45 protein-coding genes and 1 pseudogene (2 of these 46 cut by a window edge) are annotated in these 57671 nt (G+C 72.0%); 15 read left to right on the plus strand and 31 right to left on the minus strand.

Annotated features, from left to right (window positions below; genetic code table 11):
- The 4 genes in view from OG385_RS08540 to OG385_RS08555 are tightly spaced (at most 14 nt apart) and all read right to left on the minus strand, a layout consistent with a single transcriptional unit that may run on beyond the window.
- Positions 1-602: the 5' portion of a hypothetical protein gene (locus tag OG385_RS08540; protein WP_266853320.1), read on the minus strand. It extends 583 nt beyond the left edge of the window; only the first 602 of its 1185 coding nucleotides appear in the window; it begins with the start codon at positions 600-602; its stop codon lies off the left edge, out of view.
- Between the two features lie 14 nt (positions 603-616).
- Positions 617-2155 carry a vWA domain-containing protein gene (locus tag OG385_RS08545; protein ID WP_266853322.1) on the minus strand — a complete coding sequence of 513 codons (1539 nt, stop codon included), beginning with the start codon at positions 2153-2155 and terminating at the stop codon, positions 617-619.
- Positions 2089-4434, minus strand: a complete 2346-nt coding sequence (locus tag OG385_RS08550) for a serine/threonine protein kinase (protein ID WP_266853324.1) — start codon at positions 4432-4434, stop codon at positions 2089-2091. The genes OG385_RS08545 and OG385_RS08550 overlap by 67 nt, the downstream gene beginning before the upstream one ends.
- Positions 4431-6239, minus strand: a complete 1809-nt coding sequence (locus OG385_RS08555) for a trypsin-like peptidase domain-containing protein (RefSeq protein ID WP_266853325.1) — start codon at positions 6237-6239, stop codon at positions 4431-4433. Before OG385_RS08555 ends, OG385_RS08550 begins: the two co-directional genes overlap by 4 nt.
- Before the next feature lie 93 nt (positions 6240-6332).
- On the opposite strand from OG385_RS08555, the gene OG385_RS08560 reads away from it, so the two are divergent.
- A complete protein-coding gene (locus OG385_RS08560; protein ID WP_266853327.1) occupies positions 6333-6641 on the plus strand; it encodes a trypco2 family protein in 309 nt (102 codons plus the stop codon).
- A 65-nt stretch (positions 6642-6706) separates the two neighbouring features.
- Positions 6707-7972 carry an IS701 family transposase gene (locus OG385_RS08565; RefSeq protein WP_266850846.1) on the plus strand — a complete coding sequence of 422 codons (1266 nt, stop codon included), beginning with the start codon at positions 6707-6709 and terminating at the stop codon, positions 7970-7972.
- Positions 7973-8384: 412 nt separating this feature from the next.
- Here the strand turns inward: OG385_RS08565 and OG385_RS08570 are convergent, their stop codons facing one another.
- The 6 genes from OG385_RS08570 to OG385_RS08595 form a co-directional block, all read right to left on the minus strand.
- A complete protein-coding gene (locus OG385_RS08570; RefSeq protein WP_266853328.1) occupies positions 8385-10508 on the minus strand; it encodes a glycoside hydrolase in 2124 nt (707 codons plus the stop codon).
- Positions 10509-10587: 79 nt separating this feature from the next.
- A complete protein-coding gene (gene nudC, locus OG385_RS08575) occupies positions 10588-11493 on the minus strand; it encodes an NAD(+) diphosphatase (protein ID WP_266860724.1) in 906 nt (301 codons plus the stop codon).
- A gap of 181 nt (positions 11494-11674) precedes the next feature.
- The gene (locus OG385_RS08580; protein WP_266853330.1) at positions 11675-13069 is read right to left on the minus strand and encodes a dipeptidase; all 1395 of its coding nucleotides are present in this window, start codon (positions 13067-13069) and stop codon (positions 11675-11677) included.
- Positions 13070-13079: 10 nt separating this feature from the next.
- A complete protein-coding gene (locus tag OG385_RS08585; protein ID WP_266853332.1) occupies positions 13080-16598 on the minus strand; it encodes a UvrD-helicase domain-containing protein in 3519 nt (1172 codons plus the stop codon).
- An 87-nt stretch (positions 16599-16685) separates the two neighbouring features.
- The gene (locus OG385_RS08590; protein WP_266853333.1) at positions 16686-20057 is read right to left on the minus strand and encodes an ATP-dependent DNA helicase; all 3372 of its coding nucleotides are present in this window, start codon (positions 20055-20057) and stop codon (positions 16686-16688) included.
- 267 nt (positions 20058-20324) lie between these two features.
- Positions 20325-20684, minus strand: a complete 360-nt coding sequence (locus tag OG385_RS08595) for an MGMT family protein (protein ID WP_266853335.1) — start codon at positions 20682-20684, stop codon at positions 20325-20327.
- Between the two features lie 221 nt (positions 20685-20905).
- Here OG385_RS08595 and OG385_RS08600 point away from each other — a divergent pair, with 221 nt between their 5' ends.
- On the plus strand, positions 20906-23818 hold the full coding sequence (locus tag OG385_RS08600; protein WP_266853337.1) for a flippase-like domain-containing protein: 2913 nt from the start codon (positions 20906-20908) through the stop codon (positions 23816-23818).
- A gap of 54 nt (positions 23819-23872) precedes the next feature.
- Here OG385_RS08600 and OG385_RS08605 read toward each other — a convergent pair whose 3' ends face one another.
- From OG385_RS08605 to OG385_RS08670, 14 genes and pseudogenes are all read right to left on the minus strand, one after another.
- Positions 23873-24370, minus strand: a complete 498-nt coding sequence (locus OG385_RS08605; protein ID WP_266853339.1) for a hypothetical protein — start codon at positions 24368-24370, stop codon at positions 23873-23875.
- A 186-nt stretch (positions 24371-24556) separates the two neighbouring features.
- Positions 24557-25681, minus strand: a complete 1125-nt coding sequence (locus tag OG385_RS08610) for a PP2C family protein-serine/threonine phosphatase (protein WP_266853341.1) — start codon at positions 25679-25681, stop codon at positions 24557-24559.
- Between the two features lie 220 nt (positions 25682-25901).
- On the minus strand, positions 25902-27080 hold the full coding sequence (gene moeZ / locus OG385_RS08615; RefSeq protein WP_266853343.1) for an adenylyltransferase/sulfurtransferase MoeZ: 1179 nt from the start codon (positions 27078-27080) through the stop codon (positions 25902-25904).
- A gap of 62 nt (positions 27081-27142) precedes the next feature.
- Positions 27143-27943, minus strand: a complete 801-nt coding sequence (locus OG385_RS08620) for a spherulation-specific family 4 protein (RefSeq protein WP_266853345.1) — start codon at positions 27941-27943, stop codon at positions 27143-27145.
- Positions 27931-28893, minus strand: coding sequence for an NAD(P)-dependent oxidoreductase (locus OG385_RS08625; RefSeq protein WP_266853347.1), 963 nt, complete (start codon positions 28891-28893; stop codon positions 27931-27933). The genes OG385_RS08620 and OG385_RS08625 overlap by 13 nt, the downstream gene beginning before the upstream one ends.
- A gap of 181 nt (positions 28894-29074) precedes the next feature.
- Entirely contained in the window at positions 29075-30220 is a 1146-nt protein-coding gene (locus tag OG385_RS08630; RefSeq protein WP_266853348.1) for a hypothetical protein, read from the minus strand.
- A 367-nt stretch (positions 30221-30587) separates the two neighbouring features.
- On the minus strand, positions 30588-32369 hold the full coding sequence (locus OG385_RS08635) for a DUF3492 domain-containing protein (RefSeq protein WP_266853349.1): 1782 nt from the start codon (positions 32367-32369) through the stop codon (positions 30588-30590).
- A 209-nt stretch (positions 32370-32578) separates the two neighbouring features.
- Entirely contained in the window at positions 32579-34267 is a 1689-nt protein-coding gene (locus OG385_RS08645; RefSeq protein ID WP_323183663.1) for an ABC transporter ATP-binding protein, read from the minus strand.
- 56 nt (positions 34268-34323) lie between these two features.
- Entirely contained in the window at positions 34324-35313 is a 990-nt protein-coding gene (locus tag OG385_RS08650; protein ID WP_266860726.1) for an ABC transporter permease, read from the minus strand.
- Between the two features lie 2 nt (positions 35314-35315).
- Complete coding sequence (locus OG385_RS08655) at positions 35316-36326, minus strand: ABC transporter permease (protein ID WP_266853351.1); 1011 nt, start codon at positions 36324-36326, stop codon at positions 35316-35318.
- A gap of 2 nt (positions 36327-36328) precedes the next feature.
- Positions 36329-38062 (minus strand): ABC transporter substrate-binding protein, encoded by a 1734-nt coding sequence (locus tag OG385_RS08660; protein ID WP_266853353.1) that lies wholly within the window; start codon positions 38060-38062, stop codon positions 36329-36331.
- A 164-nt stretch (positions 38063-38226) separates the two neighbouring features.
- A pseudogene (locus OG385_RS37360) lies at positions 38227-38289 on the minus strand (Ms4533A family Cys-rich leader peptide); the annotation flags it as partial.
- 100 nt (positions 38290-38389) lie between these two features.
- Entirely contained in the window at positions 38390-39781 is a 1392-nt protein-coding gene (locus tag OG385_RS08665; protein ID WP_266853355.1) for a DUF3152 domain-containing protein, read from the minus strand.
- A gap of 8 nt (positions 39782-39789) precedes the next feature.
- The gene (locus OG385_RS08670) at positions 39790-40755 is read right to left on the minus strand and encodes an alpha/beta fold hydrolase (protein WP_266853357.1); all 966 of its coding nucleotides are present in this window, start codon (positions 40753-40755) and stop codon (positions 39790-39792) included.
- A 111-nt stretch (positions 40756-40866) separates the two neighbouring features.
- On the opposite strand from OG385_RS08670, the gene OG385_RS08675 reads away from it, so the two are divergent.
- The 4 genes from OG385_RS08675 to OG385_RS08690 all read left to right on the plus strand — a co-directional run bounded on the left by OG385_RS08675 (position 40867) and on the right by OG385_RS08690 (position 42779).
- The gene (locus OG385_RS08675; protein ID WP_266853358.1) at positions 40867-41154 is read left to right on the plus strand and encodes a hypothetical protein; all 288 of its coding nucleotides are present in this window, start codon (positions 40867-40869) and stop codon (positions 41152-41154) included.
- A gap of 140 nt (positions 41155-41294) precedes the next feature.
- Positions 41295-41936 carry a TetR/AcrR family transcriptional regulator gene (locus OG385_RS08680; RefSeq protein ID WP_266853360.1) on the plus strand — a complete coding sequence of 214 codons (642 nt, stop codon included), beginning with the start codon at positions 41295-41297 and terminating at the stop codon, positions 41934-41936.
- Between the two features lie 141 nt (positions 41937-42077).
- On the plus strand, positions 42078-42305 hold the full coding sequence (locus OG385_RS08685; RefSeq protein ID WP_266853361.1) for a DUF3107 domain-containing protein: 228 nt from the start codon (positions 42078-42080) through the stop codon (positions 42303-42305).
- A 207-nt stretch (positions 42306-42512) separates the two neighbouring features.
- Complete coding sequence (locus OG385_RS08690) at positions 42513-42779, plus strand: hypothetical protein (RefSeq protein WP_266853363.1); 267 nt, start codon at positions 42513-42515, stop codon at positions 42777-42779.
- Between the two features lie 44 nt (positions 42780-42823).
- Here OG385_RS08690 and OG385_RS08695 read toward each other — a convergent pair whose 3' ends face one another.
- On the minus strand, positions 42824-43549 hold the full coding sequence (locus OG385_RS08695) for a ferritin-like fold-containing protein (protein ID WP_266853365.1): 726 nt from the start codon (positions 43547-43549) through the stop codon (positions 42824-42826).
- Between the two features lie 555 nt (positions 43550-44104).
- Here OG385_RS08695 and OG385_RS08700 point away from each other — a divergent pair.
- Together OG385_RS08700 and OG385_RS08705 are read left to right on the plus strand one after the other, a co-directional pair.
- A complete protein-coding gene (locus tag OG385_RS08700; RefSeq protein WP_266853367.1) occupies positions 44105-45769 on the plus strand; it encodes a DEAD/DEAH box helicase in 1665 nt (554 codons plus the stop codon).
- 146 nt (positions 45770-45915) lie between these two features.
- Positions 45916-46773 (plus strand): alpha/beta fold hydrolase, encoded by an 858-nt coding sequence (locus tag OG385_RS08705; RefSeq protein WP_266853368.1) that lies wholly within the window; start codon positions 45916-45918, stop codon positions 46771-46773.
- Between the two features lie 58 nt (positions 46774-46831).
- Here the strand turns inward: OG385_RS08705 and OG385_RS08710 are convergent, their stop codons facing one another.
- Positions 46832-47719: an NYN domain-containing protein gene (locus tag OG385_RS08710; protein WP_266853370.1), complete on the minus strand. Its 888-nt coding sequence runs from the start codon at positions 47717-47719 to the stop codon at positions 46832-46834.
- A gap of 262 nt (positions 47720-47981) precedes the next feature.
- On the opposite strand from OG385_RS08710, the gene OG385_RS08715 reads away from it, so the two are divergent.
- Positions 47982-48134 (plus strand): hypothetical protein, encoded by a 153-nt coding sequence (locus OG385_RS08715; RefSeq protein WP_266853372.1) that lies wholly within the window; start codon positions 47982-47984, stop codon positions 48132-48134.
- An 82-nt stretch (positions 48135-48216) separates the two neighbouring features.
- On the opposite strand, the gene OG385_RS08720 is transcribed toward OG385_RS08715, so the two are convergent.
- The 3 genes from OG385_RS08720 to OG385_RS08730 all read right to left on the minus strand — a co-directional run bounded on the left by OG385_RS08720 (position 48217) and on the right by OG385_RS08730 (position 50800).
- Positions 48217-48822: a MarC family protein gene (locus tag OG385_RS08720; RefSeq protein ID WP_266853373.1), complete on the minus strand. Its 606-nt coding sequence runs from the start codon at positions 48820-48822 to the stop codon at positions 48217-48219.
- Positions 48823-49018: 196 nt separating this feature from the next.
- Complete coding sequence (locus OG385_RS08725) at positions 49019-49900, minus strand: PHP domain-containing protein (RefSeq protein ID WP_266853375.1); 882 nt, start codon at positions 49898-49900, stop codon at positions 49019-49021.
- 264 nt (positions 49901-50164) lie between these two features.
- Positions 50165-50800 (minus strand): DUF6758 family protein, encoded by a 636-nt coding sequence (locus OG385_RS08730; protein WP_266853377.1) that lies wholly within the window; start codon positions 50798-50800, stop codon positions 50165-50167.
- A gap of 179 nt (positions 50801-50979) precedes the next feature.
- Between OG385_RS08730 and OG385_RS08735 the strand changes: the two genes are divergently transcribed.
- Positions 50980-52212: an MFS transporter gene (locus OG385_RS08735; protein WP_266853379.1), complete on the plus strand. Its 1233-nt coding sequence runs from the start codon at positions 50980-50982 to the stop codon at positions 52210-52212.
- Positions 52213-52275: 63 nt separating this feature from the next.
- Here the strand turns inward: OG385_RS08735 and OG385_RS08740 are convergent, their stop codons facing one another.
- Positions 52276-52869, minus strand: a complete 594-nt coding sequence (locus OG385_RS08740) for a suppressor of fused domain protein (RefSeq protein WP_266853381.1) — start codon at positions 52867-52869, stop codon at positions 52276-52278.
- A gap of 434 nt (positions 52870-53303) precedes the next feature.
- Here OG385_RS08740 and OG385_RS08745 point away from each other — a divergent pair, with 434 nt between their 5' ends.
- Together OG385_RS08745 and OG385_RS08750 are read left to right on the plus strand one after the other, a co-directional pair.
- Entirely contained in the window at positions 53304-54419 is a 1116-nt protein-coding gene (locus OG385_RS08745; RefSeq protein WP_266853383.1) for a magnesium and cobalt transport protein CorA, read from the plus strand.
- A gap of 45 nt (positions 54420-54464) precedes the next feature.
- The gene (locus OG385_RS08750; RefSeq protein ID WP_266853385.1) at positions 54465-54974 is read left to right on the plus strand and encodes a hypothetical protein; all 510 of its coding nucleotides are present in this window, start codon (positions 54465-54467) and stop codon (positions 54972-54974) included.
- Between the two features lie 116 nt (positions 54975-55090).
- Here the strand turns inward: OG385_RS08750 and OG385_RS08755 are convergent, their stop codons facing one another.
- Entirely contained in the window at positions 55091-55831 is a 741-nt protein-coding gene (locus OG385_RS08755) for a hypothetical protein (RefSeq protein WP_266853387.1), read from the minus strand.
- Positions 55832-56026: 195 nt separating this feature from the next.
- Here OG385_RS08755 and OG385_RS08760 point away from each other — a divergent pair, with 195 nt between their 5' ends.
- Positions 56027-57397 (plus strand): CBS domain-containing protein, encoded by a 1371-nt coding sequence (locus OG385_RS08760; protein WP_266853388.1) that lies wholly within the window; start codon positions 56027-56029, stop codon positions 57395-57397.
- A protein-coding gene (locus OG385_RS08765) for a DUF1003 domain-containing protein (protein WP_266853390.1) crosses the window boundary here: on the plus strand, positions 57387-57671 show its 5' portion. The gene runs 234 nt beyond the window's last position; only the first 285 of its 519 coding nucleotides appear in the window; the start codon lies at positions 57387-57389; its stop codon lies off the right edge, out of view. Before OG385_RS08760 ends, OG385_RS08765 begins: the two co-directional genes overlap by 11 nt.

Here is a 57671-nt window from a genome sequence, read left to right on the forward strand (position 1 = left end):
CCCGCCGGGGTGCCCGCGCCGCCGGTACTGCCCGTGCTGCCCGTGCCGTCCGTGCCGCCCGTGCCGCCCGTGCCGTCCGTGCCGCCCGTGCCGTCCGTCGTCTCGCAGAGCATGCTGAGCGCGTACGAGAGATACGCCTTCTTGAGCGTGGGGTCGTCCCTGTTGCGGTCGGCGGTGCCGATGTAGCCGTTGTAGTCGACCACCAGCCCCGACACCACCTGGAGGCCCTGCCGCTGGGCGGCGCTGAGCGCCGGTGACTGGGCGGCCTCGTTGAGGTTCTGGGTGGCCCTGGTGATCAGGGTCGGATAGGTCTGGCCGAGCCCGATCAGTTCCGGCCCCTGGAGGACCGAATCGGCTTCCTTCTGCGCCTGGTCCAGGGCGACTTCGGCCCGGGTCAGCTCCACCAGGGCCGGCCCTGTGCGGTCGGCGATCCGGGAGGAGTCGCCGTGCACATCCCCGTACGCCAGGGACAGCGACCCGAACGCGATCACCGTAAGCAGGGGCAGCACGATCAGCCGGTCGCGGAGGAAGGCGGGGCTCTGCCCTGCCGGTACGGGAGCCAGGCAGAGCAGGCGGCGCAGCGCCCCGAGTGCCGGGGTCACCCGGCCCGCGCCTCTCACCGGTGGCTCGTCGTGTAACTGGTGCGGATCCGGGCGGTCTCGATGTCGAACCGCCTGATGCGGGCGTGTAGTTCCACCTCACCGTCCGCACGGGGCTCGACCATTTTCTCCAGGTGCTCCCGCATGGCGTCGTCGCCGACCTCCACCGCGAGCTGCCAGGCCCGGCCGAGGGCCCGGCGGGCGGTCCCGGGGTCATGGGCGCGCAGCGCGGCGCAGCCCTCCTCGAAGTACCGGACCAGGTCCTCCTGGTGCAGGAAGTGGCCGACGTCGGGGTGCACCCTGCTGTACAGCCCGTGGTCGCCCGACCAGCGGACCACCACGGGCCGGGACGGCGGCAGTCGGACGGGCGGCCGGGCGGCGCCGTCGCGCACCAGCTCCACCTCGGTGAGCATCAGCTCCGCGCCCTCGGCCCGGGCGGTGTGCCGGGCGCTGAGCGAGAGCAGGTAGGAGCGGGTCTCGTCGCCCCAGGGTTCGGTGGCGAACTCCCGCAGGAACTCGGTCTCCTCCACCGGCCGCAGCGTCCGCCGCGTCGGGTGGACCTGTGCGAAGGAGCGCAGTTCGGCGTTGTCACTGCGGTAGAGCCGCAGCCGCAGTCCGGTGAGGTCGCGCTCCGCCGCCTGTCTGGTGAGGTCGTGCAGCCTGGCGGGGAGCGGCCCTGTCGGGTCCGTCTCCTCGAAGGCGTGCGCCGTGCCGTTCAGCCCGGTGGTGATCAGGAGCAGTTCACCGGTGTCCCAGCCGTCGCCGATGCCGATCGCGTCGCAGGTGAACTGCCCTGTGCAGGACGCGACTACGGCGGCCAGCTCGTCGCGGGACTCGTAGCCCGGTTCGTTCCTGCCGTCGGTGAGCAGCAGGGCGTGGCGTACGAAGTCGGCGCCGCCGCCGGGGAGTCCGGCGAAGAGCTCCCGGGCCCGCCCCAGCCAGCTGCCGATCGCTGTGCCGCCGCCCGGGTGGCAGGCGCGCAGGGCGTCCTCCGCCGCCCGCCGGGTCACGTCGTCGGCGACAGCGAGGGTGCGGTGCCCGCCGGGCTGCTCCGGGTAGACGGTGGCGGGCCGGTCGCGGCCCGCGACGACCGCGAAGTACGCGCCGTCGGGCACGGCGTGTACGGCGGCGGCCGCCGCGTTCCTGGCGGCCGCCATCCGCGTGGGCGGGTTCACCATCGACGACGAGTGGTCGATGAGGAACACCACGGCGTGGCGCGGTCCCTGGCCCTGCACTGCGGCCGACCGGGCGGACGGCGCGGTCGGTGCGGTCGGTGCGGTCGGGGCAGCCGGGGCGGTCGGTGCGGTCGGGGCGGACGGGACAGCCGGGTCAGTCGGTGCGGTCGGTGCGGACGGTGCGGACGGGACAGCCCGGACAGCCGGGTCAGTCGGGGCAGCCCGGACAGCCGGGCGCCGGACGGTCACGGTGACGACGGCGTACATCCGCGCCTCGTGTCCCGGTTCCGGCACCGGCAGTTCGGGGACCTGGCTCACTTCGAGGAGGACCGCGGGCTCAGCCGGTCCCGGATGCGCTGCCGGTGTGCCTTCCCCAGCCATGGGTGCCTCCTGTCGTGGCGGAAGCCCAGCGGGCGGACGCTGTTGGCCCGGTCGATGAGGGCTTCCGCGATCTCGTTGCTGTCCGGCAGGTCGGAGCGTCTGGCCTGGTCGGCGAGGCCGCGGTAGAGCAGGGAGAGCATCTCGGCCAGCTCCTGCGAGCTCTCCGGGGCGGCGAGGCGGCTGTCGAGCGCCGCGGTGAATTCGGCCAGCGGCCGGTGCGGGACGCGGGCGATGACCGTCTCCCAGAGCTCCGTCTCCAGGCGTTGGCGGCCCCGGTGGTCCGTCAGACCGTGCTCGTGGAAGAGCGGTCCTAGCCGGTGCAGGGCGTCCTTGAGCGCATCGTCGTCGGGAGGCGAGTTCCGGGCCCGGGCCGCCTTGATCCGGACGATGGCGGTCCGGGCCGCGGTCAGATGGCGCGAGTGCGCCGGGACGAGTTCCAGCGCGGCCAGGGCCCCGGCCAGCCCTTCACCCCGGTCCGCCGTGCCCGCCGTGCCGGTGCCGCCCTCGGTCCCCGTACCGCCCCCCGGCACGTCGTTCGCCGCGGCCAGCAGCACCCGGGCGCATCCGAAGGCCGCGCCGCCGAGTGAGTGGTTGCGGCGGCGGACCGCGTCGTAGAGCCGCAGCGCCTGCGGCCACTCCCGCCGCCGCTCCGCGCAGTAGCCGAGCGCGATCTTGGGCGCGTACTCGCCGGGGATCGCGTCGTAGATGGCGTCGAACCGCAGCCCCGCGCCGTCGGTGTTCCCGGCCGCGAGCGCCAGCAGGCCCAGGTGCCAGTCGATCCGCCAGTCGTACGGGGCCCAGCCCGGGGCGATGAAGCGCCGGGCCCGGCTGATCTCCGCGTACGCCCGCCGCAGCGGCCGGGTGTCGCCGGCTGCGACCGCCAGCGCCAGGTACAGCCGGCAGCGCAGCAGATGGAGTTCGGCCGACGGCTCCCAGCCGCTGGTGCGCTGGAGCAGCGCGGTCGCGTCGTCCTCGGCGAGCCGGCCGAGCCGGGGCGCGTTCCGGTCCTGCGGGTCGGGCTTCGGTACGGGCAGCCCGCAGGCCATCTCGCCCGGTTCGGGCGGTACCGGACCGAGCGGGGCCGGGGGCGCGCCGCTCGCCCAGTGGCCGAGCGGTGGCGGTGAGCCGATCGCGCCGTCGAGTGCGTGGGCGGACTGGACGAAGACGGGGGACGGCTCGAAGGACTCCTGGGACGTACGGAGGGAGCGCAGCTCACGCAGCACCCCGCGGAGCTGGAGCGCCATCTCGTCGGCGGTGGCGAATCTGGCCCTGCGGTCGGCGTGGGTGGCGCGGTCCAGTGCCCTGCGCAGCGACTCGGGCCCAAGACCCTGCGCGGGCGGCGCGGCGGCGCTGAGTTCGCGCAGGGTCACACCGAGGCTGAACAGGTCGTCCTGGAAGCGGGACTCCCCGTCCGGGCCGACGCCGGGCGCGAAGTAGCCGGGGGTCACCGGTCCTTCGGCCCGCTCCTGACGGACGCTCCCCACGTCGACGATCTTTATCTCGGTGCCGCAGTGCATGACGTTGTGCGGCTTGAGATCGCCGTACACCTTGCCCTTCTGCTGGTGGAGATAGCTGAGGGCGTTCAGGATCCGGATGCCGTAGCTGAGCACGAACTCGTGGAAGCGCACTCCGCCGAAGGCGCCCGGGTCGTTGACGACGCGGACCCTGACGTCCTCCAGGGTCAGCCCGTTCGCGTATTCGAGCACCAGGAACTCCCCTGCGGGGTCGTGGCTGCCGTAGTTGAACACCCGGATGAGATCGGGGTGGTTGAGGGCCACAAGCTCCTGGCGTTCGCTGCGCATCGCCTTCTCGTTGAGCCTGACCTCGCGGCGCCCGCCGGGCGGGTCCCCGTCGTCCTCGTCGTGCTGCTGGTGCAGGAACTTGACCGCCACGGGGCGGTTCTCCAGGCGGGTGTCCTCGGCGAGATGCACTTCGCCCATGCCCCCGTACCCGATGCTCCGGATCAGCCGGTACTGCCCGGCGAGCATCCGGTCGGGGCCGAGTCCCAGGCTCCGCAGCCGGCCGGTGTCGTACGTGCCGTCCGGCCGCGCCGCCACGGGCCGCACCTCGGGGAGCACCAGCGGGTCGTGGTCCTTCTCCGGGGGCGGGAGCAGCACAGCCGCGGCGGCCGGAGCCGTGGCCTGCTCCCGGCGCGGGCCGGGCGGCCGGGCGACTCCGGCGTGCTGGCCGGTCGCCGGGTCGACGCGTCTGCCGCTGCGCTGGCAGTACCCGGCGGGGGTGACGCGGCTGCCGCAGCCGGGGTGGGGGCACGGGGTCAACGGGTCCGCTCCTCTCCGGCGACTGCGGCTGCCGTGCCGTCGTCGCCGTTGTCACCGTCACCGTCGTAGCCGTCGTCGCCGTCACCCGGCCGAGGGGCTTCTCCGGGGCCGGGGCCGCCGTCCAGCCGCCCGTGCACCGTCGTGACGAACGCCGCGACCGCCTGCTCCACCTCGTCGAGACTGCTCGGCCCCTCCGTCAGCAGCTGCTGCGCCCTCCGGTACTGGCCCGCCGCCACGGTGTCCTCGGCCCGCTGGTGGTCGGCGAGCCGGGCCTGCTCGGCGGCGAGCAGGCCGCGCAGGTCCAGCATCCGGTCGAGGGCGGCGCGCAACCGCTGCTCGACGTCCTCGGCCCGCAACAGCGCGCCCAGGACGGACTGTTCGGCGTACGACAGCATCTGCAGCAGCGCGGCCACGCCCGCCCCGCCCTCGGAGCGCAGCGCCTCCTGCGCCTGGCCCAGCGCCCGATCCTGCGCCTGCCGCTGCGTCCGCTCCAGTTCGGCCGCGAGCTGCGTGGTCCACAACTGGGCCCGGGCTCCGTGCGGTTCGGGCGGGGCCGGCAGCCCGGTGATGCGCGGCTCCAGCCTCCGGAACAGGTCCCTGATGGTGCGTTCGGTGCCGGAGAGCCGGTTTGCGCGGTCCGTCAGCCGCTCAAGCCACTGCGCGGGGCGCCCGGCGGGCAGCAGCTCACCGGTGAGTACCGGCGCCGGGCCGTGCAGTACGAGCAGCAGCCTGGCCCCGCGGTCCGCCAGCCGCTGCAGCAGCCCGGCCGTCTCGCCGGGGTCCGCGGCCGCCCGGTCGGGCAGCGAGACGACGACGGAGGTCAACTGCCGTGGTGGCTGCGGTTCCAGGTCCTGGGCGAGCTGCTCCCGGGAACGCCCGGCCGCGGCCACCGCCAGGCTGATGCTGCCGCGGCGCGGGACCGCTGGACCGCCCGGCCTGCTGCTCCCCGTGGTCGAGAGTCCGGGTGAACGCTCCCGGTCGGCCAGACCCAGGGTCGTCCGGAGCGCGACATCGGCCTCCTCGTCGTCCTCGCGCAGGAAGACGGTCTCGATGTCCCAGCTGCCGGCGTCGCCGTTCAGCCAGCAGGTCAGGGTCTGCTGAAGGCCCAGCGGGCGGCCGGTCCGCTGGGCTCCCGGTGCCACCGACAGCTGGGGCGGGATGACGTGGGGACCCGTCGTGTGGTGTTCCGCGACGATCGGGAGATAGCCGGCGATGGTCGCGGCCGGGATCATATAGAAGTGGAAGAACGGACTCCGGTCGGCCGGGGTGTCGTACACCGCGACCATGATCCCGAGCAGCCTGCCGGTCCCGGCCTCGGAGACTCCGGCGCCGCTGAAACCGCGGGGGTCCGGGTCGTGGAAGTCGACCGGGTTGATCTGCACCCACTCGTCGCCATGACCCCCGGGCCCCTTGAGTACGGCGTCCACCCAGAGGCCGCCAGACCGGTGCCTGGGGAACCCGTCGACCGTGACCCGGGTGTCGTACGGGGCGGGGGCGCGGTGGAGTACGGCCGTGGAGGTCACCGGGGCGGGCTCGGTGAGCCGCAGCAGCGCCAGATCCCCTTCGTCGCGCCCGTACCGTTCCACCCAGTGGCCTTCGACCACCCGCGCCGAGCGCGACACCCCGTTCGGCTCCCCGGCCAGGACCGGGAACTCGACCCGTACCGGCTCGGTGGGGCCGGGCACCACATGGGCACAGGTCAGCACCAGGTCCCGGCCGAGCAGGACCCCGGCGCCGAGCACGTCCCCCGGCTCGCCCCCTGGCAGCTCCGCACGCAGTCGCAGCCGCCAACTCTGTTGATCCATAAGCATGTTGAGCCGTATCGACTCCCCCTCCATGCTTCCCCAGAGTAGGGGCAGGGCGCGACAATGGGACCCGGGCTGCACAAGGGGGAGCAAATGAGTGACGGGACGGGAGCCGCACCAGTGGCCGGTCTTGCGGACCTGATCAGCCAGGTGAGGACCGAGCTGGCCGAGGCGCAGCGCCGGATCGGCGACAGCACGCTGCGCCTCAGCGTGGAGCGGGTGACGCTGGAGATCGCGGTGCAGGTGAGCCGGGAGGTCGACGGCGAGGGGAAGCTGCGGATCGGCGTGGTCACCGTGGGCGGCAGTGGGTCGGTGACCCGCGACAACACGCACCACATCAAGGTCGAACTGCAGCCCCGCAACCAGGACGACACCCCGGGCTGGATCCCGGTGAGCCGCTAGTAGGGCTTGGTCATGTTGATGGTGGTGGAGCGTGTCCGTTGGGTGTGGTCCGGCGTTGAGAGGGTGTGACTCCGGACGAGATTGCCTGTGTGCGTGGTGAGTTGGAGACGTTTGCGGCGGAGGTGTTCGAGCCGTTCGCGAGAAAGGATCAACGTCGCTGGGGGCAGGTCTACCTGCGCGGGCTGTTGACCGACGGCAAGCGGAAGTCCGTCGAGCCGATGGCGGCCCGCCTCGGGGAGGAGGGGAACCGGCAGGCGCTGGCTCACTTCGTCACCACCAGTCCGTGGGACCCCTCACACATCAGGGCCCGGCTGGCGTGGAAAATGGAGGCGGCGATCCAGCCGAGCGCGCTGATCTTCGACGACACCGGCTTCCTCAAGGACGGAAATGCTTCGGCGTGTGTGTCGCGGCAGTACACCGGCACCGCCGGCAAGGTCACCAACTGCCAGGTGGGCGTTTCGCTGCACCTGGCCTCCGATCACGCCTCCTCGGCGGTGGACTGGCGGCTGTTCCTGCCCGAGACGTGGGATGCGGCCTCGCCGAAGGCGAACCCGGACAGGGTCGCCCGCCGCGCCTCCTGTGGCATTCCCGACGATGTCGGGCACGTGGAGAAGTGGCAGCTGGCCCTGGACATGCTGGACGAGACGCGCTCGTGGGGCATTGAGATCCCGTTGGCCATCGCGGACGCTGGATACGGCGACGCCACCGCTTTCCGGCTCGGTGTTCAGGCCCGCGGCCTGAATTACGTCGTCGGGATCTCCACGACGCTCACGGCCCACCCCGGCCAGGCCGTTCCCGTGGCCGTTCCGTACTCCGGAACCGGACGCCCACCGGTTGTGAAGTATCTGGACAAACCACAGTCGGTGAAACAACTGGCCATGGAAGCAGGCCGGAAGGCGGCCAAACCCGTGCAATGGCGGGAGGGCTCGCGGCCTGGCACCAGCCGCAGCGGCTTCAAGCGCATGTACTCGCGGTTTGTCGCCCTGCGGATTCGCCCCGCCGGACGCGAGATCCGTCAGGCGGTCCAGGGCCCGCAGTTGCCGGAGTGCTGGCTGCTGGCCGAGTGGCCGGCAAACGAACCCGAACCGGTCCAGTTCTGGCTCTCCGACCTGCCCACCGACACTCCACTGACCACGTTGGTCCGCCTCGCCAAGCTCCGTTGGCGCATCGAGCACGACTACCGGGAGATGAAACAGGCCCTGGGCCTGACCCATTTCGAGGGCCGCACCTTCAACGGCTGGCACCACCACGTCACACTCGTCTCCGTCGCCCACGCCTTCTGCACCCTGCAACGACTGGCCAGAGCCCCAAAAGACACGGCGCCGGTCTGAGCCTCTACCAAGTCGTCCGCGAGCTGCAGATACTCCTCGCGGTCTGGGCCGGCGCCTGCCCCACCTGCCACCGCGACATACCCACGCTCGTACTGACCTGACCAAGCCCTACTAGGGCCCGTCGTCAAAGTGCCGTCGTTGCCCGAAGGGCGGCCGCGCGGCGTCTGGTGCGTGCGATCGCAAGGCGCCGGAATGTTCTCGTAGCGGAGCTACTAGGGCGTGTCCGGCCGGTCTTCGTGGATCAGGCCGCGGCGTCCGGTGCGGTGCCTCGCAAGGCGGAGGATCGCCCCCGTACTGGACGTACTGGGGTGACTCCGACAACGCGGCGAGGTGCCGTGCCAGGCGTCGCGGGCCCACGAAGACCGGCCGGACAGGCCCTGGGGTCTTCCGTCTGGATCAGGCCGGGGGCCGGTCAGCCGTTGGCCGGGCAGAGCCGCCGGGCCTTCGGCTCGTCCTTCAGCTTCGCGTCCACACAGCCGCCCGGCAGACCGTCGTGCGCCGTGGTGCCGAAGTTGGCCGTCACCGTCAGGGTGCCGTCCCCGAAGACAGAGTGCTGGACGAGGTGATCCTCGGTCAGCCAGTGGAACGCCGTCATCCGCTCGGTACCGGCCGCCTTGTGCAGGGGCGCGAAGTACTGCTGCAGTGCGGCCATCTCCTTGCCCGTGGAGGCCAGGTTCTGGTCCCCCAGGACGAAGTTGAGCGGCGTGTTGTAGAGGACCGACATCAGCGCACGGTCCTTCTTCTGCGCCGGGAGCTTGTCGTAGGGCATCTCCCAGCGGTCGGTGTTGACCAGCGAGTCGTGCAGTGCGGTCTCGTACAGCGGGACGCGGTAGGCGGGGTCGAACATCGACTTGGCCAGGGACGATGGGAGCGTGGTCGGGTGGAAGAACTGGCCGGGAGCGTCCGCGGGGTAGTAGGCCCCCCACTTGGTCTTGTCCTTCTGGAAGGCCCACAGGCCGTCGTTGACGGGTGTCTGCGCGCCGTGGTCGAACGCGAGCGCCGAGGCCGACCAGGAGACGGCGGATTCCGACCCGACGACGAAGTGGTCCTTGTCGGCCAGCGTCCGCAGGCGGTCCATCCGGTTGTCGCGGTCCTGCCTCTTCGTCATCGGGTGGCTCCCGGTGAAGTCGCTGAACAGCTCACCCGCGGCATCGACGTCCACGAAGACGCTGTTGGCACCGTTCTTCGTCATCTCCTTCGTGTGCTGAGCCAGGTAGTGCTCGGTGGGCTCGGACTTCGCGAACGCTTCGGAGCTGAGGTAGCAGCCGCGTGCGCCGAAGCCCGTCGCGGGGGTGCCCTTCGCGTCGCGCACGCAGAAGTCCGGGTAGATCCTGCCGGGCCACTTGGCGATGGGGGTGTCGGCGGTCTCCGGGTCCTGGCCGTTGTCGTACGAGTCGTACGGGCCGACCAGATAGCCCAGCTTCCTGGCCTCCGCCACCGCGTCCCGGCTCATGGGGTGACCGTCGGCGTCGTAGCCGAGCCACAGCCGCGTGTTGCCCTGCTTGCGCAGGGTCCGCACCGCCTCGGCGTCACGGGCTCCGCCCCACAGATAGGCGTGCTCGGCTCCGAGCAGCTTTCCGACCTCCGGGTTCTCGGCGATCTTCTGCTTCAGCGTGTGCAGTTGCCCGTGTTCACCGAGCCAGCGGTGGTAGTCGGCGGCCGGCGCCACGGGAGAGGCGGAGGTGAGGGAGAAGGCGACCGTGTAGTCGAGGGTCCGCTCCCGGCGGGAGAACTCGTGCTTCGCCGTGGCGTTCAACCGCCCGTCGGCGGAGGCGAATCCGAGTGAGGTCCCGATGCTCTCCGGCACGAGGTAGCTGACGCCGTGCCCGTGCGAGGCGTAGCCCCACAGAGGCAAGGTGAGGGAGCCGGTGGCCAGATCGTCATCGGTGCCGACAAGACCCGCCTGCCGGGAGTTCCAGAACCGGTCAGCGACCGGAACGGAGAGCCCCTCCCCCCTCGGGATCTGCAGCGAGGCGCCCCGCGCCCCCGTGCCGGCCCCCTTGCCGGTCACCGGCCACGCGAGGGTCCCGTCCTTCTCCGAGCGCACCGTCATCAGCAGCCGCCCGCTCTCGCCCGCCGCGGTCACGCGCAGCCCCCTGGCGGGGTACGACCAGGAGGCGTGCGAGCCGTGCACCTCGACCTTGCCCGGCCGACCGAATCCGTCGGCGTCGGCGGCGGCGTCGGAGACGGGAACGGCCGTCCCGTGGCCCGTGTGTCCCGTGACGCGCAGGGAGGCCGTGTCGACGGTGGTGGTGCCACCCGCCACGGGAAAGTCGACAGCGCCTGCGCGTACCCGGGGCTTCGTGTACTGCGGAGCGTCCTCCCCCGTTCGGGCGATGGCGGCGTACCCCGCCGAGGCTGTGGTCACGGTGACAGCGAGGGCAGCCGCGACCCCCAGGGCCCGGTTGCGACGCCTGCGCGCGGCTCCCCCGGCGTCCCGGTGCCCACGCGGCCGGTCCGGCCCCCGGCTCGGGACGGCGTGCGCAGGCGTGGGCGACTGGCTCTCGGCGCGCGGGGAGTTCTCGGGTTCGTCCATGATCGTGAGGGTGGTGACCACGGATAAGAGGTTTCTAAGAACCCCCGGCGAAGCCGACCGGGATGGCGCCGATGTCCCGTCAGGCCAGCGGCTTCGGCAGCGGCTTGCCGTACCAGAGCTCCACCAGCCGGGCCGCGATCGAGATGCCGGCCGGGGGCAGCACGTCCCCGGACTCGATCGCCGACCGCAGATCGTCCCGCGAGAACCAGCGGGCCTCGCTGATCTCCTCGCCGTCCACGGTGATCTCGGAGCTCGTGGCCTGCGCCATGAAGCCGAGCATCAGACTGGACGGGAAGGGCCAGGGCTGGCTGGCGACGTACTGCACCGAGCCGGTGGTGACACCTGCCTCCTCGAACACCTCGCGCCCCACCGCGGCCTCGATGGACTCGCCCGGCTCGACGAAACCGGCGAGCGTGGAGAACCGGCCCTCGGGCCAGTGCACCTGCCGGCCGAGCAGCGCCCTGTCGTGCTCGTCGGTGACGAGCATGATCACGGCCGGGTCGGTACGCGGGTAGTGCTCCGCCCCGCAGGCCTGGCAGCGCCGGATGTGACCGGCCGCGGCGATGACGGTGCGCTCGCCGCAGCGGGAGCAGAACCGGTGCAGCCGCTGCCAGTTCTCCAGCGCCACCGCGTGCACCAGGAGCCCGGCGTCGAGCGGCGAGAGCAGCAGCCCCGCCTCGCGCAGCCCGGCCGGGCGGGCTGACTGGTCCATCCGGCCCGGGAGGGTGTCCTTCTGGAGCGCGAAGTACCGCACTCCGTCCGTGTCCGTGCCGAGGAAGTAGCGGTGCTCCTCGGTGAGGGGGGCCTCGAACGACGGGGTCTTGAGCAGCTCGGTACGGCCGTCGGGCGTCTCGTCGATCAGCGCCTGGCCGCCGGAGACCACGAACACCCGGGTCGTCGGGTGACTCCAGGCCGCCGCGAGCCACGCCTCGTCGAGGCGGTGGTGGGCGGCCCGGTCGACGCCGCTCGGGTCCGTCAGAGCGATCGGCCGGTGCGGATCCGTGGCGGTGCCGGCCCCGGCTGTGCCGTTATCGGCGGTACGGGCGTCGGCGGCCCGGCCATCAGTGGTCCCGCCTTCACTCGCGTGACCTTCGGTGGCATTGCTGAAGTTGCTCACAGGTGCTTCCAACTCCCCCTCATGGACTGGGTGGTTCGGTTCAGCGTTCTCATCGCAGGGCTGCGGCCATGTCGCCCCACAGATGGGCGGTGGTCTCCACACCCTTGAACAGCAGGGCGAGTTCGACCTTCTCGTTCGGTGCGTGCCAGCCGTCGGACGGCACGGAGATGCCCAGGAAGAGCACCGGGGCACCGAGGACGTCCTGGAGATCGGCGGCGGGGCCCGAGCCGCCCTCCCGGGTGAAGCGGATCTTCTCGCCGAACGCCCGGCCCATGGCCCGTACGACCGACTGGAGCGCCGGATGGTCCAGCGGGGTCAGACACGGGCGGGTGCCGGCGCTGAACGTGATCTCCTGGCGGATCCCGGGCTCCGCCCGGCCCGCCGCCCACTCCGTGACCAGCTTCTCGGTCCGGACCGGGTCCTGGCCCGCGACCAGCCGGAACGAGAGCTTCACCATGGCCGACGACGGGACGACCGTCTTGCCGCCCACGCCCTGGTAGCCGCCGCCGATGCCGTTGACCTCGGCGGTCGGGCGGGCCCAGATCCGCTCCAGCGTGGTGTGGCCCCGCTCACCGGCCGCCGCACGGGACTTGGCGGTACGCAGCCACTCGGCCTCGTCGAAGGGCAGCTCCGCGAAGAGCTCGCGCTCGGCGTCCGTGAGCTCCGCGACACCGTCGTAGAAACCCGGGATGGTGACGCGCCCGTCGGCGTCGTGCAGCGCGGCGACCAGCCGGGCCGCCGCGGTGGCCGGGTTCGGTACGGCGCCGCCGAACGAGCCCGAGTGGATCTCCTGGTCGGGACCCTCGAAGGTGATCTCGCACTCGGCGAGGCCGCGCATACCGGTGCAGACGGTCGGGGTCGTCTCGGACCACATACCGGTGTCCGAGACGATCACCACGTCGGCCGCGAAGCGCTCGGCCTGCTGCTCGACCAGCTCCCTGAAGTGCGGGGAGCCGGACTCCTCCTCGCCCTCGATGAGGAGCTTGAGGTTGACGGCGGGAGCGGTGCGGCCGGTGGCGGCGAGGTGGGCCCGGACCCCGAGTGTGTGGAAGAACACCTGGCCCTTGTCGTCGGCCGCGCCCCTGCCGTACATCCGGCCGTCCCTGACGACCGGCTCGAAGGGGTCGGTGCGCCAGCCGTCATCGACCGCCGCGGGCTGGACGTCGTGGTGACCGTAGACGAGGACGGTCGGCGCTCCCGGGTCGCCCGAAGGCCACTCGGCGAACACCGCGGGGGCACCGGGCGTATCGAGGATCTCGGTGACCGGGAAGCCGGTCTCCCTGAGTTTGGCAGCCAGCCAGTCGGCGCTGCGGCGTACATCGGCTGCGTGATCCGGCTGCGCGGAGACAGACGGAATGCGCAGCCAGTCGGCCAGGTCTTCGAGGAAGGGCTCGCGGTGCTGGTCTATGTACGTGCGGACGGCGCTGTCCGGGGTGTCGCTCATGCCGTCGAGCCTAACCGGCCGGTCGGGGTGGCTCGCCCGGCGGATCACCCAGCAGGATCCGCTCAAGACCGGCCCGGCCCGGCAGCGGTGTGGGCCGGATCACTTCCCCGGTCCGTACGTAGAGGAACGCGGCCGTGACCGAGGTGAGCGGGATGTGGTGCTGCTCGGCCCAGGCCAGGCGGTAGACGGCCAGCTGGAGCGGGTCGGCGGTGTGGGCGCGGTGGGTCTTCCAGTCGACGATCTCGTAGGTGTCGCGGGAGGTGCGGTAGACGGCGTCCATCCGGCCGCGGATCACCCGGCCGGCGAGAGTGAGAGTGAAGGGGGCCTCGACCCGGTGGGGCGTGCGCCCGGCGTACGGGGTGCGCTCGAAGGCCGCCTTCAGTTCGGCCAGATCGCGCTCGTCGGCGATCTCCGGTTCGTCGTCGTCACCGCCGGGCAGCTCGTCGGGGCCGAGCATGGGCAGCGGCAGTTCCTCGAAACGTGACTCGACCCAGGCGTGGAAGCGGGTGCCGCGGCGGGCGGCGGGCTGTGGGGGGCGCGGCATGGGCCGGGCCAGCTCGTGCGCGAACGCGTCGGGGTCGCCGGCGAGGCGCAGCAGCTGGGTGGCGGTGAGGGTGAGCGGTACGGGGACGTCGCGCACGGTGCGTCTGGCGCGGAGCAGTTCGCCCGTGAGGGCGTCGAGGTCGCGGTCCCAGGAGGTGATGGTGCGGGCGTCCTCGGGGGTGAGCGGGGTCCGGGCGTGCGGCACGGACGGGGAGGCGGGGGCCTGAGTGCCGTGCGGGGCGGGGGCGTCGTGCGGGGTGGGTGTCACGGAGTGGTCCGGCTGATCCGGCTGGTCCGGCTCCTCCGGCTGATCCGGCTCCTCCGACTGCTCCGGCCGGTCCGGCCGGCGCAGGTGATCCTGGTCGGCCATCTCGTTGAGCTGGTCCAGGACCAGTTCGGCCGCTGCCCTGCGGCGGTGCAGGGATGTCTCGTCCAGCGGCAGGGGCCAGGCGTGGTCCGCCGCCGCGTCCCGCAGCGCCGGGTTCTCCTCGCCCTCCTCCGGGGCGTCCGCCCAGACCTCCGTCTCTCCGTACCCCGCCGCGCAGTGCTCCTGGAGCGCGAGCAGGAAGTCCGACGGGCCGCGCGGGCGCTTCTGGCTCGGGCCCCACCAGTGGGCCGAGCCGAGCAGCAGCGAGCGCGGGCGGGTGAACGTGACGTAGCCGAGGCGGAGTTCCTCCGTGTGCTGGTGGGACTTCATCGCCGCCTTGAATGCGGCAAGCCCCTTGGCGTCCCACGCCCCCACCCCGGGGAGCGTCGCCGCGTCGCCGCGCAGCGCGTGCGGCAGCACCTTCGGCTGCGCCGTCCAGGACTCACGGGACTGCTCGCTCGGGAACTGCCTGGCCACCAGGGAGGGGACCGCGACCACATCCCATTCGAGGCCCTTGGACTTGTGGGCGGTGAGGACCTTCACGGTGTTCTCGCCGCCGGGCAGCGCGTTGTCCAGGCCCTTCTCGTACTGGGCCGCCGTCCGCAGAAAGGCCAGGAAGGCCAGCAGGCTCGCCTCGCCGTCCAGCGAGGCGAAGCCCGCCGCTATGTCCAGGAAGTGGGAGAGGGTCTCCCGACGGCGGGCGGCCAGGGCGTGCGGGGAGGCCGAGAGCTCGACCTCCAGGCCGGTCGTGGCGAGCACCCGGTGCAGTACGTCCATCAGCGGGTCGGCCAGCGAGCGGCGCAGATCGCGCAGTTCCGCGGCGAGGCGGGCGAACCTCACCCGGGCGTCGGCGGAGAACGGAAGCCCGTCGTCCGCCCGGCCGCCGCCCGGCCCGTCCACACCGCCCTGGTCCGCGCCGCCCGCCAGAAACGTGTCCAGCGCGTCCGCCAGCGAGACCACCTCGGCCGGGTCGACCCCTTCGACGGCTTCGGCGAGCCGCTGGTCCGGGTCGGCGCCGTCGTCGCCGGCCGTGCTGTCGTACCGCACGAGGAGCCGCGCCCGGCGGCCCAGCAGCGCCAGATCGCGCGGGCCGATCCGCCAGCGCGGCCCGGTCAGCAGCCGGACCAGCGAGGCATTGGCCCCCGGGTCCTGGAGCACCTCGCAGACCGCGACCAGATCGGCGACCTCGGGCAGATGCAGCAGCCCCGAGAGGCCGACCACCTCGACCGGCACGTCCCGTGCCACCAGGGCGCCCTGGATCTCCGCGAAGTCACCGGCGGTACGGCAGAGCACCGCGATCTCGCCCGGGTCCTTGCCCGTACGCACCAGATGCGCGATCGAGTCGGCCAGCCAGCCGATCTCCTCCTCGTGCGTACGGAGCAGGGCGCACCGCACCATGCCGTCCCGCTCGGCGCCCGGCGCCGGCCGCAGCGCCTCGACGCCCGCGTGCATCGCGCGCAGCGGCGCGGCCAGGCCGTTGGCCAGGTCGAGGAGGCGGCCGCCGCTGCGCCGGTTCTCGCTCAGCGAGAAGCGGGTGGCGGGGCTCCCGTCGGCGTACGGGAAGTGCTCGGGGAAGTCGTCCAGATTGGCGACGGACGCGCCGCGCCAGCCGTAGATCGCCTGACAGGGGTCGCCCACGGCGGTCACCGCATGGCCGCTGCCGCCCCCGAAGAGGCCGGAGAGCAGCAGCCGCTGGGCGACGGAGGTGTCCTGGTACTCGTCGAGCAGGACCACCCGGAACTCGTCGCGCAGGATGGTGCCCACCTCTGGCCTGGTCAGCGCCAGTTCGGCGGAGAGCGCGATCTGGTCGCCGAAGTCCAGCAGGTCGCGGCTGCGCTTGGCCGCGCGGTAGCGGCTCACCAGGTCGAGCAGTTCACGGCGGGCCCCGGCGGCCTCCGGGACCTTGCGCAGCTCCGCGTTGGAGAGCCGGGCACCCTCCAGGTCGGCCAGCAGCCCGGTGTCGTACGCGCGCAGCGCCTCCGGGGTCACCAGATGCTCGGCCAGCTCGCCGTCCAGCGCCAGCAGGTCGCTCACCAGCGAGGAGAAGGACTTCGTCAGCGCCGGATAGGGGCCCGGTGCCTCCTTGAGCACCCGCGCCGCCAGCTGGTAGCGGGTGGCGTCGGCGAGCAGCCGGGAGGACGGCTCCAGACCGATCCGCAGCCCGTGGTCGGTGAGCAGCTGTCCGGCGAAGGCGTGGTACGTCGAGATGCGCGGCTCGCCCGGCGAGTAGTACGGGTCGGCGCTCGCCGTCGGCACGGAGGGGTGACGGACGGCTGACGAGTGGTGCGGGCCGGGAGCGTCCGGGTCGGTGACGCCGGCGCGGACCAGTGCCTTGCGGACCCGCTCGGCCAGCTCGCCCGCCGCCTTGTTGGTGAAGGTCAGCCCGAGCACCTGCTCCGGCGCGACCTGCCCGGTCCCCACCAGCCACACCACCCGCGCGGCCATCACCGTGGTCTTCCCCGAACCGGCTCCGGCCACGATGACCTGCGGGGCGGGCGGCGCCGTGATGCAGGCCGTCTGCTCCGGGGTGAAGGGGATACCGAGCAGCTCCTTGAGCTGCTCGGGACCGGTGATGCGTGGGGTGGTCACCTCAGAAAGGCTAACGGCGCCCTGTGACATCCCCGCATGACATCCCCGCGTGACATCCCCGCCCGGCCCGCTCGCGTACCGCCGTCGTACCGCCGTCGTACCGCCGTCGTACCGCCGTCACTCGACGATGTGGCGCCCCTCGGGCAGGGCGCTGCAGGAGGCGCGGAACGCGCAGTGCGTGCAGTGGCTGCCCGTCGTCGGGGTGAAGCGCTCGTCCAGCACCTTTCCGGCGGCGGTGGCCAGCAGGTCGCCGACCCACTCCCCCGCGAGCGGCTCCTGGGACTGGACCTTGGGCAGGGCGTCGCCGCCCTCCTTCTTCACGGCGGCCTGCCGCAGCTGTACGAGTTCGGCGCCGCCCGCCTCGGGGCGCCGGCCGCCGAAGACCTCGTCCACCGCGCCCTCGCGCACCGCGAGCTGGTAGACCGCCAGCTGCGGATGGCGGGCCACCTCGTCCTTCGTGGGCGCCTGCTTGCCGGTCTTGAAGTCGACCACGTACGCACGGCCCTCCGCGTCCCGCTCGACCCGGTCCATGGAGCCCCGGATCCGGACCTCGTACTCACCCGCCTCCAGGGTCACGTCGAAGGGGTGCTCGGTGGCGGCCGGGGTGCGGCCCGCGCGGTCCATGACGTGCCAGCGCAGGAAGCGTTCCAGCGCGGCGCGTGCGTTCTCCTTCTCCTGGCCGGACTTCCAGGGAGCGTCGAAGGCGAGCGAGTTCCAGACCGAGTCGAGGCGTTCCATCAGGACGGCCAGGTCGGCGGGGGTGCGCCCGGACGCCACCTCGTCCGCGAGGACGTGCACCACGTTGCCGAAGCCCTGGGCGGCGGTGGCGGGCGCGTCCGCCTTCACCTCGCGGCCCAGGAACCACTGGAGCGAGCAGGTGTGGGCGAGCTGGTCCAGCGAACTGCCGGAGAGTGCGACCGGCTGCCCGGGGTCGCGCACCGGGACCGCGGAGTGCGTCGGCTCGTACAGCCCCCACCAGCGGTACGGGTGCGCCGCGGGCACCAGCGGCTGGCCCTCCTCGTCCGCGAGCGCGGCCAGCCGGGCGAGCCGGTGGGCGGCGGCCTCGCGCAGTTCGGGGGACGCCTTCGGGTCGACGGTCGTCGCGCGCAGCTCCGCGACCAGCGGGGCCACCGCGAGGGGGCGCCGGGGGCGGCCCGTGACGTCCTTCGGCTCCACCCCCAGCTCGGTGAGGAAGCGCGACGGCTGGTCCCCGTCGTCGGCCGGTGCCTTCACCGCGGTCACGACGATCCGGTCGCGGGCGCGGGTGACCGCGACGTAGAAGAGCCTGCGTTCCTCGGCGAGCAGCGCACCGGGGCTGAGCGGTTCGGCGAGCCCGTCGCGCCCGATCCGGTCCGCTTCCAGCAGGGAGCCGCGCCGCCTGAGGTCGGGCCACAGCCCTTCCTGCACACCGGCGACGACGACCAGGCCCCATTCCAGGCCCTTGGCGCGGTGCGCGGTCATCAGCTGGACCGCCTCGGGGCGCACGGTCCGCTTCGACAGGGTGTCGGCGGCGATGTCCTGGGCGTCGATCTCTTCGAGGAAGTTCAGCGCGCCGCGCCCGCCGGTGCGCTCCTCGGCGCGGGCCGCGGTGTCGAAGAGCGCGCAGACGGCGTCCAGGTCGCGGTCGGCGTTGCGCCCGGCGGCGCCGCCCCGCAGCGTGGCGCGCTCCAGACGCCGGGGCCAGCCGGTACCGCTCCACAGCTCCCAGAGGGCCTGTTCGGCGGTGCCGCCGTTCTCCAGGAGCGCGCGGGTTCTGCTCAGTAGCTTGCCCAGCTGCTGGGCGCCCCTGGCGTATGCCGGGTCGTGCGCGATCAGCCGTGCGGGCTCGGCCAGCGCGCGGGCGAGCAGTTCGTCGGACGGCGCGGGCAGCCGGTTGCCGCCCGCCCGTTCCTCGTCGCGCAGGGCGCGGCCGAGCCGCCGCAGGTCGGCGGCGTCCATGCCGGCGAGCGGTGAGGTGAGGAGCGCGAGAGCCGCCTCGGTGGTCAGCCGGGCCGCGGGGGCCCCGGCCGCCGGGCCCTCGTCGCCGGTGTCCGGGCCGGCACCGGGGCTGGTCCCGGTTTCGGTGCCGGGACCGGCGCCGGTACTGCCCAGCGCCGCTTCCGCCACCGCCCGCAGCGCCGTCAGCAGCGGGGTGACCGCGGGCTCGTGGCGCAGCGGTACGTCGTCGCCCGCGATGTCCAGCGGGACCCCGGCCGAGGTCAGCGCCCGGCGCACCGCCGGGATCGAGCGGCCGCCCGCACGGACCAGGACCGCCATGTCGTTCCACGGCACGCCCTCCTCCAGGTGGGCCCGGCGCAGGATGTCCGCGATGTTGTCCAGTTCGGTGCCGACCGTCGGGTAGGTGTACGCCTCGACCCGGCCCCCGGCCCGTACCGCCGAGAGCTCCCGGTGTGCGCGGACCTTCGCGGCGGGGAGCCGGGGCAGCGGCATCCGCTGGGTGAGCAGCCGGGTCGCCGTCAGCAGGGCCGTGGCGGAGCGGCGTGAGGTGGTCAGCACCTCGACGGGGGCCGGGCGGCCGTCCGTGCGGGCGAAGGTGTCGGGGAAGTCCAGGATGCCGTTCACGTCGGCGCCGCGGAACGCGTAGATCGACTGGTCCGGGTCGCCGAACGCGACCAGGGTCCGGCCGCCGCCCGCCAGCGCGTGCAACAGCCTGACCTGCGCCGGGTCCGTGTCCTGGTACTCGTCGACGAAGACCGCGTCGTAGCGGAGGTCGGCGCGTTCGGCCAGCGGCACCGCGCGGTGCACCAGCTCCGCGTAGTCGACGACGCCCTGCGCGTCGAGGACGTCCAGATACTCGGCGAGGAATCCGGCGGCCGCGTGCCAGTCGGGGCGCCCCGTGCGGTCCGCGAACGCGGCCAGGGTCTCCGGGCCGAGGCCCAGCTCCCGGCTGCGGGCGAGCACCGCGCGCACCTCGTCGGCGAAGCCGCGCGTCGTCAGGCAGGCCCGCAGCTCGTCGGGCCAGCGGATCCGGCCCAGGTCGAGCTGTCCGGCCAGCAGCTCCCGCACCGCGACGTCCTGCTCGGGTCCGGACAGCAGCCGCAGCGGTTCGGCGAAGAGGTCGGCGTCCTGGTGGGCTCGGACCAGGGCATAGCAGAAGGAGTGGAAGGTGGTCGCCTGCGGTCCGTACGTGCCGATCCTGGATCCGGCGCCGGACGCCCCGGCATCGGGGAGCGGCCCCTGCCCGCCGCCCTGGATCCGTACGGCCATCCGGTCGCGCAGCTCCACCGCGGCCCGGCGGCTGAAGGTGAGGACCAGGATCCGTTCGGGGTCCGTCCCCTCGGCGATGCGCCGGGCCACCGCCTCCACCAGCGTGGTGGATTTGCCCGTGCCCGGCCCGGCCAGGACCAGCAACGGCCCGGTGCCGTGATCAACCACCGCACGCTGCCGTGCGTCCAGTACGGGTGGATCCACCGTGCCCGGCGGGGTGCGCACCAGTCGGTACGCGCCCGGGGCCCGTTGCCGTACCCGGTGGGAAGTGGAGGTGCTCACGTGGATCGCCGGTCCTGGAAGGGGTGCGTGGATGTGCGGACGGGAAGGGTGGGTGCCGAGTATGTGCCGGGCCCGGCGGCTCCGCCGGTCCCGCGGTGCCCCGCCGACGCTACGCCGTCGGGCCGGGTGACCGGGACGGCAGTGACCGGGACGACAGCGGCCCGGACGACAGCGGCCCGGCGGACAGCGGCCCGGACGGCCGTGCCGGTGGCCTGTACTCCGTACGGGTCTCAGACCACCCGTGGGAGGGCCGAATGGCGGAAGCTGTCAGACATGAGCCCCGTCGCCGCCGTCCCACCGCGCCCGCCGCATGTCCAGGCGCGGCAGGTGGCCGTCCGCTTCCCGTGCGGCCCGCGAGGCGTCCCGCAGCGGGGTGGACTCCGCGCGGTAGTGCTCCAGCGCCCGCAGTTCGTGGCCCGCGAGCAGCGCACCGTCCGAGCGCACCACACGCCACCACGGGGCTCCGCCGCCGTAGAGGGCCATCACCCGCCCCACCTGGCGCGGGCCCCCCTCTCCCAGCCATTCGGCGATGTCCCCGTACGTCATGACGCGGCCGGGCGGGATCAGCTCCGCGACGTCCAGCACCCGTTCCGCGTACTCCGGCAGCTCAGCACTCACCCGGCCCATCCTGCACCACAGCGCCGACAACGCGCCGGGCTCTCCGCAGAGCGGGCCATTTTCCGCAAAGGGGCCCTGATGCCCTCCCGCACCGCCCGGACATGCCACCATCGTCCGGGCGGTGGCCGGGCTTCCCGCGAGCAGCGCCCGGCCGCTCTGCCCGCGGGCCCAGCACCCCGAGGTGGAGCGCAGTGATACGAGACAAAGAGGAACCGACGGAGGGGCCAGGCGTGCAGGAGCCACCGGAGGCGGCGAACGCCCCCGACTCCGAAACCCCTCCGGGCGGACCGGAGGCCGGCCCGGGGCCGGGCCGCGGTCCGGTCGCACCGGGCGGCCCTGACGCGGCTCCGGGTGCGGCCGACGAGACGGATTCCGGGCCCGGATCACACCCGGAGGCGGGATCACAGCCCGCCACCGGATCACACCCGGGCCCGGACGCAGAACCCTCCACCGGTTCACACCCAGGCCCGGACGCACAGCCCGCCACGGGGTCCCGCCCCGGACCGGACGCAGGACCCGCCACCGGATCCCACCCCGGATCGCAGGAGTCACCGCCCGAGTTCGGCGGGGCGACGCCCATCGACCGGGTCTCCGGGGACGAGCCGCTGCTCGCCGCCCGGGTGCACCGCCCGTCCGATCTGCTGCGCCTGCTCACCGGCATCCTGGCCATCGCGCTGTTCCTGGCCATCGCCGCCTTCGCCCACGGCACGACATCGGGGCTCGCCCAGGACATCCACAACGGCACCGTCCAGACACCCGATCTGCTCCTCAAGCTCGCCGGGCTCTTCTCGTCCATCGCCATACTGATCCTGCCGGTCGCCTTCGCGATCGAACGGCTGGTCAAACGGGACGGTCTGCGGATCGCGGACGGCGTGCTGGCCGCCGTACTCGCCCACGGCGCCGCGCTCGCCACCGACCTCTGGGTCGCCAAGGCCGCACCCAAGTCGATCACCGAGGCGCTCACCCAGTCGCTCGCCAACGGCACGCTCACCGACCCCGTGCACGGCTATCTCGCCCCCGTCATCGCGTATATGACGGCCGTCGGCATGGCCCGCAGGCCGCGCTGGCGGGTGGCGCTCTGGGTGGTGCTGCTGGTCAACGCCTTCGCTGTGCTGGTCGGCCGGCAGACCACCCCCTTCTCGATCATCGTGACGATCCTGCTGGGCTGGACCGTCGCGTACGGCACGCTGTACGCCGTCGGCTCGCCCAACGTCCGCCCGACCGGCCGCCAGCTGCTCGCCGGGCTGCGGCACGTCGGCTTCAACCCCGTCAGCGCGATGCGCGCCGAGGACATCCCCGACTCCGCCGAGCAGGGCGACCGCGGCCGCCGCTACTTCGTCACGCTGGAGGACGGCGGGCCGCTCGACGTCACCGTCGTCGACCGGGAGCAGCAGGCGCAGGGCTTCTTCTACCGGGTGTGGCGCCGCCTCACCCTGCGGTCCATCTCCACCGGCCGCTCCATCCAGTCGCTGCGCCAGGCCCTGGAGCAGGAGGCGCTCCTCGCGTACGCGGCCATCGCCGCCGGGGCCAACGCGCCGAAGCTGATCGCCACGTCCGAGCTCGGCCCCGACGCGGTGATGCTCGTGTACGAGCACACCGGCGGCCGCTCCCTCGACTCGCTGCCCGACGAGGAGTTCACCGACGAGCTGATGCGGAACGCCTGGCGGCAGATGCAGGCTCTGCAGTCCCGTCGCATCGCGCACCGCAGGCTCGTCGGCGACGCGATCCTGGTGGACCGGTCGGGCCGGGTGATCCTCACCGATCTGCGCGGCGGCGAGATCGCGGCGAGCGACATCGTGCTGCGCATGGACATCGCGCAGCTGCTCACCACGCTGGGGCTGCGGGCCGGGGCGGAGCGCTCGGTCGCGTCAGCCGTGGCGGTCATCGGTCCCGACAAGGTGGCCGACAGCCTGCCGCTGCTCCAGCCGCTGGCGCTGAGCCGGTCGACCCGGGCGACTCTGCGCCAGCTGGCGCGCGAGCGGGCGCAGCGCGAGCGCGAAGCCGTGATCGAGGCGTCGGAGACGGCGAAGCGGGCGAAGGCCGGGCCCGAAGCGCCGGGCGACAGCCGCAAGGCCGCCCGTGCCGAGAAGAAGGCCGAGAAGGAGGCCATCGACGACGCGCTGGACGGGGCACGTGAGGAGGACCTGCTCTCGCAGATCCGCCACCAGGTGCTGCTGATCCGCCCGCAGGCGCACGCCGAACCGGTACGGCTCGAACGCGTCAAGCTGCGCACCCTGTTCACGGTCATCGCCGGATCCGTCGCCGCGTACTTCCTGCTCTCTCAGCTCGCGAACATCCCGTACCACCAGCTGATCACCACCACCCGCTGGGGCTGGGTCGCCCTGGCGGTGCTGTTCTCCGCGGTGAGTTACGTGGCGGCGGCGATGAGCCTGCTCGGCTTCGTACCGGAGAAGGTGCCGTTCCTGCGGGCCGTGTCGGCGCAGGTCGCCGGGTCCTTCGTGAAGCTGGTGGCGCCCGCGGCGGTCGGCGGTGTGGCGCTCAACACCCGTTTCCTGCAACGCGCGGGCGTGCGCCCCGGGCTCGCGGTGGCCAGTGTCGGTGCTTCGCAGCTCTTCGGGCTGGCCAGCCACATCCTGCTGCTGATGATCTTCGGCTATGTGACGGGCACCGAGCAGACCCCGTCGCTGACCCCGTCCCGCACGGTGATCGCCGGCCTGCTGACGGCAGCGGTGCTCGCGCTGGTGGTGACGGCGGTGCCGTTCCTGCGGAAGTTCGTTGTCACACGGGTGCGTTCGCTGTTCGCCGGGGTGGTGCCGCGGATGCTGGACGTGCTCCAGCAGCCCCGCAAGCTGCTCACCGGTATCGGCGGGATGCTGCTGCTGACCGGCACGTTCGTGATGTGCCTCGACGCGTCGATCCGGGCCTTCGGTGGCGGCTCGACCATAAGTTACGCCAGCATCGCGGTGGTCTTCCTGACCGCGAACGCGGTGGGGTCCGCCGTACCGACGCCCGGTGGGGTCGGGGCCGTCGAGACGGCGCTGACCGGTGCGCTGATCATCGCCCGCGTCGACCCGGGGACGGCTGCCGCCGCCGTGCTGCTCTTCCGGCTGCTGACGTTCTGGCTTCCGGTGCTGCCCGGCTGGCTGTGCTTCAACTACCTGACGCGCAGAGGGGCTCTCTAGGGGCTGCCCCGGCCGGGCACCCCGGGGATTGCCGGGGATTGACGCCCCCGCCGGTCAGGCGCCCGGCGCTGTCTCCGTACGGGTCCGGCTCCGCTCCAGCGTCCGCAGGATCAGCCACTGGTCGCCCCACGCCATCGCGGTGCCCAGTACGGCCATCACCACGCCGATCACTACGCTGCCGACGGCCGCCCCCACAGCGAATCCGGCGAGCCCCAGCGCACCGCGGACCGCGAACCGCAGCGCGACCAGGCCGACCGCGAGCAGCCGGGTGCGCTTGTTCTTCCAGAGCGCCCGCATGAAGCGCATCCGGGTCCGCAGCACGGTGAGCGAGAGCGTCAGGTTCACCGCGGCGACGACCGGGATCAGCCAGTACGCGACCGGGTAGGCCCGTGCGATGTCGAAGACGCCGGCGAAAGTGCCGACGATCGGGAAGTACCAGTTCGGCAGCGGCTTGATCTCCACCGGGGCCGGCGCGGCGACCGGCGCGGTGACCGGTTCCGTGTTCTGGGTGGTGCTCTGTGCGGTGATCTGCTCCGTGCTCACTGCGGTCATTTCCGGTTCCCCCTGAGGCTTCGTTTCCGACACGAGAAGCTTCCCGCGCCGGGCACCTCCGGCGGCAGAGCGAAGCGTCCGTACTCCGGCAGGACAAATGTCCCGGCCCCGCGGCGAGCGCCGTGCCCGAAGTGCGGCCCGTCCGGGCCCGCTTGTGTCCCGCCCCTTCAGCCCGCCCGGACCGGCTCAGCGGGCGGTGATCACCATGATCGCGGCGTCGTCCTGGAGCCGCCCGCCGACGTACCGGTGGAGATCCTGCTCGATCTCCCGCACCAGAGCGGCCGGTTCCAGGCCGGTCCAGCCCTCCAGCCGCCGGGCCAGCGGGTAGAACACCCGGTGGCCGTCCCGGGCCTCCGTGACCCCGTCCGTGAACAGCAGCAGCCGGTCCCCGTACGGCAGTCGCGTCTCCACGACTGCGCGCGCCCGTTCCTCGTCGGGGACCAGGAAGCCGAGCCCCAGCGGCAGTCCCGCCTCCCCCAGAGCGACCTGCCGCGCACCGGAGCCGGAGACCGCGAACGGCTCCAGATGGCCGCAGTTCACCAGCCGCATCCGCTGCCGGTCCGGGGCGAACTCCACCAGCAGCGCGGTGACATGGCGCGGCTCCTGGCCGATGGTCTCGGCGTACACGTTGTAGCGGTCCAGTATGTTCTCCATGCGCCGGGTCAGGTCCGACAGGCCCGGCTCCTCGTACCCCGCCACCCGGAAGGCGCTGAGCACGGCCGCGCCCGCGTTGATGGCGTCGAGCCCCTTGCCACGCACATCGGCGACGAGCACCCGGGTCCCGAACGGCGACTCGATCAGCTCGTACAGATCGCCGCCCACCCGCGCGTACTCGTCCGCCGCGAGGTAGACCCCGTAGGCCTCGAAGTCCTTGGTACGCAGCGGGAACGGCCGCAGCAACGCGAGCTGGACGGCCTCGGCGGCCCCGCGGGTCCGCTCCAGGAGGGACTGCCGCTGGGAGCCGAGCCGCGAGATGAGCAGCGCGAGCATCCCGATCGTCCAGGTCGAGGCGAGAACGACGGCCATCTGACCGGGGTTGTGCTCGTGCGGTGCGAACAGGGGGTACGAGACGGCGATGCTGATACCGGCGAGGGTGGCGAGCGCGGCGGTGGCCAGGACGCTCAGCACGAGGGCGCCGACGAGCGGGACCAGACTCGCGAACAGCACCACCCGCAGGTCTCCGGGGGTGACGGACTCCACTCCCACGATCGCGGCCAGCACCACGAGCAGAAACACGAGGAACGCTGCGCGCTCCCTACGCGTCGTGTCCCGCTCCACGAGCAGACGCGTGAGGCTGCGTGCGAGCGGCATGGACAGATCCCATCTGGGCCGGTATGCGAGATATGCGGCTTTTGCCGTCCCTCTTTCTCACAGTAGCGCCGTCCCGGCGGCGGCACAGCGGCACGGCCGCGCTCCTGGAGCCCCGGGAGAAGGGCGGGGCCGGAGCTGGAGCGCGCAGAGAAGGGGCGGCCCGCACATCGTGCGGGCCGCCCCTTCTGAGGCAGTGCTCCGGTCCGGCGGACCGGCTTCTCTAGTAGATCGGCTTCTCCGGCTCGATCTGGTTGACCCAGCCGATCACGCCGCCGCCCACGTGGACGGCGTCGGCGAAGCCCGCGGACTTCAGCACGGCCAGCACCTCGGCCGAGCGGACGCCCGTCTTGCAGTGCAGGACGATCTTCTTGTCCTGCGGAAGGTCCGAGAGGGCGGTGCCCATGATGAACTCGTTCTTCGGGATCAGCTTCGCGCCCGGGATCGAGACGATCTCGTACTCGTTCGGCTCGCGGACGTCGATGATCTCGATCTTCTCGTCGGTGTCGATCCACTCCTTGAGCTGCTTGGGAGTGATCGTCGAACCGGCCGCCGCCTCCTGGGCCTCCTCGGACACGACGCCACAGAAGGCCTCGTAGTCGATGAGCTCGGTGACGGTGGGGTTCTCACCGCAGACCGCGCAGTCGGGGTCCTTGCGGACCTTGACCTGGCGGTACTGCATCTCCAGGGCGTCGTAGATCATCAGTCGGCCGACCAGCGGCTCACCGATGCCGGCGAGCAGCTTGATCGCCTCGTTGACCTGGATGGAGCCGATCGACGCGCAGAGCACGCCGAGCACGCCGCCCTCGGCGCAGGAGGGGACCATGCCGGGGGGCGGGGGCTCCGGGTAGAGGCAGCGGTAGCAGGGGCCGTGCTCGGACCAGAAGACCGACGCCTGGCCGTCGAAGCGGTAGATCGAGCCCCAGACGTACGGCTTGTTGAGCAGCACGCACGCGTCGTTGACCAGGTAGCGGGTGGCGAAGTTGTCCGTGCCGTCCACGATCAGGTCGTACTGGGAGAAGATGTCCATCACGTTCTCGGCTTCGAGCCGCTCCTCGTGAAGGATCACATTCACCAGGGGGTTGATCCCGAGGACCGTGTCCTTGGCCGACTGGGCCTTGGAACGGCCGATGTCGGCCTGGCTGTGGATGATCTGGCGCTGCAGGTTCGACTCGTCGACCTCGTCGAACTCCACAATGCCCAGCGTGCCCACACCGGCGGCGGCCAGGTACATGAGGGCGGGCGAACCGAGGCCGCCCGCACCCACGGCGAGCACCTTGGCGTTCTTCAGCCGCTTCTGCCCGTCCATCCCCACGTCGGGGATGATCAGGTGGCGGGAGTACCTGCGGACCTCGTCGACGGTGAGTTCAGCAGCTGGCTCGACCAGGGGTGGCAGCGACACGGGGACTCCGTTGGTCGGTATCTACGTACGATGGTTCTTCCGTAACACTGCCACGCCCCTTCTCATTCCGAGACACCAGGTCCGATCCGCGAGACGATTTCGTCCCAGTAGCCGGGCAGCGCCTCGAACGGCGCGCTCTCCTCCGGCCGGCCTGCGGCGGAGCCGTCAGTCCCACCCACCGGGTCGTCCCCGCCTGTGCGGTCGGTCCGGTCGGTCCGGTCGGTGAAGAAGATCGTGCCCGCGCCCTGCCAGCGGGCGATCCGGACGGCCTCCTCCAGATGCGTGCGCGGGACGCCGTGCACGAAGTGGGCGAACCGCGACGGGTCGTAATCGGCCGTCCACTCCGCCACCTGCGACCAGCGGTAGTCCGTCCAGGGGCCGCTGAAGGTGACCAACTGGTCGGCGGTCTCGGCGTATCCGGGGTACGGGTGCACACCGTGTCCGAGCACGAGACGGCCGCCGGGTCCCGTCACCGACCTGAGGGCAGCCGCGATCCGCCGGGTCTCGGGCAGGTCGGCGCGGTCGGCCGGGGCCCGGTCGAGGAAGAAGCCGTCGGTGCGGTACCAGTCGGTGAACCGGTGGGCCTCCGCGATCAGCTCCCCGAACGGACGGGTGCCGTGGGCCATGTCGAGATGGCCGAGCACGCGCGTCCCCGCGGTGCGGAGCCGGCCCGCCGCTGCCAGGCAGTGCGGGTCGGGCCGGGCGCCGGGACCGTTGGCGACGTTGAGGACGACCCAGTGCAACGGCGTTCCCGGGCGAGCCAGTTCGGCCCATTCGACCGGCGCGACCAGCGGGTGCGCGTACCCCGGTACACCGAAGCCCAGCTCGGCCGAGAGGGTCGCGCCCGGGGTCAGATGCGACATGCCGCCTCCATCCAGATGTCGGCGAGCGACTCCTCCAGATTGATGCGCGGGCGCCAGCCGAGCCGGTCGCGGGCGGTGCGTACGTCCGCCTGCTGCCAGCCGCCGCAGCCGTCCGGGTACGGGGACGGCGCGGCCAGATGGTCCATGACCGGCTCGGAGGGGCGCGGCGAGACCAGGCCCGAGTGGCGGTGCTGGGGCGCGTCGAGCTCGTGGAGCGTGCCGCCGAATCCGGCGACCCTGGCCAGGACGGCGGCGGCGTCGCGCAGCTTCACCGCGTGGCCCGTACCGATGTTGACGACGCCCTGGGCGGCGGAGAGCGACGCGGCGTGCACGGCGCGCGCCACGTCCCGTACGTCGACGAAGTCGCGCTGGACGCCGAGCCCGGAGAGCTTCAGCTCCTTGTCCCCTGCCTGCATCGCACGGCGCATGGCCTCGGCGAGCCGGCCCAGCGGGGAGCCCGCGGGGGTGCCGGGGCCGACCGGTGAGAAGACCCGCAGGACGATCGCGTCGAGCCCCGAGTTGAGCACCAGCTCGCTGGCGGCCAGCTTGGAGACCCCGTACGGGCCGCCGGGGCGCGGGACCGCGTCCTCGGCTGTGGACGAACCGGGCTGGCTCGGTCCGTACTCGGCGGCGCAACCGAGCTGCACCATCCGCGCGTTGCAGGTGCTGCGGCGCAGCGCCTCGCAGACGGAGGCGACGGCGACGGTGTTGTGCCGGGTGAGATCGCGGGCGCCGCCACGGGTGGCTCCGGCGCAGTTGATGACGACGCCGGGGTGGACGGCGTCCAGGAAGCGGGTCAGCGCTCCTGGGCTGCCGCTGGCGAGGTCGAAGCGGACGTCGGCGTCGTCGCCGCGTCCGAGGGCCGTGAGGTGCACGGCGGGGTCGGCGAGCAGGCGGTCGGCCACATAGCGGCCGAGATATCCGTTGGCTCCGAGCAGCAGCACCCTCATCGCGCGGCCGCCTCTCGGTACCGACGGGACGGTGCTGGAAGGTCGGGGCTCATTTTTCGTTCTCCTTCTGAGGTGTTACGGGGTGGTCGGCCCGCGGCGTCGGCTCCGCGGGAGTTTCGGGGGCGGCGGTCCGGCGGGTGGCCGGCCGCCGCTTCAGGTGTGCCGCTTCAGGTCCGCCGCTTCAGGTGTGCGCCGAGGCGCGGGAGAGTGCGGCGGTGGCGTGCGCCAGCAGGGCGAGTGCCGCCACTCCGCAGACGACGGCGGATACGGCCGCCGCGCCCAGTGCGTCGACGGGCGCGGCGACGAAGCGGCAGCCGGGGAGGCGGCCGATGAGGACGGACGCCAGGGCGAGGGCCTCTCCCGTGCAGGCGGAGGCGAGCGCGGCGGCCGCGCCGGCGGGGAGGCCGTGGACGGTGAGCAGCCGGGAGAGGAGGAGCAGGACGGCGAGGGCCGCCGCTCCCGGGCTGAAGCCGGGGACGAACAGCAGGGCCGCGGGCACCGCCGCGTACAGCAGGGTGACGGCGACCACGAGCGGCCTGGTGTGCGCCGCGAACTCCGCGGTCCCGCGGCTGGCCGCGAGCTTCCGCCCGGCCAGTTGCGCGAAGAGCCGGACACACCAGGCGGCGGGTGCGACGGCCACGGCGAGACCCACGACGGCGATCCCGGACAGCGGCCACGGGCCGTCGGGGCCGCCCCGCACGAACTGGTCGAGGAGCCCGTCCCCGCAGAGCGCGTAGCCGATCAGCCAGCAGACGTACAGGCGCGCGGCCGGCACCGTGCGCCCCCTGGCACGCAGCGGGCCCCGGCGCAGGGTGATCGCGAGGGCGAGTCCGGTGAGGGCTGCCCCGGCCGCTGTGGCCGCGAGCCTGCCGCCGCCCTGGGTCAGTCCGGCGCCGGCGGCCGTCGCGACGGCGCAGGCGCCGGGCAGCAGTCCGTCGAAGGGGGCGCGCGGAACGGCTGCCGGAGTGCGCGCCGGTTCGGCGCCGTCGGCCTCCGCGCCCCGGGGGACCCGGGCGTACAGCTCGTCGGCGAGCGAGAAGACGTCCCGGTGCCGGAAGCGGGCGGCCGTCCGGTCGGTGATCCCGTGCGCCTCAAGACCTGCGGCGATCTCCAGCGGGTCGACGGCCCGCTCGCACAGTTCGCGGTGGCGGTGCATCAGCGCCCGTACGGGGTCGGCTGGGCCGCGTACGCCTTTGCGTACCGGGGATCCCGGCAGCCCGGCGGCTTCGCCGAGCACGGCTTCGGAGCGGTCGTCCCAGGCGTCGGCAGCGACGGGCGGCCGCGGCCCGTCGAGAGGCTGGGGCTCGTTGGTACGGGGGGTGCTCATACGGCGACCTCTCGGCGCTGGCAGGTGAGTGGGGGCCGGAGACGGAGAACGGGGCCGGTGTGAACAGGGGCGGCGGGCCGGGGTCCGGGGCCGAAGGGGTCAGAGGGGCCGGAGCGGCCGGAGGGCGCGGAAACGGCGAACGGGGGTTGCGGGACCGCGCCCGTGCCGGGGTGCGCACCCGGGGCTGAACCCGAGCCGGAGCGTGCGCCGGAGTGGCGGGCAGGGCGGGCAGGGCAGCTGGGGATCGGCTCCGACGGTGCCGCAGCAGCCATCCGTGCCCCGGCGTACGCCCGCGCGCTCGTGCTGTCGCCCCGGGCACCGCCCGGACTCCACCGGGACGCGGCTGCCGACACCGTCCGGCCCCGGCTCACCGGCGCCCCTCCCCCGTCACGGCCGCCGTACCGGTAGCCCGCGACACCGGCACGGCACCGGCCCGCACCACACTGGGCACGGCACCGGCCTGCGCAGCACCCGGCACGGCGCCTGCCCCGCCACCGTGAGTTCCGGCGCCAGAGCTCACCCCCGCACCCGCCGACTCCGGCTCCGCCCAGCTCGGAGTACGGGCGGCGCCTCCGCCCCCCGCCGCCCAGTTCCCCGGCACATGCGATTCCGCCGGATACGCGAACGGCCTGGGCTCCCCGGTGTCGTGCTCCGGCGCACGCCGGACCGGGCAGTGCGAGATCAGGTCGAGGTAAATGCCGTGAAATGCCGCGAGGTTCTGCTCGACCGTGAACAGTTCGAGCGCCCGCGCACGCGCCGCAGCCCCCAGCCGCTCCCGGCGCGCGGGGTCGCGCAGCAGTGCGAGACAGGCGTCGGCCAGGGCCCGGGGATTGCGCGGCGGCACCACGAGCCCCGTACCGCCGATGACTTCGACCACGGCACCGACATCGGTGGAGGCCGTCGCCCGGCCGCAGAACATCGCTTCCACCAGACTCACCGGGAACCCCTCCACCACGCTGGAGAGCACGACGACCGCGCCCCCCGCATAGGCGTCGGCCAGTTCGGGGGTCTCCGGGCCGCCGATCTCGTCGAAGGCGACGGGGTTGGAGCCGACGGCGTGCGCGCCGGCCGCCTCGTCGGGGAACAACTGCGCGGCCAGCGCCCGGCAGTGGGCGAGATAGGCCGCGCCCTCGGGGCCTTCGGCGGGGGCTCCGACGATCCGCAGCACCGCGCCCGGTTCCTCCCTGCGCACCTCGGCGAAGGCGTGCAGCAGCGAGATCAGATCCTTGGCCGGTTCGATGCGCCCGACCCAGACGAGGGTCGCCGGGTCGCCCGCGTCCGTGCCGTCCCCCACGGCGGCGAAGCGTGCGGCCTCCATGCCGGGATAGACCGTGCGCAGCTTCGCGGGGTCGGCGCCGCACTTCTCCTGCCAGCGGCGGGCGTGCGTGTTGCCCGGCGTGATCACCGCGGCCTGTCCGTAGACCTCGGCGGCGAGGGCGCGGTGGAAGGAGGCGAGCAGCGCCCGTACCGGCGCGCTCCGGTCGCCGCCCGCGAGGAAGTGCGAGCGGAGCTGGACCCCGTACTCGGTGACCAGCAGCGGCACCCCGAAGAAGCGTTTGGCCAGCAGCCCCGGCAGCGCGGCGGTGCCGCCCGCCGTGGCATGGCAGAGGTCCACCGCCCCCAGGCCGTCCTCGGTGTACCAGTCGAGGGAGAGCGGCCGCAGCGCGCGTTCGACCAGGCCGGCGAAGGCGAGGTGGTCGGGGACCCCGGCGGCCTGCACGGTGCGGTTGGCCCCGGGCGCACGGCAGGCGGACTCCAGGGTGCGCAGGGCCGTCTCCGAGCGGAGCGCCGTGTGCAGCCCGCCGCGCTCCCTGGCCAGTTCGGCCAGACCGTAGAGACCGGCCGCGAAGTCAGGTCCTCCGCCGCAGACGGCGGCCGCCAGTTCGCCGAAGTGTCCGGCGAAGCGGCGCCGGTCGCGGCGCCCGTAGGGACGGCCCGCCACGGGCTCCGTCCACAGCGGGGCGGTGCGCACCCGCCTTACCTGGGGCGGGAGTTCGACCCGCCCGGCTGCCTCCTGGTGTGCGCTGCGGCTCAGGGCGTAGACATCGAACTCGTGCTGCTCAAGACCGCGCACCAGCCGGTCGCACCAGAGCCGTGACTCACCTGTCGCATACGGATAACCACCGTCCGTAAGCAGTCCTGTCCGCATGAGCACACCCCCGGTCTCCCTTCAGGCAGCCACCGTTGGTGACGGCGACTCGCAGCGGGACGACCGTAAGCGGACAGAGAGGTGGCGCGATGGACGGTTGTCCATCGCGCCACCAGAAGGGGTGAACCGTCGTAACTTTCTCCCCCTGGTAGCGTTCTGTGGCGCTACGGTGCCTCTCGGTCACCCGGGGGTCGGCCCCGTCAGCCCCGTCAGGGCACCACCAGCTCCGTACGGGCCGCGCGGCGCACCGCGGCGAGCACCGGGTCGAGCGTGGGGACCGCGGCCAGCAGCTGCTTGGTGTACGGGTCCTGCGGGGCGCCGTACACGGTGTCCACATCGCCCTCCTCGACGATCCGGCCCCGCCGCATCACGGCGACCCGGTCGCTGACCTGCCGCACCACCGCGAGGTCGTGCGCGACGAAGACCAGGGCGAGCCCCAGCTCCCGCTGCAACTCGGCGAGCAGGGCGGTGACCTGGGCCTGGGTCGTCACATCGAGCGCGGAGACCGCCTCGTCGCAGACGATCAGCTCCGGCTCGGCGGCGAGCGCCCGCGCGATCCCGACCCGCTGGCGCTGGCCGCCGCTGAACTCGTGCGGATAGCGGTCGTACTGGGCCGCGTCCAGACCGACCCGGCCCAGCAGATCGCGGACCCGGTCCCGGATCAGCGTCTCGTCCCGGTCGCCGCGCGCCCGCAGCGGGTCCGCGACCGATTCGCCGATCGAGCGGCGGGGGTTGAGCGAGGCCACCGGGTCCTGGAAGACCATCTGCACCCGGCCGGCGCGGTGCAGGCGCCCCGACGTGGGATCGAGCAGCCCGACGAGCATCCGTCCGAGTGTGGTCTTGCCGCTGCCGCTCTCGCCGACGATGCCCAGGGTCTCGCCGCGGTGGACGGCGAGGGACACCCCGTCGACCGCCGCGAGCGCGGACCTGCCACGGCCGAAGACCCGCCGCAGGTCCACGGCTTCGACCAGCGGGGCGTCCCCGGCTCCGGGGGCCACCCGCTCCGGACCACCCGTCCGCGGTGTCTCCGTACGCCGAACCTCCCCGCCCTCCGTACGCCGATCCTCCCCGCGCGGTACGTGCACCGGCCGATGAGCCTCCACCCGTGGCACCGCGGCCAGCAGCGCCCGGGTGTACGGCTCGCGCGGTGATCCCAGTACCCCGGCCACCGGACCGCGCTCGACCGCCCGCCCCTCCTTCATCACCAGCACCTCGTCGACCGACTCCGCCGCGACCCCCACGTCATGGGTGACAAGCAGCAGCCCCATCCCCGTCTCGTGCCGCAGCCCGTGCAGCAGATCGAGGATCTGCGCCTGCACGGTGACATCCAGCGCGGTCGTCGGCTCGTCCGCGATCAGCAGCTGCGGCTCGCAGGCCAGCGCCATCGCGATCAGTGCCCGCTGGCGCATCCCGCCGCTGAACTCGTGCGGGCGCGACCTGGCGCGCCGGGCGGCGTCCGGGATGCCCACCCGGTCGAGCACCTCGACCGCCCGCGCACGGGCGGCCCGGCGTGAGGTCTTCACCTGGACCCGGTACACCTCGGCGATCTGGTCGCCGATCGCGTAGTAGGGGTCCAGCGAGGACAGCGGGTCCTGGAAGACCATCGCGGCCTTCCCGCCGCGCAGCCCGCGCAACTCCGGTTCGGACGCGTTCTGCACATCCACCCCGGCCACCGTCACCGACCCGGTGACCTGCGCGCCGCTCCCCCGGTGCAGCCCGAGCAGGGCGTACGCGGACGCGCTCTTGCCGGAGCCGGACTCGCCGACGACGCCGAGCGCGCCGCCCGCCTCCAGCGTGAACGACAGTCCGTCGACGGCCCGTACGGACCCGTCGAAGGTGACCGAGAGGTCCCTGACGTCGACCAGACTCGTGACAGGCCGGGAGACAGAACCATTCACGGCAGAACCATCCACGGCAGAACCATTCACGGCAGGCCCCTTCATGACCGGACCCTTCATGACAGGACCACCCGTCGGTCGGCCACCGCGTACAGCACGTCCGCCGCGGCATTGGCGAGCACTACGAAGAACCCGGTGACCAGCACCATGCCGACCACCACCGGCAGGTCCACCACATTGACGGCGTGGACGAGTTCGCGCCCGATCCCGGGGATACCGAAGAGCGACTCGGTCAGTACGGCGCCCCCGAACATCGAACCGAAGTCATTGGCGTTGAGCGCGATGACGGGAGCGAGGGCCCCGCGCAGCGCGTGCCGCGCGATGATGCGGCGCTCGCTGACCCCGTACGCGCGGAAGGTCCGCACATGGTCGTCGGCCAGCGTCTCCAGCATCGAGGCCCGGGTCAGCCGGGCGTACTTGGCGGACTCGATCAGCGCGAGCGAGAGCCAGGGCAGCAGCAGGTTCCACGCCCACTGCTGCGGGTCGTCGGAGAACGGCACGTACTGCGGATACGGCAGCCAGCCCAGCGTCCCGCACACCACGATCATCAGCACCAGGCCGATGACGAAGACGGGTGTCGCGGTACCGGCCAGGGTGACCCCGGTGAGCAGCCGTTCGGTGGGCCGCCCGCGCCGCCAGGCGGAGAGCACACCGGTGCCGACCCCGAGGATCAGCCACATCACCATCGCCCCGAGCGTGAGGGAGGCGGTGACCGGCAGCTTGGTGAGGATCAGCTGGGTGACCTGCTGGTCGGTGCGGTACGAGAGGCCGAGGCAGGGGGCCTTGCAGTGCAGCACCGAGGTGCCGGTGGAGAAGTCCCGCCCGGCGAAGATGCCCTGGAGGAAGTGCCCGTACTGCACATACAGCGGGTCGCCGAGGTGCAGTTGCTCGCTGACCTGGTGCACCTGGACCGGTGAGCAGCGCGGACCGCAGGTGATCTGCGCGACGTTGCCCGGTGCGACGTAGAAGACCGCGTAGATGATCACGGAGATCGCGAAGAGGGTGACCACGGCGCCGGTGAGGCGCCGCAGCAGGAAGCCCGCCATGTTCACGCCACCGCCCCCTTCTCCTGCCGGCGCCCCGTCTCGCGCTTGCGTCCGGTGCCGATGCGCAGCCGGGAGGCGGCACGCGGGTCGAGTGCGGTCCGTACGCCGTCGCCGAGCACCGTCAGCGAGACGACGGTGAGGAAGAGCATCCCGGCCGGGAGCAGCAGATACTGCGGCGCGGCCTGGTACCAGACATCGGCCGATGTGAGCATCTGTCCCCAGGACGGGGTGGGCGGTTGGACGCCGACGCCGAGGAAGGACAGCGCGGCCTCGGCCGAGATGTTGGCGGGGAAGAGCAGTGCGGCGTAGGTGATGACGGGTGCGGCCAGCGACGGCAGCAGTTCGCGGCGGGCGATCTGCCACTGGTTCCAGCCGCTGAGCCGGGCCGCCGCGACATGGTCGAGCGACTTGAGGCTCAGCGTCGCGGCCCGGACGATCTTCGCCGTACCGCCCCAGGCGACGAGGCCGATGACGAGTGCGACCAGCACCGGACGCGGGAAGGTGTCGGGGACGATCGCCATCAGCGCGAGCGAGAGCACCATCAGCGGCATCGCCACGACGACGTCGGTGATCCGGCTGAGCACGTTGTCGACGAGCTTGTTGCCGAGTCCCGCCGCGACCCCGAAGGCGACGCCGAGCAGCACCTGGACGAGGGTCGCGGCGAAGGCGACGGAGAGCGAGACCCGGGCGCCGTAGACCAGCCGGGCGAAGAGGTCGCGGCCGGTCTGCGGTTCGATGCCGAGCCAGTGGTCCGCGCTCATGCCGCCGAGCGGGCCGACGGGGACGCCACCGCGCGCCGAGTCGATCAGATCCGGGTGGTAGACGTTGGGATCCTGGCCCTCCAGGGCGGTGAGCAGCGGCGCGGCGAGCGCGGCCAGGACGAGCAGGGCGACGACGACCGCCGCGGTGGTGGCGGCGCGCTGTCCGCGCAGCCGCCGCCAGAACTGACGGGCCCCGGAGACGGGGACCGCGACCGCGGCCCCCGCTCCGTTGGCCAACAGGGCTTCTGACATGGTTACTTGACCGCTGTCTGGGAGATGTCGAGCACACCGGTCCAGTCGCTGATCACGACGTTCTTGATGTCCTGGCCGTAGAGCCGCTTGTAGACGGGGTGGAAGAGCGGCACGGTCAGCGCCCGTTCACCGATCTTCTTGTCGAGCGCGCCCCAGCGCCGGGCCGCCGCCTTCAGGTCGGTCAGCTTGTTGATCGCGTCGATCTCCTTGTTGACCGAAGGGTCGTTCAGGAAGCCGGTGTTGAAGTTGGCGCCGTCCCTGACGATCTGGCGGCCGTCGAAGATCGGGGCGAGGAAGGGCCCGCCGGACGGCCAGTCGGCGCCCCAGTGGGCGAGGAAGAAGCCCGGCTCGGTCTTCGCGTTCTTGGTCTTGTCCTTGTAGTCGTTGTCCTCAAGGCCCTGGAGCCTGACCGTGATGCCTGCCTTCTTCAGGGACTCCTGGAGGGCGGTGGCGATCTCCGGGCTGGTCTCGAAGTCCTTGGCATTGGAGTGCGTCAGGGTGACGGTCAGCCCCTTGGCGTAGCCGGCCTCCTTCAGCAGCGCCTTCGCCTTGGCCGGGTTGCCCGTCGCGCCTGCCGGGAAGTGGTCGTACGGCGTGTAGCCGAAGGACTTCTGGTCGGGCAGATAGGTGGTGGCGGGCTCGGCGAGCGCGGAGCCGCCCGCCGCGTTGATCACCGACGAGCGGTCCACCGCGTACGAGATCGCCTGGCGCACCTTCGGGTTGTCGAAGGGCTTCACCTTCGGGTTGAAGGCGATGTAGTTGGTGTAGCCGAAGTGGCCGGTGCCGACCCGCGAGGCGAGCTTCTTGTCACCGGTGACCTTGGCCAGTTCGGCCGGGCCGAGGTTGGTGTCGGTGGTCACGGCGGCGGCGTCCGCGCCCTGGGAGCTGGCGAGCCGCTGGTTGATGACCGAGGAGTCGAGTCCGGAGCGGACGTCGATGGTGTCGGGGTAGGCCTTGCGCTCGCTGTCGGTCTTCGCCGACCAGTGGGGGTTGCGCGCGAGCGTGATCCGCTCACCGTCGTTCTCGTTCTTGACGACCTTGTACGGGCCCGACGAGAGCGGGTGCTCCTCGTACTTGGTGCCGGTGTCCTTGGCCTTCGGTACGGGGGTCGTCTGGGTCTGGGTCGCCAGATAGGGGAACTCGCCCTCGGGCTTGTTCAGATGGAAGACGATGGTGCGGTCGTCGGGCGTCACGATCGAGTCGAGGCCCTTGCCCTTCTTCCCGTCGGCCCCCGCCTTGTACGGGCCCTGGTACTGGGCCCCGCCTATCAGCCAGTCGCGCAGGTACGGCGCCCCGCCGGACAGTTCGGCGGCGAAGGACCGCTCGATGCCGTACTTGATGTCGCCGGACGTGATGGGGGTGCCGTCCTCGTACCGCAGCCCCTTCTTGAGGGTGTACGTCCAGACGGTGGCGTCCTTGCTGGGTCTGCCGGTGTCGGTCGCGAGGTCGGGGACGACCTTCGTACCGTCGGCGCCGTTGGCGCGGTGGCGGGTGGTGAGCGTACGGAACACCAGCGAGGGGACGTTGCCGCCGCCCGATGTGTAGAGGCGCGCGGGGTCGAAGTCCGTCTGCGGCTGGCTGTTGAGGACGGTGAGCCTGCCGCCCTTGTGGGGCTTGCCCTGGGCTCCGGACGTGGCGCTGCCGCCGTCATCGGGCCCGGCGCAGGCAGCAGCGCCCAGGGCCAGAACCAGACTCGCGGCCGCCACGGACGCTGTACGTGGGGACAGATGACGCATCAGAAAAGCACCTCTCGGTGTGCTGAACGCGGAAAGTGACAGGGATCCGCACAGGCAGCAGCGCCGGAAGAGAGCACCGGGGAAAACAGAAATGCCGCGCCCGCGGGTGGAAGAGGCCCGGGCGCGGCAGGGAAAAAGGCCGACACGCGCCGGGACAGGCGGTGTCAGCGACAGAGAATGTCGGCGACGCAGTGCCCGGTCACGCCGAACAGCACCAGCTCAAAGGCGGTGTGATCGGAGGACTCGGGGCAGCGCGGCATGACGAGAAATATGAACGACCCGCCGACCGATGTCAACGTGACTGGACGCCGGAACGAGACGGCCGTCTCAGCCGGTGGGATAGACCCAGGGATTGGCCCGGCACTTGATCCCGCCGATGTCCAGCGACTTGGTCTGCTGCTGCATGACCGGCGCGAGCGCACCGGGGGTGCGGCAGGACACATGGTTGTGTCCGAGCCGGTGGCCGACTTCGTGGTTGATCAGCATCTGCCGGTACGGATAGATCTTGCTGTCCCCGTAGGTCTTCGATCCCTGGGCCCAGCGGTAGGCATTGATCATCACGCGGTCGGTGGCCGCCGAATCGCAGGACACGTTCTCTTCGAGTGTGTCGAGACCGGATTTGGCGCACCAGTCGGCGGTGGTGACGGGGCTTGCCAGCGTAATCACGAAATCCGGGCGCCCGGAGGAAATACGCTCGAATGTCTTGGCCCCGTCGTGCGCCCAACTCCGTTTGTCGTTCAGGGTTTTCTGGACCGCGTCGGCGAACAGCGTGCCGTCGAGCCCCATTCCCTTCTCGATATCCACCCGGTAGCGGTATTTGTGCCCCTGGCCCGGCGCCTTCGCCGATCCCCCGACCACGGAGAAATCGCCTGACGCCTTGAGTTTCGGGGAGAGGGGATACAGCTTGGACATCTTCTGCGTGTAGGTCAGCGGCACCGGAGCCGCCTTCGGCGTCACCCGGTTGTCGCCGCGCGAGGCGGCCCCTGCGCCGGTCTCCCGCTTGCCCGGGCCCGTGGCCCGGGTGTCGCCGTGGCTGTCGCCCCCGCCCATGACCTGGCCCGCGACCACGACCGCGAGGACGGTGACCACGGCGGCAGCGGCGATCCCGGCGAAGGCACGGCCCTTGCCGCCCTTGCCTCCGGGGCTGTCCTGCCCTGTTCCGGTGTCACTGGTTCCGGTGTCACCGGTTCCGTTGCCGCTGACTCCGGAGCCGTCGAGAGCCTCGGAGGTGTCCAGAGTCCGGGAGGAGGCGACAGGAGCGACAGGAGCGACAGGAGCGGCGCTGCCGGTCCCCGTCGCGGGGCCGCCGGCGCCGGTCCCGATCGTCGCGGCACCGGCACCGGCACCGCCGGGACCCGGATCCGTACCGGAGAGGTCCGTGAACGCCTCCACGAACTCCTTGCGGGGGCCGGGGACTTGGGGGCGCCGCTGCTGGACGCCCTGCCAGGGCCCGTACCGCTCGGGGCCCGGCGCGTTCCACTCGGGCTGCTCGGGGTGACCGCCGCGCACCTGCGGCGGCGCCGTCTCCCCGGGGGCCCTCCTGCGGCGTCCGGTGCCCGCCCCGGCAGGTACCTCGGCGGCGGTGCCCGCCCCGGCAGGTACCTGGGCGGCGGTGTCCGCACCGTCACCGGCGGTGTCGCCGGAGATGCCTTCCACACGCCGAGGCGCGCTCTGGGGCGCACCTTGCGGCGCACCGTCCCGACGGCTGTGACGTCCCACTCCCCGGATCAGCTCCCACTGCTGTTGTTGTCGTTCAGCAACTCCCGGAAGGCGGTAGCGACCAGCTCCGGGTACTCCATCATCGCCACATGCCCGGCATCGGGCAGCGACAGCAGCCGGGAACCGCGGAACGCGGCAGCCGCCTTGCGGGCCATACGGTACGAGACGAGCTGGTCCCGGACTCCGTACACCAGCAGCGTAGGGGCCAGCACCCGCTGCGCCTGACGCCACAGCCCGTGCTGCCCGCCCAGTGTGTACGCATCGACGATGCCACGCGCCGACCGGGTCATGGCATCCCAGAAGTACGGCAGCCCGAGGCGCCGTTCCATCTCCTCGACCGCGTTGCGCAGGCCCTCGTCGCTGACGCGCGACGGGTCGCCGTAGCAGAGTCCGAGCATCCCGCGGGTGCGCATCTCGGGTGTCCAGTCCTTGGTGAGCCGCTGGAAGAGACCGGCGACACCGGGCACCGCGAGGAGCGCGGTGGGCGCGGCCGTGCGCTGGACGCGCAGGTCGGGCAGGGCGGGCGAGATCAGGGTGAGGGTGCGCACCAGATCCGGGCGCAGGGCGGCGACGCGGGTGGTGACCGCGCCGCCCAGCGAGTTGCCGACGAGGTGGACCGGGCCCCGGCCGCTCGCGTCGAGCATCCGGATCACCGCACGGGCGTGGCCGGTGACCGAGTAGTTCCCGTCGTCCGGCGGCGGCGAGTCGCCGAAACCGGGCAGGTCGAGCGCCTCACTGTCCACGATGTCGTCGATGAGGGGCATCAGCGCCGACCAGTTCTGCGAGGAGCCGCCGAGCCCGTGCACGAGGAGCGCGGGCGGCAGCCCGGCACGCGCCGGGGGCCGGGAGCGCACGGTCAGCGTCAGCCCGGGAAGCGTGACGGTCCGCAGCTCCTCTCCCGCCGCGATCCGTACGGTGCTCGCCCCTGTGGCCGGGACGGCAGCCGCGATTCCCGGCAGCTCGGTCGAAGACATAAGGCGATGTTACGAGACGATCACGCGGGCATCTGTGTGTTCGCTGTCACAGACACATCGCGCTCAGGGGCGCGGGCTCCTACTCTCGGTAGGGAGGGAAGGGAAGCAATCATGCCGACCGAGCCGAGCGACAAGGCGGATCCCCGATACTCCGATGCCGGTACCGAGCACCCCGGGAAGGCCGCACACACGGGAAAACCCCGGAAGGACCCGGAGACCGGGAACAGCGAGGCCGTCGAGCACAGCGAGGCCGATCCGGCCGACGCCGCGGAGCAGCGGAAGGACCTCACTCCGCAGGAGGACGACCCGCTGACCGGCATCGATCCCGCGAAGGCCAATGAGGCGGACGCCAGCGAGCAGGCCCGGGTGGTTCCCGTCGACGAGGACGACTACCGCTGAAAGCGCTTCCCCACCGGTCCGGTCCGTGAAATTCTGCGTCCGCACCACACACAGCCGGGTTACCCAAAAGTACGATGGCAGGCAGCGACGCACCAGCGTGTGCTTGTTCAACTGAGCTTGTTCAATCATTGGGAGGCGGCGTGACAGCCATCGAGCAGACCGAGGCAGCGCGTCCGCGGGGTACGCGGCTGCCGCGCCGCGCACGACGGAATCAGCTGCTGGGCGCCGCCCAGGAGGTCTTTGTCGCGCAGGGCTACCACTCTGCGGCGATGGACGACATCGCCGAGCGTGCCGGTGTCAGCAAGCCCGTGCTCTACCAGCACTTCCCGGGCAAGCTCGATCTCTACCTGGCCCTGCTGGACCAGCACTGCGAGTCGCTGCTCCAGGCGGTCCGTACGGCGCTGGCGTCGACCACGGACAACAAACTGCGCGTGGCGGCGACCATGGACGCCTACTTCGCGTACGTCCAGGACGAGGGCGGCGCGTTCCGGCTGGTCTTCGAGTCCGACCTGACGAACGAGCCGGCCGTGCGCGAGCGCGTCGACCGGGTCTCGCTCCAGTGCGCCGAGGCGATCTCGGACGTCATCGCCGGGGACACCGGGCTCTCCAAGGACGAGTCGATGCTGCTGGCCGTGGGGCTCGGCGGTGTCTCCCAGGTGGTGGCCCGTTACTGGCTCTCCAGCGATTCCGGCATCCCGCGCGACACCGCGGTGCAGCTGCTCACCTCGCTGGCCTGGCGCGGCATCGCGGGGTTCCCGCTGCACGGCAGCGACCAGAGCTGACCCGGCCGGGCCGCGCCCGGCACAGCCGTGTTCGCTGCGGGCGTGCGGTGCTGACGTCTTACGGGGCGCCGGGCCCGGCTAATGTGTGCTGCGTACGGCGCGGCTGACCGCGCACCGCACGACCGTCGGAGGGACATAGCCGTGGAGGTCAAGATCGGGGTTCAGCACGCACCCCGGGAGATCGTTCTGGAGAGCGGGCAGTCCGCCGAGGAGGTCGAGCGCTCGGTTGCCGACGCGCTGGCCGGCAAGGCGCAGCTGCTCAGCCTCACGGACGACAAGGGCCGCAAGGTCCTGGTCCCTGCGGACCGCATCGCCTACGTGGAGCTCGGCGAGCCCGCGACCCGCCGGGTCGGGTTCGGCGCTCTGTAGGCAGAGCTCCGCAGGCGGCACAGCAGCAGGACGGACGACGGGAACGGCCCGGCGGTCAACACGACCGCCGGGCCGTTCCCGTGCGTGTGGTCCGGCTGCGCCAAGGATTGCGTTCCGCGGCCACCGGGTAGGACCGACATCAGTAAAGGACCGGTCAGTTCACAGCCGGTCCATATCCGGCTCACAGCGGCGCACGGAAGGGACGACATGCTCTGGGAAGCCCTCGCATCAGTACTGCTCGGCCTGGCGCTGGCCTGGTACGCGGCACGCAAGCTGCCCACCCGCCTGCCGTCCCGGCACGTGGTCCTGGCCACCGGCCCGGTCGGCGCCCTCTTCGGCGCCTTCCTCACCCGCTCGGCACTCGGCCCCGGCCACGCCACCGTGGTCCTGCTGGGCGCGGTCGTGATCGGAGCGGTGGTGCTCTCCCTGCTGCTCCGCCCGGTCCACCGGATCCGGCGGTCAGCGGCTGTGTAGCCAGGACACCCTCTTCCCCGGGGCCACCGGCCCCGGGGCTCCGGTCAGGCGGCCAGGCCCAGTGCGGCCATCCGCTTGGTGTGGGCCTCGGTGATCCTCGTGAACATCCGGCCGACCTCCGCGAGGTCGAAGCCGTCGGAGACGCCGCCCACCAGCATCGTGGAGAGCGCGTCCCGGTCCGCCACCACCCGCTGGGCCTGGCTCAGGGCCTCGCCCATCAGCCGTCGCGCCCACAGCGCCAGGCGGCCGCCGACCCGGGGCTCCGCCTCGATCGCCGCGCGTACCTTCTCCACCGCGAAGTTGCCGTGGCCCGTGTCGTCGAGCACGCCGAGCACCAGCTCGCGGGTGTCGGTGTCCAGCCGGGCCGCGACCTCGCGGTAGAAGTCACTCGCGATCGAGTCGCCGACGTACGCCTTGACCAGGCCCTCCAGCCAGTCCGACGGCGCGGTCTGGCGGTGGAAGTCGTCCAGGGCCTGGGCGAACGGCTCCATGGACGCCGTGGGCTCCACATCGATCGCGGACAGCCGCTCGGACAACCGCTCGAAGTGCGAGAACTCGGCGGACGCCATCTTCGCCAGAGCCGCCTTGTCACCCAGCGTCGGCGCGAGCTTGGCATCCTCGGCGAGGCGCTCGAAGGCTGCCAGTTCGCCGTACGCGAGCGCGCCGAGCAGGTCGACGACCGCGGCGTGGTACCTGGGGTCGGCCGACGCCGTGTCCCAGTTCTGCGCGGCGATACCGGTCTGTTCCTTGGCGGTGTCAGGCGTCTGCATGGACCGCACAATAGCGCTCCGTCCGCCGGGGACGAATTGCCGAGCAGCAGTCCGAGCGGGATGTGAGCCGGGATGTGAGCGAGGTGTGCGTGCGCCCCGTGAGAATCGGGCGGAGACCGGGCGGGGGCCCTGTGACCGGGGGGAAAGCGGTGGCGGAAGAGACCGCTGCGGGAGCGTTCAACCAGTGTGGCCTTGGTCTCCTGATGAATTCACCCAACGCACCTGCGCGATTTGGGGGTACAGTGGTAATGCGCCTGTCGAATGTTCAGCATGTTCGGTGGGTCATCCGAATGAGGATGCCCGGTCGGTGGCCCGATCGGCTCCACCTGACCGCCCTCACCAATTCGATGTGAGGGGCCCCCTCAGCGGCACGAGCGCTTGAGCGAAGGCAGTGGTCCCGCGCCAGTCGGCACGGTACGACCCCCTTGTTCGCCTCGGTCCGCGTCTCACAGAAGAGGCAGCACCCTGACTACGTTCCGAGACCTCGGTATTCTCACCGAGACCGCCGAAGCCCTTGAGGCCGTCGGCATTACGTCCCCCTTTCCCATCCAGGAGATGACGCTCCCCGTCGCGCTCTCCGGCTCCGACGTCATCGGCCAGGCCAAGACCGGCACCGGCAAGACGCTCGGCTTCGGACTGCCGCTCCTGGAGCGCGTCACCGTCCCCGCGGACGTCGAGGCGGGCCGGGCCAAGCCCGACCAGCTGACCGACGCCCCCCAGGCGCTCGTCGTCGTCCCCACCCGCGAGCTGTGCCAGCAGGTCACCAACGACCTGCAGACCGCCGGCAAGGTCCGTAACGTCCGCGTCCTCGCCATCTACGGCGGCCGGGCCTACGAGCCGCAGGTCGAAGCGCTGAAGAAGGGCGTCGACATCATCGTCGGCACCCCTGGCCGGCTGCTCGACCTGGCGGGTCAGAAGAAGCTCAACCTCGGTCACATCCGCGCACTCGTCCTGGACGAGGCCGACGAGATGCTGGACCTGGGCTTCCTCCCCGATGTCGAGCGCATCATGAGCATGCTGCCGGCACGGCGCCAGACGATGCTGTTCTCGGCGACCATGCCCGGCGCGGTCATCGGACTGGCCCGGCGCTACATGTCGCAGCCCACGCACATCCGCGCCACCTCGCCGGACGGCGAGGGCCAGACGGTCGCGAACATCACGCAGCACATCTTCCGCGCGCACTCCATGGACAAGCCCGAGCTCGTCTCGCGCATCCTCCAGGCGGACGGCCGCGGTCTGGCGATGATCTTCTGCCGTACGAAGCGGACGGCCGCCGATATCGCCGAGCAGCTCGCCACCCGCGGTTTCGCTTCGGGCGCGGTCCACGGTGACCTCGGCCAGGGCGCCCGCGAGCAGGCGCTGCGCGCCTTCCGCAACGGCAAGGTCGACGTTCTGGTCTGCACCGACGTCGCGGCCCGCGGTATCGACGTCGACGATGTGACGCACGTCATCAACTACCAGTCCCCCGAGGACGAGAAGACGTATCTGCACCGCATCGGCCGCACCGGCCGCGCGGGCAAGTCGGGTACGGCGATCACCCTGGTCGACTGGGACGACATCCCACGCTGGAAGCTGATCAACAAGGCGCTGGACCTGCCGTTCGACGAGCCGGAGGAGACCTACTCCACCTCGGCCCACCTCTACGAGCTGCTGGGTATCCCCACCGGCACGAAGGGCGTCCTGCCGCGCGCGGACCGTACGCGCGCCGGGCTCGGCGCCGAAGCGGTCGAGGACCTGGGCGAGACCGGTGGCCGCGGCCGCAAGGCGTCCGTACCCGCGCCCGCCGTGAAGGAGGAGCGTGCCCCGCGCACGCCCCGCCAGCGCAGGCGCACCCGCAACGGCGCGCCGCTCACGGAGTCCGGCGCCGCCGCACCCGCGGCGGAGGCCGTGACCGAGCAGTCCGCCCCGGCGGACCAGGCCGGCAGCGCCGACGAGGTACGCGCACCGCGCCGTCGCCGTCGTACGCGGTCGGCCGGCGCCGACGCGCGGCCCGCAGACCATCCCGTGGCCGAGGCAGCTGTGGTGGCTCCGGCCGCACCGGTGGCCGAGGCCGAGACACTTGCCGCGGTCAAGCCGAAGCGGACCCGGACCCGGACGGCCAAGACCGCCACGAAGGCGGCCGAGGCGCCGGTGGCCGAGGCGGTTGAGCCCGAGGCGGCCGAGGCGAAGCCGAGGCGCCGCCGCACGCGGGCGCCGAAGGCGGCACAGCCCGAGAGCTGAGAACCGACAACAACCGGTGGCCCGAACCCTGCTGAAGGGGTCCGGGCCACCGGTGTGTCCGGCCCCGGGGGCTGATCCGAACGACAGGCCACGGGCCTCCCCGGGGACGCTGGGAGTGCCGCCGCGGGAGACGCTAGCCTCGTGACATGAGCAGGCCTCTTACGTTCGCGCCGCCCCCCGGCACCCACGCCGGCCCCCTGCGGACCACCCGCGGCACCTTCGCATCGCTGGTGACCCCCGCCGCCGGGTCCGCAGCCCCGCGCCCCGGGTCCACCGTCCTCCTGCTCCCCGGGTTCACCGGGAGCAAGGAGGACTTCACCGCGATGCTCCAGCCGCTCGCCGCCGCGGGCTACCGGGTGGTCGCCGTCGACGGGCGCGGACAGTACGAGACCCCTGGCCCCGACAGCCAAGAGGCTTACGCTCAGGGCGAGTTGGCCCGGGACGTACTCGCTCAGGCAGCGGCGGTCGGCACCCCCGTACATCTGGTCGGGCACTCGCTCGGCGGTCAGATCGCCCGCGCGGCGGTGCTGCTCGATCCGGCGCCCTTCGCGTCGCTGACACTGATCTCGTCCGGGCCCGCAGCGGTCACCACCGCCCAGCAGCAGAAGATCGAGCTGCTGAGCGACGCACTCGGCAAGTGGGGGATGGAGCAGGTGTGGGAGGCGATGCGCGCCATGGGTCCGCCGCAGGACGCCGAAGCGGGCGACGAACCGGCCCTGCGGCGACGCTGGTTGATGCACCATCCGGCCCAGCTCATAGCAACCGGGCGGCAGTTGGCGACCGAACCGGACCGGGTGGACGAACTCGCCGCCCTCCCGCTCGCGCGGCATGTCGTGTCGGGCGAGAGCGACGACACCTGGCCGGTGCCGCTGCTGGACGAGATGGCCGTACGGCTCGGAGCGGTGCGGAGCGTCATCGCGGGAGCCGAACACTCCCCCAACACCGACCGGCCCGAGCGGACGGCCGAGGCACTGACCGCGTTCTGGGACCGGCACTGCGGCTGACCGGTACTGCGACCGGCCGGTACTGCGGCTGGCCGGTATCGCAGTACCGATCAGTGGATCAGTACTGCGACTGAAGGTGGTTCCAGAAGCCGTCCCGCAGCGCCCGCCGCAGGTCGCCGTGACCGCGCAGCGACTGCTGGAGCAGCCGTTCCGCGTCGACCAGCAGATCCTGGTCCACCGGACCCGGCAGATAGGGGCGCCCCGGCAGCAGTTCGGCGAGCGTCTGACGGCCGCGCTCGGAGAGCCAGGTCGCCGCGATCTGCGCACCGACGAAGCGGACGTCCTCCCGGGACGGCGGGGGCGCCCCCTCCTCGTACACCGTGACGGGGCGGCGCCCCACGTACGGCTGCCAGAACTCCAGGTCGAAGGTCCGCTGGCTGTCGACCTCCCAGAGCAGCGGCTCGGCCTGATTGCGGCCCTCCCCCGCCTCGATGCCCCAGAGGTGGACCCGCGCCCCGTACCCCTGGGCGGCCTCGACGGCGGAGACCAGGTCCTCGTCGCCGCCGACCAGCGCGGCATCGCTGATCGCACGGTGCCTGGCGAGCGATTCCAGATCCGTGCGGATCAGGGAATCGACGCCCTTCTGCTGGTTGTTGGCGTTCAGATTGCCGAGCCGGACCTTGACGTCCGGGAGCTCGGCGATGGACTGCTGTTCGGGGGTGTGGATACGGCGCCGGGCGCCGTCGTACCAGTACACCCGGAGCAGCCTGCTGTCCGCGAAGATGGTCCGCGCCTTGTCGATGAACGCCTCGATCAGGCCCTCCGCGTCCAGATCGAACGATCTGCGGTCCTCGTTCCCGGTGACCAGCAGGCCGGCCGCCGCGTACACATATCCGGCGTCGACGAAGATCGCGTGCGTGGAGGGTGTCTTGGACACCTCGGAGAGCACACGCTGGAGGAGCGCGTTGGTGCGCTCCAGCTGGGCACTGATATCTGGATCGTTCATACGGGGTTCATTCTCTGTGGCCTCACGGAGTGAGCACAACCTGCGGCCCGACCCATCGGTCGTTAGGCTCGCGAAAATTTTATTTAGCGTAGGGAATGTTTGCCGGGGGCAACTCGTTATCTCCTACGGAACGTGTGTTGCACGCTAACGACGCAATCACCTCTTAACGGACGGGCAACCGTCCGGACTCCGCGCGGGACGAGACTGTGAGAGCCCGCACCAGTAGTTCTCCTAGCAGGAGGATCAGACGAAGGGAGAAGCCTTGCGCTTCGAAATCATGCGACTCGATGATGTCGATGGCTCCGCCATGGACAGCACCGTCGTAGACGCCGCCTCCGTCAACCGGATCGTGCAGCAGGCCGCCGCAATCGGCCAGCGCATCTACATCCGCCCGGCCGAATCGTCGGCCTCGTAACACCGGAAGATTTTCCAGAGGAAGCGCCCCCGTGCAGACGCACGGGGGCGCTGTGCGTCCGGCCGCCGGGCATGCGGCGCACTCAGCCGGCCTTGATGACCTGCGTGATGCCGTTGATGATCTGCTGCACCGCGATCGCGGACAGCATCATCCCGGCGAGCCGGGTCACCAGCACCACACCGCCGTCCTTGATGACCCGGATGATCAGCAGCGAGTACCGCATGGTCACCCAGAGCACCACGTGCATGGCGACGATCGCGGCCCACACGGACACCTGCTGCGCCGCGGTGGACGCGTGCTGCACCGCGAGGATCACCGAGACGATCGCACCGGGCCCTGCCAGCAGCGGCATCCCCAGCGGCACGAGGGCGACGTTGACGTCCTTCGTCTGCGTCGGCTCGTCGGTCTTGCCGGTGAGCAGGTCGAGCGCGATGAGCAGCAGGAGCAGCCCGCCGGCGATCATCAGCGCCGGTACGGAGACATGCAGGTAGTCCAGGATCTGCTGACCCAGCAGACCGAAGACGGTGATCACTCCGAGAGCCACCGCCACCGCCTGCCCGGCCATCCGGCGCTGGACCTTGGCGGGGCGGCCCGCGGTGAGGGCGAGGAAGATCGGGGTGATTCCCGGGGGGTCCATGATCACGAAAAGCGTGACAAAGAGGGATCCGAAAACGGCGACGTCGAACACAGTGAGGGCCTTGCTTGCGTGGAGAGAGTGAGCGGGGACGGTGGTACCGGAGCGCGGACGCGGCCCGGTACGGAGGCGTCACCCGCGGAGCGCCGCCGGAACGCGGCACACCGGAAGGTGACAGAACGGGAGGGGGCGGGGCGCCGCCCGGCACCGGACCCGCATACGGTCCGGGGGGGGGCGACGCGGCGCGGCGCTAGGCGGAGTGTCCGCCGGCGCCCGGCACCGGGAACGCCCCGGTCGCGCGCCGGGTGATCTCGCCGTAGACCTCGGGATGCGTCGTACACGCGCCGAGTTCCACGGACTTCCGGCTGCCGTGGTAATCGCTGGAGCCCGTGACCAGCAGCCCCAGATCGGCGGCGAGCCCCCGCAGCCTGGCGCGGGTGGGCTCGTCGTGGTCCATGTGGTCGACCTCGATGCCGTCGAGGCCGCAGGCGGCCAGCTCCGCCATCACGGACTCGGGCACCACCCTGCCCCGCTTGACGGCCTGCGGGTGGGCGAAGACGGTGACGCCGCCGGCCTGCTTGACCAGCCGGACCGCGGTGAAGGGGTCGAGTTCGTGCTTCTCGGCGTACGCGCGGCCGCCGTCGGCCAGCCACTCGGCGGTGAAGGCGTCGGACACGGTCTCGACGACGCCCAGCTCCACCAGGGCGGTGGCGATGTGCGGACGGCCCAGCGAGGCGTCACCCGCGATGCGCGCCACCTGCTCCCAGGTGATCGGGACGCCCAGCTCCTGGAGCTTGTGGACCATGGTGCGCGCACGCGGGACGCGGTCGTCCCGTACGAGTTCACGCTCGCGCAGGAACTCCGGCTCGTCGGGGTCGAAGAGGTACGCGAGCATGTGCAGACCGACGCCGTCGGCCTCCGCGGTGCCGCCGACCCGGCAGGAGAGTTCGGCGCCCGTGACGAGGGTCAGCCCCGCGGGCAGTGCCGCGCGGGCCTCCGCGTGGCCGCGGGTCGAATCGTGGTCGGTGAGCGCGACGACATCGAGTCCGGCTGCGGCCGCGTTGCGCACCAGCTCTGCCGGAGTGTCCGTACCGTCCGATGCCGTGGAGTGGGTGTGCAGATCGATGCGCACGACGCGGGACTCCGGAGCTCGGGAACGTAAGACGGTCGGGAACGTAAGACGGTCGGGGACGTAAGACGGTGTCCACCAGGGGACGCTCAAGGGTAACCGGCATACGGAGCTGTCCGGGCCGGGCCCTTGGCGGCGGGGGATCGCAGCCGCGCCCGGCAGACCTCGACAGCGAGCCCGCTCGCACAAGCCCCGTGCCCACCCCACCGGGGCGCCCGGTCGCGCCACCGGAGAGCCCGGTCGCCCAGGACCGTCAGCCCAGGCCCGTCAGCCCAGGATGCGCGGGGAGAGCGCCCCGCACGGCAGCAGTTCCACTCCCGTGCCCACTTCGCGCAGGTCCGTCAGGACCAGCTCGTCGTACATCAGCAGCCCCGACTGCTCGGGCCAGAGGATCGCCCACAGCCAGAGCCCGCGCGCCTCCCCCGCGAAGACCGCACGGTCGGTGGGCGACTCGATGCGCCAGAGCGGGGTGGGGCGGCCCGCGGCGAGCACCTTGGCCTGCGGGGGTTTGTCCACGTCGATGTACCGACCGGGGTCGGGGCCCTCGATGCCCGCGTACCGCGCGCCGAGCCCGACGCCCAGCTCCTCGGCCACCAGCAGCAACTCCCCCGGGCCTTCGAGCGGGCCGGGTCCCGAGCAGGCCACGGCGGTCGCACGGCCCCCGCTGCGCTCGTCGCCCGCGCTGACCACGCCCGTGAAGAGCCAGCCGACGGGCAGCGGCCACGGCATCCAGACGGGCACCCGCGCGCGCGAGGCCACCACTTCCAGTGCCTCGACGGTCGGCGGTAGAACCGGCTGCAGCGGATAGACCACGCCGTGCACGTCGCACTGCCACGCGTCGGCGAAGAGGCCGGGTGCCCTGACCCGGCCGCCACACTTCGGGCAACTGGGTTCGCCCCTCATACCTCCCAACGGTCCTCCCCGGCGGTCACCACGTCAAGGACGATCACCCGTCCGCCGCGCACACGTGCGGAAACTAGATGCATCTTGCATTTATTAGCCTCACTAATTTATTATGTGTATAACGCAACGATCTGGCGCGACAGTCAGGCGCCAGGACCGACCGAGAGTGAGGGCGTCCCATGCCAGGAGAGGATCCGTTCGACGAAGGTGCCGGAAGCATCCTGCGCCAGCCGATGGCCGTCTGGGCCACGGCGGGAGCTTCGGTCGTGGCCTTCATGGGGATCGGGCTCGTCGACCCGATCCTGCCGTCCATCGCCAAGGGGCTGCAGGCGACACCGAGCCAGGTCTCGCTGCTCTTCACCTCCTACTTCCTGATCACCGCCGTCGCGATGCTGGTCACCGGCTGGGTCTCCAGCCGGATCGGCGGCAAGAAGACCCTGCTGGCCGGGCTCGCCCTGGTCGTGGTCTTCGCCGCCCTCTCGGGCACCTCGGGCTCCGTCGGTGAACTGGTCGGCTTCCGGGCCGGCTGGGGTCTTGGCAACGCGCTCTTCGTCTCCACCGCGCTCGCCGTCATCGTCGGCGCGGCGGCGGGCGGCAGCGCCGCCGCGATCCTGCTGTACGAATCGGCGCTCGGTCTCGGGATGGCCTGCGGGCCGCTGGTCGGCGCGCTGCTCGGAAACGCCAGCTGGCGCTACCCGTTCTTCGGCACCGCGGCCCTGATGGCCATCGGCTTCATCTGCATCTCGTTCCTGCTCAAGGAACAGCCCAAGCCGGCCAGGAAGACATCGCTGCTCGACCCCATCAGGGCGCTCGGCCACGGCGGGCTCGCCTCCGTCGCCGGATCGGCCTTCTTCTACAACTACGCGTTCTTCACGGTGCTGGCCTTCACGCCGTTCGTGCTGAACATGACGCCGTACAAGTCGGGCGCGGTCTTCTTCGGCTGGGGTCTGCTGCTCGCGGTGTTCTCCGTACTCGTGGCGCCCCGGCTCCAGAAGCGCTTCGGCACCCTCAAGGTGCTGGGTGCCTCACTGGTGCTGCTCGCCGCCGACCTGGTGGTCCTCGGCTACGGCAGCCACACGACGGCCATCGTCTGCACGATCCTGTCCGGCGCCTTCATCGGCCTCAACAACACCGTCTACACGGAGCTGGCGCTCGGCGTCTCGGACGCGCCGCGCCCGGTGGCGAGTGCGGGGTACAACTTCGTCCGCTGGTTCGCGGCGGCCGCGGCACCCTTCCTCGCCCCGCACATCGAGGGCTGGACCAACATCCACATCCCCTTCGTGGTGGCCGCGGCCGCCGCGGTGGTCGGTGCGCTGGTCGTCTGGGTACGGCGTACGGCGCTGACCCACGAGGCGGAGGAGCTGGAACCGGTCCACGCGACCGAGGACGGCGTGTCCGCCTTCGTGAACTGAACCGGACGGGCAGTCCAGCAGAACAGAACGGCCGGGTGGTCCGGCGGAACCGAACCGGACCGGTCAGTCCAGCGGAACGGACCTGCGCAGCGGATCGCGCAGGTCCGTTCCGCGTGCCAGCCAGCGTTCCTGGAGTTCCCCGGCGCCGTGCACCCGCTTCCACGCCGCCTCGTTGTCCGTCATCGGCAGCAGCGGCAGAAAGCGGACCGGGTCCAGCGGCGCGTCCAGCTCCAGGTCCTCGACCAGCCCGCCGGGCTCGGCGACCAGCACCGAGCTGAACGGCGCGCCGCTCCACAGCGGTTCACCGACGTCGAGCGAGGCGCCCGGAGCCACGATGACGCCCTCCACCTGCGGCGAAGCGGCCAGGACCGCGAGTGGGCGGAGCACCTTGTCGGTGTCGGCGAGTCCGGCACGCACCGAGAGGACCAGCTCCGCGCGCGGCCCCTGCACCGGGTCCGCGAGGGTGGCCGTGGGGTCGGACATGGGGTGTGCGGACATCCCGAGCGTGGCGTAGCGGACGACGGCCGGATCGCGGGCGTCCACGAAGCGCAGCACCTCGATCCGGTCCGTACCGAGGAACGTCACGGCCGCACGGGCGTCCGGCTCACCCAGCGCCGAGCGCAGTCGGGCTTCGACCAGAGCGAGAACATCTGCCATGAGCCCGAGCATAGAGCGCGTATCGAACGGGCAAAGTGGGGGCTTGACGCTTCAGTCGGCTGATAGTCTTGGCCGCTGGTCAGGGCAGCATCATTGTCCCCCACGGGGGACCGGCCGGAGGAGGTGGGACTGCGATGGATCGAGATCCGAGTCGACCGTGCAGTACAAGCCGCTCTTCCGCGCATTTTCCGTGTTCTCTGTGACCTGAGACCCTGCATACCCGGCCCCAACACCGGGAAACCTCCTGAGTCTCATGGCATTTCGCACGCCGGAAGAGCACCTCGCTTCTGTCTGATCCGTGTCTGTAGCGAACGCCGTCACAGCGTCGCCGCGGTTCCGCCCGCTTTGCGGACGTATGAGACCAACACCTCGATACGCCCCCATTCCGGGCAGTGCCACGCCCGCCGACGGCCTCTCCGTGAAGGAGCCCCGCCATGTCGATGATCCGTGACCTGCGCGCAGCGGTCCGTCCCTCCCTGCGCAAGAGCAGCTCCACGCACAGCAATTACGACCCGACCCGCGACCCCTCGGCCAGCAGCGCGGTCGTGGACTGCGCGGTCTACCGGGACGGCGTGCGCGAAGCGGGCAAGAAGTGCCTGACGCCGCGTGAGGCGCTGAAGCGCGCCGACGAGTCCGGCGGTTTCACCTGGATCGGTCTCCATGAGCCGACCGAGGAGGAGTTCTCCGGTATCGCGGCCGAGTTCGGGCTGCACCCGCTCGCGGTCGAGGACGCCGTGCACGCACACCAGCGGCCGAAGCTGGAGCGGTACGACGACACTCTCTTCACCGTCTTCAAGACCATCCACTACGTCGAGCACGCCGAACTCACCTCCACCAGCGAGGTGGTCGAGACCGGCGAGGTGATGTGCTTCACCGGACGGGACTTCGTCATCACCGTCCGGCACGGCGGCCAGGGCTCGCTGCGCGCGCTGCGCCACCGGCTCCAGGAGGACACCGAACTGCTCGCCAAGGGCCCGTCGGCCGTACTGCACGCCATCGCCGACCAGGTGGTCGACGGCTATCTGGCGGTCGCGTCCGCTGTGCAGGACGACATCGACGAGGTCGAGATCGATGTCTTCTCCGAGCCCGCGAAGGGGACTTCGCGCGGCACCGACGCGGGGCGCATCTACCAGCTGAAGCGTGAGGTGCTGGAGTTCAAGCGGGCGGTCTCGCCGCTGCTGCGCCCGATGCAGCAGCTCAGCGAGCGGCCGATGCGGCTCGTCGACCCGGACATCCAGAAGTACTTCCGCGATGTCGCCGACCACCTGGCCCGGGTCCAGGAACAGGTCGTCGGCTTCGACGACCTGCTCAACTCGATCCTCCAGGCGAACCTGGCGCAGGCGACGGTCGCGCAGAACGAGGACATGCGCAAGATCACCGCGTGGGCCGCCATCATCGCCGTGCCGACGATGATCACGGGCGTGTACGGCATGAACTTCCAGCACATGCCCGAACTCCGCTGGCGGTACGGCTACCCCATGGTGATGGTGGGGATCCTGGCCCTGTGTGTCGGCATCCACCGCACCCTGAAGCGGAACGGCTGGCTCTGAGGAGCCGCACCGTCGGCGCCTGCGCACCGCCCTTACGCTGGGCGCATGACACAGACCTTCCTTGAGCGGGCCCTCGTCGAGGAGGCCACCAAGAAGTCCGGCCTCATCTGGGTGCGGGGCAGCGGGCCGGAGCGGGCGCTCTGGCACGTCTGGCACGACGGCGCCGCGCTGCTCATCGGGGACGGCCCCGGGGAGCAGCCGCTGCCGGGGCTGGCCGACGGCGCGGCAGCCGAGGTCACGGTGCGCAGCAAGGACAAGGGCGGCCGGCTGGTCGCCTGGAGCGCGGTGACGGCGGAGCTCGCGCCCCGCTCGGACGCGTGGGAGGCGGCCGTCGCCGAGCTCAAGGGCAAGCGGCTGAACGCGCCGGACGGCGAGGCGATGGTGGAGCGCTGGGCGCGGGAGTGCCGCGTGGTGCGGCTCGTGCCGCGCGGGTCGAGCACGGAGCTGCCGGACGGATCGCTCGCCGCCGTCCCCCTGCCCACACCGGCGACGACCCGTCAGGAGATCCCGGCGGGTCTCCCGAAGCTGCTGCTCAAGCGCAAACGCCGCCGGTGACGGGCGCGCCCCCGCGCGCGCCCTTCCGACGGCCTGGCCCGTGACGTCCTTCGCCCGGCCCCGCCACGGCCGGGACCAGGACGCCTCACGCCTCACGACTCACGGCCAGGTCCGCCTCACGACGTGGGCAGCTCGTGTCCGTGGTCCACGGTGTCGTCCTTGCCCGGCGCCTTCAGGGTGACGCTCCTGTTCCACTCCGTCAGCTGGAGCGCACCCGCGCCGCCCGCCCGCTCGAACCGCAGCGGGTACGGGGTCCCCTTCAGCGACACATCGAGTGTGCCGCCCTGTCCGCCGCCCCCGGTGACCTGGACCGCCGGGACACCGCCCACCTTGGTCCGGTCGCCCTTGCCCAGCGAGCCGTGCAGCCCCAGCAGCCCGTCGAGCAGCGCGTGCATGTCGGTGAACCCGCGGAACTGCCCGTAAGCGGGGTCCTGCTTCGGCACCTTGACGTATTTGTCGTCGAGCTTGCCCGCGGCGGCGGCGCCGTCCTTGCCGTCGGTCTGCTTCCAGAAGCCCGCGCCGGCCTTCACATAGAGCACGTCACCGATCCGCAGGAGCGCGAACGTACTGCTCTTCGAGGTGACCGAGCCGGTGCCGCCGTCGGTGGTGAGCCGCATGTTCAGCTGGTACGAGCCGCCCTTGCCGATCAGCGTGCCGGCGACCCGTACCGCCTTGGCCGCGTCCGCCGCCGTGCGCGCCCTGGTCTCGATCTCCTTCGCGGAGAGCTTGCCGACGCCGTTGGTCCCCGCGTCCGGGTCGTCGCCCGAGCAGGCCGCGAGCGAGACCGCCAGAGCGGCGCACAGCGCGCCTGCCAGTCCTGCCCTGCTGGCCCGGGCGGCCGGGGGAAATGCAGCCACGTGCACTGCCTCTCTTACGAGTGTCCTCACCAGGAGACCGCAGCGTACCCGGGTCCGCCGCCTCCACCGGAACAGAGCCATCCGGACCCGCTGCCGGGGCGGCCCGGAGCAGGACGGGCTAACGTGAGGTCCGGACAAGGCGCCGCAACGGCAGCGAAACGGGCACCGTACGGAGCGTACGAAGAGGAGGCGCGGATGGCGGCAGGCGTCCCCCGGATCTTCGTCTCGCACCTCGCCGGAGTCTCCGTCTTCGACCCGAACGGCGACCAGGTCGGCCGGGTGCGCGACCTCGTCGCGATGCTGCGCGTCGGCACCCGCCCGCCGCGGCTGCTCGGACTGGTCGTCGAGGTGGTCGGCCGCCGCCGGATCTTCCTGCCGATGACCCGGGTCACCGGTATCGAGTCGGGACAGGTCATCACCACCGGCGTGGTCAATGTGCGCCGCTTCGAACAGCGCCCCACCGAGCGGCTGGTCCTCGGCGAGCTGCTCGACCGGCGGGTGCGGCTGACCGGGACGGACGAGCAGGTGACCGTCCTCGACGTGTCCGTGCAGCAGCTCCCGGCCCGCCGCGACTGGGAGATCGACAAGGTCTTCGTACGGAAGGGGAAGGCCGGCGCACTGCGGCGCAAGGGCGAGACCCTGACCGTCGAGTGGTCCGGCGTCACCGGCTTCTCCCTGGAGGAGGAGGGGCAGGGCGCGGAGAGCCTGGTCGCCACCTTCGAGGAGCTGCGCCCGGCCGACCTCGCCAATGTGATGCACCACCTCTCGCCCAAGCGCCGGGCGGAGGTGGCCGCCGCCCTCGACGACGACCGGCTCGCCGACGTACTGGAGGAGCTGCCCGAGGACGACCAGGTGGAGATCCTCGGCAAGCTCCAGGAGGAGCGCGCCGCCGACGTGCTGGAGGCGATGGACCCGGACGACGCCGCCGACCTGCTGAGCGAGCTGCCCGAGGAGGACAAGGAGCGGCTGCTGACGCTGATGCGGCCGGACGACGCGGCCGATGTGCGGCGGCTGCTCTCCTACGAGGAGCGGACCGCGGGCGGTCTGATGACGACCGAGCCGATCGTGCTGCGCCCGGACGCGACGATCGCCGACGCGCTGGCCCGCGTACGCAAGGAGGACCTCTCCCCCGCGCTGGCCGCGCAGGTGTACGTGTGCAGGCCGCCGGACGAGACGCCGACGGGCAAGTACCTGGGCGCGGTGCACTTCCAGCGGCTGCTGCGCGATCCGCCGTTCACCCTGGTCGGCGCGATCGTCGACAGCGACCTGCCGCCGCTGCCGCCACAGGCCACACTGCCGGTGCTGACCAGCTATCTCGCCGCGTACAACCTGCTCGCGGCGCCCGTCGTGGATGAGAGCGGCTCGCTGCTCGGGGTGGTCACCGTCGACGACGTGCTCGACCACCTGCTGCCGAGCGACTGGCGCGAGACCGACTTCCACCAGGATTCCGGGGTGCCCGACGACCGGCCGGTGGAGGACGACCGGCCGGTGGAGGACGACCGCCCGGCCGAGGACGACCGCCCGGCCGAGGACGACCGCCCGGCGGAGGCCGCCGATGACCGCTGAGCCGACGTCCAGGGGACGTCTCGACCAGCCGCTGCAACCGAAGCGGCGCTGGCTGCCGGAGTACGACCCGGAGTCCTTCGGGCGGACATCGGAGCGGGTCGCGCGGTTCCTGGGGACCGGGCGGTTCATCGTCTGGATGACGGTCGTCATCGTCATCTGGGTGGTGTGGAACACCTGGGCGCCGCACGCGCTGCGCTTCGACCCGTTCCCCTTCATCTTCCTGACCCTGGTGCTCTCGCTCCAGGCGTCGTACGCGGCCCCGCTGATCCTCCTC

Source organism: Streptomyces sp. NBC_01306, assembly GCF_026340465.1.
GTDB lineage: Bacteria > Actinomycetota > Actinomycetes > Streptomycetales > Streptomycetaceae > Streptomyces.

Coding starts and splice junctions, on each gene's coding strand:
- OG385_RS08545 (WP_266853322.1), bottom strand. CDS start 2,155: ATGGCTGGGGAAGGCACACCGGCAGCGCATCCGGGACCGGCTGAGCCC.
- OG385_RS08555 (WP_266853325.1), bottom strand. CDS start 6,239: ATGGATCAACAGAGTTGGCGGCTGCGACTGCGTGCGGAGCTGCCAGGG.
- OG385_RS08560 (WP_266853327.1), top strand. CDS start 6,333: ATGAGTGACGGGACGGGAGCCGCACCAGTGGCCGGTCTTGCGGACCTG.
- OG385_RS08570 (WP_266853328.1), bottom strand. CDS start 10,508: ATGGACGAACCCGAGAACTCCCCGCGCGCCGAGAGCCAGTCGCCCACG.
- OG385_RS08580 (WP_266853330.1), bottom strand. CDS start 13,069: ATGAGCGACACCCCGGACAGCGCCGTCCGCACGTACATAGACCAGCAC.
- OG385_RS08585 (WP_266853332.1), bottom strand. CDS start 16,598: ATGTCACAGGGCGCCGTTAGCCTTTCTGAGGTGACCACCCCACGCATC.
- OG385_RS08595 (WP_266853335.1), bottom strand. CDS start 20,684: ATGGGCCGGGTGAGTGCTGAGCTGCCGGAGTACGCGGAACGGGTGCTG.
- OG385_RS08605 (WP_266853339.1), bottom strand. CDS start 24,370: ATGACCGCAGTGAGCACGGAGCAGATCACCGCACAGAGCACCACCCAG.
- OG385_RS08610 (WP_266853341.1), bottom strand. CDS start 25,681: ATGCCGCTCGCACGCAGCCTCACGCGTCTGCTCGTGGAGCGGGACACG.
- OG385_RS08620 (WP_266853345.1), bottom strand. CDS start 27,943: ATGTCGCATCTGACCCCGGGCGCGACCCTCTCGGCCGAGCTGGGCTTC.
- OG385_RS08625 (WP_266853347.1), bottom strand. CDS start 28,893: ATGAGGGTGCTGCTGCTCGGAGCCAACGGATATCTCGGCCGCTATGTG.
- OG385_RS08630 (WP_266853348.1), bottom strand. CDS start 30,220: ATGAGCACCCCCCGTACCAACGAGCCCCAGCCTCTCGACGGGCCGCGG.
- OG385_RS08635 (WP_266853349.1), bottom strand. CDS start 32,369: ATGCGGACAGGACTGCTTACGGACGGTGGTTATCCGTATGCGACAGGT.
- OG385_RS08650 (WP_266860726.1), bottom strand. CDS start 35,313: ATGGCGGGCTTCCTGCTGCGGCGCCTCACCGGCGCCGTGGTCACCCTC.
- OG385_RS08655 (WP_266853351.1), bottom strand. CDS start 36,326: ATGTCAGAAGCCCTGTTGGCCAACGGAGCGGGGGCCGCGGTCGCGGTC.
- OG385_RS08660 (WP_266853353.1), bottom strand. CDS start 38,062: ATGCGTCATCTGTCCCCACGTACAGCGTCCGTGGCGGCCGCGAGTCTG.
- OG385_RS08670 (WP_266853357.1), bottom strand. CDS start 40,755: ATGTCTTCGACCGAGCTGCCGGGAATCGCGGCTGCCGTCCCGGCCACA.
- OG385_RS08675 (WP_266853358.1), top strand. CDS start 40,867: ATGCCGACCGAGCCGAGCGACAAGGCGGATCCCCGATACTCCGATGCC.
- OG385_RS08690 (WP_266853363.1), top strand. CDS start 42,513: ATGCTCTGGGAAGCCCTCGCATCAGTACTGCTCGGCCTGGCGCTGGCC.
- OG385_RS08695 (WP_266853365.1), bottom strand. CDS start 43,549: ATGCAGACGCCTGACACCGCCAAGGAACAGACCGGTATCGCCGCGCAG.
- OG385_RS08700 (WP_266853367.1), top strand. CDS start 44,105: ATGACGCTCCCCGTCGCGCTCTCCGGCTCCGACGTCATCGGCCAGGCC.
- OG385_RS08705 (WP_266853368.1), top strand. CDS start 45,916: ATGAGCAGGCCTCTTACGTTCGCGCCGCCCCCCGGCACCCACGCCGGC.
- OG385_RS08710 (WP_266853370.1), bottom strand. CDS start 47,719: ATGAACGATCCAGATATCAGTGCCCAGCTGGAGCGCACCAACGCGCTC.
- OG385_RS08730 (WP_266853377.1), bottom strand. CDS start 50,800: ATGAGGGGCGAACCCAGTTGCCCGAAGTGTGGCGGCCGGGTCAGGGCA.
- OG385_RS08735 (WP_266853379.1), top strand. CDS start 50,980: ATGCCAGGAGAGGATCCGTTCGACGAAGGTGCCGGAAGCATCCTGCGC.
- OG385_RS08740 (WP_266853381.1), bottom strand. CDS start 52,869: ATGGCAGATGTTCTCGCTCTGGTCGAAGCCCGACTGCGCTCGGCGCTG.
- OG385_RS08745 (WP_266853383.1), top strand. CDS start 53,304: ATGTCGATGATCCGTGACCTGCGCGCAGCGGTCCGTCCCTCCCTGCGC.
- OG385_RS08750 (WP_266853385.1), top strand. CDS start 54,465: ATGACACAGACCTTCCTTGAGCGGGCCCTCGTCGAGGAGGCCACCAAG.
- OG385_RS08760 (WP_266853388.1), top strand. CDS start 56,027: ATGGCGGCAGGCGTCCCCCGGATCTTCGTCTCGCACCTCGCCGGAGTC.